Below are 56438 nucleotides of genomic sequence, written 5' to 3'. Positions count from 1 at the left end.
CCAGGGGCGCTGGCTCGCGGCCGCGCTCGCGGTGAGCGGCGCTCTCGTAGGGTCGGCACAGACCGCTCCGGCGGATCAGTCGGCCATCCAACTCCACACCAAGCAGGGTCAGTTCAGGCTCCCAACGTTGCGGCAGGCGAGGGCCTGGAGTGAACTGTCAGACCCGGTCACCAACGTGTTGAGAGCCTGAGGGCTCGCGTGTTCCGCGCGCGACTGAGTGTCCGACGACCCCTCGGGGAGGGGCAAGTGGCCAGGGAACGTGACTTCGGCCCGCATCAGCTGGCTGATTGGCCAGGGTTCGAACCGAAGCAAGTCCGCCGAGCGCAGGCCCGGAGACCTAGGCCGCCTTCCGGGGTGCCGCCTGCCGTGGCCGGGGACGGAGTTCGGGCTGACCGAACAACAGGGCGTAGCCCTCAGGGAGTTGGTCGAGGATCTGGTCCAGCAAGTCCGGCCCGGTCAGCTGGGCAAGGACAGACAGGACCGTCCCGGTGTTCCAGCGGGCGACTGCGGGCGTAGTGCCTGATCGCCGCGCGAGGTCCTTGACGAAGCCCCAGCCGGTCAACTGCTGGGTGCTGGGCACCTGTCCGGTGAATTCCCGTGCCGCCTCCAGCGGCAGGCGGGCGGCCAGCGCGACGCGTTCCTCACCGGTCAGCTGGCGGCCGAGCGCGGCGAGTACCTGGAAGGTGACCTCCTTGGCCCGTTCCTTGGTGGGGTAGGCGCCTTCGTACCGGACTTTCGCGAGCAGGGCGTCGAAGGTCATCGCGACGTCGGGACAGGCGACATCGGTACGGTCCAGGTGGCGCTGGTCGATCATGGCGGGTGGTATGCCTTTCGGGTCGACATGGCGCCCGTCGGCCCCGCCCGCGCCGGGCGTGGCGGGGCGGTGGCTGGCGGGCGGGGGGGCTTGGGACGTCGGGGGTTGTCCGCCGCGGGTCGGCTCAGGCCAGCTGGGGACGGCCGAAGAGCAGGTCGTAGCCGACCGGGAGCTGGAGCAGCAGCCGCTGGGTGAGGTCATCGCCCGCGGATTCGGCCACGACGCTGAGGACCGCGCCGACGTCCCACTTGGCGGTCTCCTCAGTGGCACCCTCGATCCAGGCCGCGGTGGCCCGGACGAACCGTTCGGGATCCAGCGGTTCGGCCGCGGGCAACGGATTGAGCAGGATCAGGGCGAAGGTCTCCGGCAGTCGAGCGGCGAGCTCGGACCGCTCCTCGCCGAATATGTGCGCGCCGAGCAGAGCGAGCACCACTCGGGCGGCGCGTTCGGCCTCCTGCCGGGTGTCGTACTCGCCGCGTTCCCGGACGTGCTCCAGGAACTCTTCCAAACCGATGGCTGCCATGGCCACCCTCTCCTCCAGGGGAGGGAGGCGGGAACGCCGGGGAGGCGCGCCCGCCTGCGCTGTTGCTGCGGACCGCAGCGGGTCAGCCGCTGATCTGCTTGCGGTCGGACGATCCGCCGATGGAGATCTTGCGGGGCTTGGCGCGCTCCGCGATCGGGATGCGTAGGGTCAGCACACCTGCCTCGTAGTCGGCCTCGATGTGCTCGGTGTCAAGGGTGTCGGCGAGCATCAGCTGGCGGGAGAAGACCCCCAGCGGCCGCTCGGACAGCTCCATCTGGACGTCCTTGTCCTTGGCCGTCGGACGTCGCTCGGCCTTGACGGTCAGCATGTTCCGTTCGACGTCGATGTCGATGGCGTCGGTGCTCACTCCGGGGATGTCCAGCGCGATCACATAGACATCGCCTTCCCGGTAGGCGTCCATCGGCATCGTGGACGGCCGCGACCAGGTGCCAGTCGTCCCGAGGAGTTGCTGGGTGAGCCGGTCAAGCTCGCGGAACGGGTCGGTGCGCATCAACATCACGAAACACCTCCAGTGAGTGACGAGCAGTGACTGCTGCCAATGCGCTGCCTCTGTATCCCGTTGTAACATGTCATCGGAACGATGACAAATATCCTGTCGTCCGAGCGACGACGCAGCGAGGAGGATTTACGTGACCTCGGCCGACGAGCAGCCCCGGAACCTGCCCCCGGCGTCCGTCCTCGCCGCGGAGGCGGCTCTGCGCGCCATCGACGACGCCGTCCGTACCGCCCGCACCGACCCGCCCGGCGAGCCCGACGCCACCGACCCGCCCGGCCGCGAGCAGGCGTTGTCCGTACTGCTCCTGCTGCGCGAGGTACGCCACCAGCTCGCCGGGTGGGAGCCGGGACTGATCGAGGCGGCCCGCGCGGCGGGCGCGAGCTGGGCGGATCTGGCCGCGCCACTGGGCGTCGCAAGCCGCCAGGCCGCCGAGCGCCGCTATCTCCGACTCCGCCCCGGAGCTGCCGACAGCACCGGCGAACAGCGCGTGAAGGCCACCCGCGACCGGCGGGCCGCCGACCGCGCGGTCATCGCCTGGGCCCGGGACAACGCCGGTGAACTCCGCCAGCTCGCTGGCCAGATCACCGCCCTGTCCGACCTCCCGGACACCGCCCAGTCGCCCCTGCACCGACTCGCCCACGCCCTCGCCGACAACGACGCCGCCCTACTGCTCGCCCCGCTCAGCGACGCCGAGCCACACCTGCGCGCCAGCCACCCCAAGCTGGCCGCAAGGATCAACCGGCTCACAGACCACACCGACCGGCTGCGACACAACAGCAACAGCGCTCGCCGCACCCAGACTTGATCAAGCGGTGAGCGCCCAGCTCCCCCATCGGCCACGAACCGTCGCATCCACCCCGGCGTGGGTCGCGCAGGCGGCGCGGAACCGGGTCTACTGCGTGAGGCGGCCGAGTCCACTCCACGGCAGACCCCCGGTTCCCAGGTCTCTACAACCTGTAGTAGCTTCGCGATCCAACCTACGGTTCCGTAGGTAACGTATCGCCCCATCAGGAGCCGCCGTGACCACTGCCCCCACTCGTCCCAGCACCGCGCAGGCGTGGAGCGACGTCCAGCTCCTGCACGCCCTCGAAGAGGTCGTGGAGACCGAGCTCAACCGCCACCTGAAAGTCGCCAGGGAATGGATGCCCCACGAGTACGTGCCGTGGAGCGACGGCCGGAACTTCGACGGCGTACTGGGCGGCGAGGCATGGTCGCCGGAGCAGTCCAAGGTGACGGACGTGGGACGCACCGCGCTGGTGGTCAACCTGCTCACCGAGGACAACCTGCCCAGCTACCACCACGAAATCGCCACCCTTTTCGGCCGCGACGGCGCCTGGGGAACCTGGGTGCACCGGTGGACCGCCGAGGAGGGTCGGCACGCGATCGTCATGCGGGACTACCTGTTGACCTCCCGGGCGGTCGATCCGGTCGAGCTCGAACGGTTCCGCATGCAGCACACGTCAACCGGTTTCGAGGCCGACAACAGCCACAGCGTGCTGCACTCGGTCGCGTACGTCGCCTTCCAGGAGCTGGCCACCCGGGTCTCGCACCGCAACACCGGCCGCGAGTCCGGTGACCCGGTGTGTGAGCGGATGCTGGCCCGGATCGCCACCGACGAAAACCTGCACATGGTCTTCTACCGCAACCTGCTGGCGGCGTCGCTGGAACTCGCCCCGGACCAGGCGATGCGGGCCATCGCCGACGTGGTGATCGGATTCCGGATGCCTGGCCACGCGATGCCCGGCTTCGAACGAGCAGCCGCAAGGATCGCCATCGGCGGCATTTACAACCTGCGCATCCACCACGACGACGTATTGCAGCCGGTGCTGCGCCACTTGAAGGTCCTGGAGATCTCCGGACTCGGCGCCGAGGGCCTCAAGGCGCAGGAGGAAATCGGCCTCTACATGGACGGACTGGCAGGCCAGGCGGCGCAGTTCGACGAACGGCGAGCCGCGCTGCTCGCCCGCCGCCGCAAGGACTGACATTCCTTTCTGCGAGGACTGACAGCCCTTTCGGCGGGGTCCGCCAACTAGCCTTTCCACTTGCCTCGTTGGGGGGGTGACATCGCCTTGACGTGCACCGGCACTCCTTCGACCAGGTTCAACGTCGGGCGAGTAGGCGGGCGGCAGCCTCTGCGGAGCCAGTGCCAGGAGCGCTATGTCCGCGAGAGGTCCTTGACGAACACGATCCCATCGCTGTCCGCCAAGTGTGCCGGGTCGAGCGGGGAGTAGCCGAACCAGGGTGACCTCCGGGGCGCGGGCCGCGTGTCGCCGAGGGCGGTGGCCAGCCGCGGGGCGTCGATGACGCAGCGGTCCTCCGGGAGCGCGTACAGGAGCCCTTCGACGGTGTCCGGGGGCGGGGTGTCCACTCCCTGGTGCGGGATCGTGCCGAGGGCAGTGGCCACGAAGGCGTACTCCCGGCCGAGTTGGGCGCTCACCAGCGAACCGGCGCTCCACCACTCCACCGAGCCCTCCCACAGCTGCATCGTGCTCTTCTCCCGCTGGAGGTGGGAGTTGTGGGCGTGGATGAGTGCCGGGCCCCGAGCGGCGACGGCAAGGAGGTTGTGGGCCATCATCACATCCCGCAGTGCGCACAGCCGCGTCATGCGGGCCGGTGAGGTGTCGGCCATCCAGTAGTGGTAGCGCAGCAGGCCGGTCGCGGTGCGGCCGTACAGGCGCGCCCGGTCCCAGGCGTCCGGCGATGTCACCGCGAGCAGGTGCGGCGTCTGCGCGTCGAGCAGCGCCACCAGGTCGTCGGCGAGCAGCCGCAACCTTCCGGCCTCGGCCGACCGTCCCACGGACTGAGCCGGGTCCATCATCGCGGCGGGATTGGTCCACCGGTCGTCGGCGCCGAGCAGGCGGTCGAGCGTTTCCCCGGTGCACGGGAGCAGGTCCGCGTCCACCTGGGCCGCGAGGTAGCCGTGGAGTGCGGTGAGCGCCTGACGGGGGCTCGCGGCGCCGGTGATCTCCAGTGGGCCGTCGAAACCGGCGAAGCGCAGCCGCTCGGACTCGGGCCGACCGTCGTTGTAGGCGCGCATCCAGCGCACGAGCTCGCGATTGGCCGCCAAGGTGCCCCAGCCGTGGCTGAATCCGTGCTCCATGGCCTCGTCGAGAGTGCCCGTGCCCGAGGTGACGTGGTCGTCCACGACCAGGCCCATCATGCAGTCGCTCTCGATCGCGATCGTCCGGTAGCCCTCCTGCTCGACGAGCTGCCGGAAGAGCTCGTTGCGCAGGTCGAGCAAGGTGTCCTCGCAGTGGGTGGGTTCGCCCAGGGCCAGCAGCCGGGGCCGGGTCGGGAGCAGCCTCATGACGGCGGCGGCCTCGACGGCATGGGCGGTGTCCTTGATATCAGTCGCCATGCCTTCAACGGTATCGTTGAACCTTCGGTTGAGACTTTTCCGCGATATCGTCGGTCGCATGGGGCGGAACCTTCAAAGCGGTGGACGGCTCAGGCCGGTTGACCTGGCACGCGGACACGGTCTGTCCACGCAGGCGATCAGGAACTACGAGGAAGCCGGAATCCTTCCGCGCGCCGATCGCACACCCCACGGCTACCGCACCTACACCTCGCTGCACGCGGGGGCCCTGCGCGCGTTCCTTGCCCTGGTGCCCGGCCACGGCCACCAGACGGCGACGTCGATCATGCGGGCCGTGAACGAGGGCGCGGTCGATGAGGCGTTCCGTCTCATCGACGCCAGCCACGCCCAGCTCCTCGACGACCGGCGGACCCTCCAGGCCGTACAGAGCGCCCTGCGCGACCTGGAGCCCAGCACGGCGGGCGACCCCGGTGTGGGGTCCGAGCCAGCCGCGGTGTCCAGGCCCGGCAGCACGTTCATCGGGCCGCTGGCGAACGAACTCGGTATCCGGCCCGCGACGCTGCGCAAATGGGAACGCGCCGGGCTGGTAAGCCCGCGCCGCGACCCACTGACCGGGTACCGCGTCTACGACGAGGCCGCCGTGCGGGACGCCCGGCTGGCCCACCAGCTCAGGCGGGGCGGCTACCTGCTGGAGCAGATCGCCCCGCTGATCGCCCAGGTCCGGGCCGCGGGCGGCTTGGAGCCGCTGGAGGCCGCACTGCGCGACTGGCATGGTCGGCTGTCCGCCCGCGGACGGGCAATGCTGACCGGGGCCGCCGAGTTGGAGGCGTACCTCCGCGAACGCGGTTGAACTCGCGGCTGTTGGCTCAGCAGAGCCAGCACCGCCACAACCGCCCCTTCCAGCCCAGCGGAAGAAGCAACCTGGCGGCCTGCGTGATAGGCCGGACAACCGTTGGCAAACGGGCTCGAACTCATCGAGTTCGCCAGCAGGACGGATGACGGATCCGCACCCGCAGCTTCGTCGGCACCACTGCGAGCTCACGCACCGGCCCCAGACCGAACGTGCTCACGGTGACTGAGCAAGCACCGATCCGGCTAACGCCTAACCGCGCCGCTCCACATTGGCCCTCAGCACCAACCCGCCTTCCACCGTTCGGCGTTGTGAGCGGGCACGCACTCCCTGATGGCCCCACACCCCACCATGCACGGGGCTCGTAGGCTGACGTCGCATGAACGGAGTGACGATGGCTTTGTGAACGCCCAGTTGTGGATGCCCCATGGGGCTTTCGCATCAGGCAGTCCATCAGCTACTCGATGCCTTCCGCCTTTCAAGCCGTGATCCCACTGCTGCACACTCCATGGAGAACCGTGCCCCACAGAACCCTCAGAGGCCTGCGCCGAGCCCTCGGGCTGAGTCTCGCCCTCGCCGCCGCCACACTGATCACCACCGTGGCCCTGCCCTCCGGTCACACCACGTCCGGCAGCAAACCCACTGCCGCGGCAGTCCAACTGACCGCGAAGTCCACGGCAGCCAAGGCACCGCTGCCCATCGGCATCGCCTACGGCGACACCCTGACATGGGACAACCAGCAGCAAATCACCAAGGCACTCAACATCGCCACCACGGTGGGGGCTACCTGGATCCGCGCAGACCTCAGCTGGTACGACATCCAGCCAGACCGGGCAAACTCCTACGACTGGCAACGCTTCGACCACGTCGTCGCCGCCGCACGCGCCCACCACCTGACGGTTCTGCCCGTCATCGCCTACACCCCGCCGTGGGCCAGAACGGCGGGCTGCACCGTACCGACATGCGCCCCCGCCGATCCCACCACGTTCGCCGCCTTCGCGGCAGCAGCCGCGAAGCGGTACGCGCCTCAGGGCATCCACACCTGGGAAGTCTGGAACGAAGAGAACCTCGGCTTCTGGAAGCCAGCCCCAAATCCCTCCGCTTACGCGACCCTGCTGCGCCAGACCAGTGCCGCGCTTCACGCAGCGGACCCCACCGCTCGTGTCGTTCTCGGTGGCCTGGCAGCCACGAACACCGGACCCGGACGCATCTCCCCGACCGACTTCCTGTCAGCTGTCGCGAAGACCGGAGCCCTCCGCGCCGTCAACGCCGTTGGGTATCACCCGTACACCTACCCGTACCTCGCCAGCACGCATAGCGCGTGGGGCACCTCGTGGGAAAAGATCGACCGCAGCCGCGTCAGCCTCCACAGCGTCCTGGTAGGAAACGGCTTCCCCCACCTACCGATCTGGGTGACCGAATTCGGTGCCCCGACCGGCGGACCTGGCACCGCGTCGGACGGCAGCCCCAAAACCATCACCCCATCGACGACACACGTCACCGAAGGCAGGTAGGCGCAGATCGCCGCGGACGGTGTCGCGACAGCAACTGGTGACCCGGACATCGGCGCGTACATCTGGTACTCCGGTGAGGACCTGAAAGACGACCCGAGTTCCAGCGAGAACTACTTCGGCCTGCTGCGCGCCAACGGGACTGCGAAGCCAGCCCTGGCGGCCATGAAGCAAGCCATCGCCCATCTCCACCGCTGACATCCTGACGAGCGGCAACGTATCCACGGCCTCCGTAGCGTGGCCAGCGTCATCGTGACGTCTTGAGGCCCGCAACCCGACCGAGCAGGTGTGAGCTGGAGCACATTAGTGTGGGTCTTCCGATGCGGCCGGAAGAGGCGTACGTTCCGGTTTACCTCGCGACGGCTCCCTTCGGGGAGCCGGCCCGTCAGTCCCGGGATGACGGGCCACGCGGGGGCCAACTTGGCAGTTTCGGATCATCGGCGAACCGGAGGAAGATGCCTGCGGCATGGATGTCGGCCAGGTAGGTGTCGCGCTCTTCTCGTAGCGGGTAGCGACACCGGGCCACCGGACGTCGCAGCGCCAGCTCCGCGGAGCTCTCGCCCCCGCTTCGCGCCCGAGGATCGCACTTTCCTCGCCGCCCTGCCTGCTCCACCACCTGGAACCGCGCGCACCGCGAAGTGAGGGTCTCCCCACCCGTCGCCACAGCCCTCAAGCACCACGACACAAGCACCCCACAGGAAACGGCCTTCGACCTGTGGCCTGGCAAGTCGGGCCGACAGGGTTCGAACCTGCGCGACCACGGCACCCGACCGGAATGCGGCTACCACGGCCCAGCAGCCAGCCCTGATCGTGGGAGGGCACATCCCAACACGAGGGGGGAACATGGCGCGACACCACCGCAAGGGATACCGGCGCAAAGACGGCACCTGGGTCCGCGGCACCAACGTTCGCGGCAGGAACCCGAAGCAGGGCTGCCAGATGTGGATGCTCGGCATGATCGGACTCGCGGCAGCCGTCCGACACACCCGCGCCCGGACAGCCACACGCCGCTAACCCACCACGGCAACCACCCGTAACGCCTCATCGAGATACGCCTGGACCGGCCCACGCACCCCGCCGGTGATCAACCCGGCGAGTCGGCCCCGCCGGTCCAGGCCACCTCCCGCATCACAGCCGACGTATCCGGATGCACGGCCCGCTGCCGGGTAGGCGACCGCCATGCGAATCGTCACCACGAGCGCTGGACCGGCACGAGATCTGGGCGCCGCAATCGGCCCCGCCATCATGGGCGTCGCCATCGTCATCATCCTGACCGCCGCCGTCGTGTACGGATACCGGCTACGCAGCCGCGAGCCCACTCCAACCCGCGATCCCCAACCGCGGCGTGGAGCTTGGCAGACGCCCCAGGAACGCGAGTCAACCGAACCGCCTGACCACAGCAAAGGCGACCCGAAACCCCAAGCCGTCGGCTCCGAGAACGCCAGTTGCGACCCCGAAGCAGTCCCCCAGGACGGCCGCCGCAGAACACCACACCAACTGCGTCACTATCGAGGGCCTCGCACCTAGGCCGAATCCGGTGGGTCTGCACCGACCCGTTGGATGCGCCCTAGCACCGTTCATTTGTCTTCGCGTTCAAGGCGTACTGCGACGATCACCACCTGTCGGCTACGACATCACGCCAACAAAGTCAGTAACGGCCTGTCAACTGCGCTAATCCAGGACTCGTCGATGACGCTCAAACGCGACGTCTTAATACCGCCAGAACCGCAGGGCGTTCCGGTTGAGGATTTAGCCGTGTCCAAGACCGGAACAAGGAGTTCTACGGAGATGACGATGAACGGGGCGACGGCGCTCGACGGCAAGGTGGCGCTGGTGACCGGCGGCAGCCGAGGGATCGGGGCAGCGGTCGCGCTGCGGCTGGCCGAGGACGGCGCAGACGTCGCGCTGACCTACCAGGGCTCGGCCGAGTTGGCCAAGGAGGTGGTCGCCAAGATCACCGCGATGGGGCGCACTGGCTGGGCCGTCCGCGCGGACAGCGCCGACCCGGAAGCGGTGTGCGGTGCGGTGGCGGGGGTCGCCGAACGGTTCGGGCGGCTGGACATCCTGGTGAACAACGCGGGTGTCGGCGCCGTCGGGCCGATCGAGGCGGTGGCACTCGACCAGATCGACCGGGTGCTGGCGGTGAACGTTCGCGCGCCCTACCTCTACGCCCAGGCGGCGGTGCGGCACCTGGCCGAGGGCGGACGGATCGTGAGCATCGGCAGCTGCATCGCCCAGCGCGTGGCCTTCCCCGGAAGCGCGCTCTACGCGACCAGCAAGGCCGCGCTGATCGGCTTCACCAAGGGCATGGCCCGGGAGCTCGGCCCGCGCGGCGTCACCGTCAACCTGGTCCACCCGGGCCCGACCGACACCGACATGAACCCAGGCGACGGCGATTCCGCCGACTTCCAGCGCGGCTTCACCGCGCTCGGCCGCTACGGCACGGCGGCAGAGGTCGCGGACGCCGTCTCGTACCTGGTCGGCGAGAGCGCCCGATACGTCACAGGCGCGGAGCTGGCGGTGGACGGTGGCTTCGCGGTCTGACGCAGGCTAGGCAGATCTTGGTGGTCAGTCCGCCACGGCATCGGCCGAGGGCGTGATGACCCGCTCACGAATGACTGGTCGAGGCCGGTGGCGGTGGCTGTCGAGTCGCACATTCCCCCGGGCACGCACTCCCGGAAGGCGGCGGCACGACGCGACCCTGTCGGCTAGCCACGGCTAGCCAGCGGCGCTTCGCGTGGCGAGGCCGCTCGTCGCCGTCAACGGGGTGGCGATGTCCTCCAGAGACCGGCGTTCGGCGGGCACGGCGAGGAAGGCGGAGACGACACCGGCGGCCGTCATGAGCGCGGCACCGATCTGGAACGCCAGCACGGTGTCGGACGCGACCCCCGTGGTGGTCAACTGGGAGAACAGCAGCGGGCCGGTGATACCGCCAGCGGCGGTGCCGACCGCGTAGAAGAAGGCGATCGCCATGGCCCGGGTCTCCATCGGGAAGATCTCGCTGACGGTCAGGTACGCGCTGCTCGCGCCCGCGGAGGCGAAGAAGAGGACCACGCACCAGCACGCGGTGAGCGTGACCGCGGTCAACGAGCCCCGGCCGAACAGCCAGGCGGTGGCGAACAGCAGCAGTCCGCTGAGCACATACGTCCCGCTGATCATCGGGCGGCGGCCCACGGTGTCGAAGAGGTGGCCGAGCAGCAGCGGCCCGAGGAAGTTGCCGATCGCGATGACCACGAAGTAGTAGCCGGTACTGCCCGATGGGACCCGGTAGAAGGTGGTCAGGATGGCGCCGAAGCCGAAGGTGATGGCGTTGTAGAGGAAGGCTTGGCCGATGAAGAGGGAGAGCCCCAGCACGGCCCGGCGCGGATAGCGGCGGAAGACTGTTCCCGCGATCTTGCCGAACCCGATGCTCTTGCGTTGGTGGATGGTGATCTCGCGGTCCACGGGTTCGAGGTCGTGGCCGACCTGGGCGGCGACCTCGGCCTCGATCGAGGCGACCAGTTCCTCGGCCTCCGCCTTGCGGCCGTGGATGAACAGCCAGCGCGGCGACTCGGGCACGTTGCGCCGGACCAACAGGATGACCAGGCCCAGCACCACTCCGAGGGCGAAGGTCAACCGCCAGCCGAGGTCGGCCGGGAACAGAGCCTTGTTCAGCATGAGGATCGACAGCAGTGAGCCGCCGACCGCCCCGACCCAGAAACTGCCGTTGATGATCAGGTCGACCCGACCGCGGTAGGTCGCCGGGATCAGCTCGTCGATGGCCGAATTGATCGCGGCGTACTCGCCGCCGATGCCGCAGCCGGTCAGGAAGCGGAAGAGGAAGAACCACCAGGCGTGGAAGGAGATTCCGGTCAGCGCGGTGGCCCCGAGGTAGAGCGCGAGAGTGACGAGGAAGAGCCGCTTGCGTCCGTAGCGGTCGGTGAGCCAGCCGAAGAACAGCGCGCCCGCGCAGGCGCCCGCCACATACAGCGCCGCGGCCACACCGGTGACCTGGGCACTGGTGATGGCCAGTCCACTGCCCTTCTCCGACAGCCGGGAGGCGATGTTGCCCACCACCGTCACTTCCAGGCCGTCGAGGATCCACACCGTGCCCAGCCCGACCACGACCATCCAGTGCCACCGCGACCACGGCAGCCGGTCGAGCCGCGCGGGCACGGAGGTGGTGATCGTCGCCGTTCCCTCGGGACGTAGGTGCGCACTCGCCATGACAAGACCTCCATGACGCGCCCCGAGGACCCCACGGCCGGGTGCGCGTGTTATACGCCTTCCCACCGGCGCCGACGACATGCTCCGCCCAGCGGGCGAGGCGTGGCGCGCCATCCACTCGACGTGACGCGTTCTCGGTGGCAAGCCTCGCAGCCACGGCGCCGCCACCGTACCCACGGACTGCCCGCCGGTACGGTGGCGGTGCGGTCGGGTCAGCGTAGCGAGAGGTGCGAGGACAGGGCGCGCAGGAAGTCCGGGGCATCGAAGACCGCGCCCGCGGAGGCGACGCCGGTGGTCCTGGTGCGGCCGGTGAGGATACGGTCGACGGCCTCCACCGCGAGCGGCGCGCTGATGGCGTAGATGTCCTGACCGGCGGCGACCACGCGGCGTTCCGTGTGGCCCGAGCGGACGAGGACATCGACGAGGAAGGTCTGCGCGGAGCGGCCGCGCTCGTCGACGGCGGTCGGTGCCGAGGCGTCAGGAGCGGACAGGTCCGCGGCCGCCTTGGCGGTCATGTAGGTGCGCACCTCCGGAACCGCCAGGTGGCTGGGAACGGTGACGACGTCGGCCATGGTGAACTCTGCGATGACGCTCTGGGGGCCGAGCGGAGGCGGGAAGGTCCACTCCAGGGTCGGCAGAGCTCCGTCGTGGTACTCCAGCCGTCCGCCGGTGTAGCGGACACGGCGGCCACCCCGTCGCTGCCGCGAGACCACGCCCGCGGCGAGGGTTCCCGCAGTGGGGTGCCAGCTGCTCAGGCCGTAGGCGATGTGCGCCTCGTCCGCCGCAGTCCAGTCGCCCATCGCGGTGGTGACCAACAGGTCGCCGAGACCGCCGAAGAAGGCCATCGCCGGGACCACCACGGTGCCTGCGGCGCGGGCGCGCTCCGCGAAGTGCGCGAACGTGTCGAGGTTCGCCTCGATTTCGGCCGCGACGTCGACATACGGGACGCCAGCGCGCAGCGCCGCCTCGACCAGCGGGGCGGCGGTCGTGGCGAAGGGCCCGGCGCAGTTGACCACAGCGGCCGCGCCGTTGAGCGCGCGGTCGAGCGAGGCCGGATCGTCGACCGACGCCTGCCGCGCCTCAAGCCCGGGGTGTGCCTTCGCCAGCGTCAGCAGCTTGTCCTGGTCACGGCCGAGGAGCAGCGGGACGTACCCGCGTTCGCGCAGCTCCGCGACCACGAACCGCCCAGTGTGCCCATAGGCGCCGAACACCGCCACGTTCCGACCCGCTCCCATACCCGCTCCCACGTGCCTGAAGTAATCCACTGCGGAATCCCACTACGTGATCCACTTCGGCAATCCTGTCCTCCTTGGCCCATCGGCGCCCAGTGTCCGGAACGACAAGACCCGTACAGTTACCGACATGAGTTCTGTCCCGCGCTCCGTCGCGATCGCAGCCACCGACGGGATGCTGCACTTCGAACTAGCCCTGGCCTACGAGGTCTTCGGCTCCGCCCCGGCCGCCCTGCCAGGCCCCTGGTACGACGTCAGGGTGTGCGGCACGCACCCCGTCCGGGTCGGCCGGTTCCTGCTGGAGCCGGACTGCGGGCTCGACGGGCTGACGCACGCCGACACCGTGATCGTCCCCGCCTTGGCTGACGTGGAGCAGGACCCGCCAGCCGACCTGGTCGAGGCGGTGCGTGCGGCGCACGAGTCGGGTGCGCGGGTGGTCTCCCTGTGCACCGGCGTGTTCGTGCTGGCCGCCGCCGGGCTGTTGGACGGGCTGAGCGCGACCGCGCACTGGGCCCACGCCGAGGAACTGGCCGCACGCTATCCCCGGGTGAAGGTCGACCCGGACGTGCTCTACGTCGACAACGGCAGCGTGCTCACGTCTGCGGGCAAGGCCGCAGCGATGGACCTGTGCCTGCATCTGGTCCGCCGCGACCACGGCTCGGCGATCGCCAACGTGGTCGCCCGCTACCTGGTCGTGCCGCCCCACCGGGCCGGTGGTCAGGCCCAGTTCGTGACCACGCCGGTGCCCGCCCAGGACGGCCATCCCCTGGCCGAGCTGCTCCCCTGGGTGATGCGGCGGCTGGACCAGCCGCTCACCGTGGAGGATCTCGCCCGCGAGGCGAACATGAGCTCGCGGCACCTGAGCCGCCACTTCCGCTCGGTAACCGGCACCACCCCGCTGCAGTGGCTGCTGACGCAGCGGATCCGCCGCGCGCAGGAACTGCTGGAGACCACGAACGACAGCGTCGAGGCCATCGCCTCGGCCGCGGGCATGGGCACGGCGGCGACACTGCGCCGCCACTTCCACCGCACGATCGGCGTACCGCCGGACACCTACCGCCGCACGTTCCGGGCGTGAGTCCGCGGTGTTCGCCTTCACAGTTCCCGAAGGACTGTCCTTCTGGTCGTCCCGGTACCGGTGAAGGCACGCGCTCACATCACGGACCTGGCCAACGCGCGGACCGTGGCCGTGCCAGAGCGATGGTTTCCGCAGTGATCGTCATGCGGACAGCATGGGTGACACCGAAACTGGCAGCCAGAGCATCTTGTTACCGGTACTGACACAACCAGGCTGCCATGCCCGTCACTTACTCGGCCAGTTCCGGCTCGCTGCGATCAGGCACGGGAACGAGTCGAACAACTTCCAGGCTGTGATCGGAGCCCACTGCGGCGCGCGCCGAGTGCGCCGGGTCCCCTCTGGCCGATGGCGCCCATCCGGCCGCAGTAGTAACGGCGGTCGGGACTGCCTGAGTTGATTGCCGTGCGGTATCGGCGGTCCCCCCCCCCCAGCCATCCCCGAAGCCTGTGAACTGCCGTAGCCAGCCCGCGTGTTAGAGCTGTCACACGATCTTGTGACTCGACACTGGCGGAACGTGGACTGCGTCAAGATTCACGCATCGGCGGACCTACCATGTCGGCATGGCCCTCGACCTCTTCGCAGGTATCCCAGTCACCGACTTCACAAGGGCGCTGGCCTGGTACGAGCGGCTGCTTGGCTCCCCGCCAACGTTCTACCCACACGACACGGAAGCCGTATGGGAACTTGCGGAACATCGGTACGTGTACGTCGTGCGGCGGCCCGAGCGGGCCGGTAACGGCATGCACACCGTCATCATCGACGACCTCGACACCCGCGTCGCCCAGATCGCTGAGCGGGGACTGGAGCCCACGAGACGCGAGACCTATCCAAACGGCGTGCGGAAGATCACGTACCACGATCCGGACGGTAACGAGTTCGGTTTCGGCGGCGTTCCGCTCTGACACCAACTCAGAGTGAGCAGCTGACTGACCCTCCGCCCTCCCCCGCACGCGCTACGGCTCGACGGGCCGTTGCGTTCAACGGATCCGGTGTGATGGTCGCCCCACTCTTGGAGTGAGACGAATGGGGCGTCCGGCACGTACTGCATGGCAAGAGACCGGTGCACCACAGCGCCGGACGCCCAGCGGAGGGTAAGAACATGAACGGCGTCAAGAGCCGCCGCGCCGCCAGCGGCCTGTCGACCACGGTCATCGCGGCCATTGCCACGGCGGTCGGTGTGGTGCTCTCCACCACCTCGGCCTCGGCCGAGCCGAACGACCGCACCACCACCGCCACCACCGCCACGGAATCCCATCGCTCCACCGGTACCTACTACGTGGCCAGTCTCGTCGGCGCCAACGAGGTGCAAAAACCCGGCGGCCCCAAAGTCGGCGACCCGCATGGCCGCGCGCTGGAGTTCCTGCGGATCGAGGGTGACAAAGTGCAGTTCGCCATCAAGTGGTCGGGGATCGGCGCGCCGACCATGGCGCACATCCACGCCGGTGCGCGGGGGGTCAACGGCGAGGTGAAGGTGGCGTTCTTCGAGCAGGCGCTGCCCGGCAGCCTCCACGCGGTCACCGGCTCGGTGACTGTCAAGGACGCCAAGCTGCTCAAGGAGATCAGCGCCAATCCTGGCGACTTCTACGTCAATGTGCACACCGCCCAGTTCCCCGGTGGCGCGGTGCGCGGCCAACTGCACAAGGTGCGCCCCTTCACGTTCGGCAAGGCGCTCACCAGCATCGAGGCGTCGGTCATCAGCGGCCAGCAGATCTACGCCTGCACCAAGCAGCCAGGCGGCGGTTGGGCGTTCACCCAGCACAACGTCGACGCCCGGCTCGGCCACGGCATTTACCACTCGTTCGTCAGGCCGAACGCGGGCCCGCCGCAGTGGGTCGCAGCCGACGGCAGCGCGGTCACCGGCAAGGTGCTCAGCAAGACGGCGAACGGCACGGGCAACGTACCCGAGCTGGACCTGAAGGCGACCCGGGAGGGCAGGGCGCACGGAGTGCTCTCCGGCACGCACGAGGTGCTGCGGCTCAACACCCTTGGCGGAACGGCGCCGACCGGGAGCTGCGCCCCCTACACCCAGCCGAAGACCGCGGTGCCGTACCACGCGGACTACGTCTTCATCAAGGGCTAGCCGTGGGCCGGGGCCCGCGGATGGTCCGCGGGCCCCGGCCTTTGGGCGCCAAGAAGTCCGGCCACGCAGCTGACCACATGCCAGGGATTTCGGTCCGCCGGGGCGCCCCTGTGCGACGCCTCGCTCAGGAGGCGCTCAGCCACGCCGTGGCGTTGCCGGGGAGTTGGCCCGCCTCCACCGGGGCCGAGGAGAGCAGGACCGCTCCCCATTCCGCGGGCAGTGGCAACGGCGCGTCGCCGAAGACGACGACACAGGTGACCTCGCCGCGCCGGAAGGCAAGGACGTCGTCGCGGCCGGGAACGTCCAGCCAGACGAGCGTCTCCGCCTCGCCCGGGAAGGCCGTTCGCCGCAGGCGCAGCGCCGCGCGGTGCAACGACAGCGTTGAGGTGGCGTCTTGGAGTTGCTCGCAGACCGCGTACTTGGCGAACCACTCCGGTTGCGGCAGCCACGGCTGCGCCCGCGTGCCCGGGGGTGAGAATCCGTGGTTCGGTGGCTGCGGTGTCCACGGCAGCGGCACTCGGCAGCCGTCGCGCCCGGGGTCGAGCTGCTCGGAGCGGAACCAGGTGGGGTCCTGGCGGGCGTGGTCGGGCAGGTCGAGTACCTCGGGGAGTCCGAGTTCCTCTCCCTGGTAGAGGAAGGGTGATCCGGGCAGCGCGAGCAGGAGCATGGCCGCGGCTCGCGCGCGCCGTTCGCCCAGCGAGACGTCCACCTGTCCGCGTGGGCGGACCACGGCGACCGTCGGGTCGACGGAGGCGTGGTAGGCCTCGGGGGTCACCATGCCGTAGCGCGTCACGGCGCGGTGGACGTCGTGGTTGGCGAGGGTCCAGGTGATGGTGGCGCCGGTGGATCCGATCTCGGCGAACGCCCGGTCGATGGAGGAGCGGAAGAGTGCCGCGTCCCACGGCTGCATCAGCAGGTCGAAGTAGAAGGCCTGCGGCAGTTCGTCGGGGCGCAGGTAGGCGGCGAGGTCGGTGACGGTCGGGGCCCACACCTCACCGACGAAGGTCAGTTCCCGGTCGGGAGCGTACTCGGTGGCGATGCGCCGCCAGCGCCGGTACACGTCATGGACTTCTGGCTGGTTCCAGGCGTGGGCGTTGAAGTGGTCGCCGTCCCAGTCGGGAAGGTCGGTGTGCTTGTACAGGCCGTGGGCGACGTCGATGCGGAAGCCGTCCACGCCGCGGTCGAACCAGAAGCGCAGCACGTCGTCGAACATCGTGATGACGTCCGGGTGACGCCAGTTGAAGTCGGGTTGGCCGGCGTCGAAGAAGTGCAGGTACCACTGGCCGGGGCTGCCGTCCTGCTCGGTGACTCGGGTCCAGGCCGAACCGCCGAACTGGCCGCGCCAGTTGTTGGGCGGCAGTTCACCGTCGGCGCCGCGGCCGTCGCGGAACAGGAAGCGGTCGCGCTCGGGCGAGCCGGGCCCCGCGGCCAACGCGGCCTGGAACCACGGGTGGGCGCTGGAGCAGTGGTTGGGCACAAGGTCCATGAGCACCTTCAGGCCCCGGGCGTGGGCATCGGAGACGAAGGCGTCGAAGGCCTTCAGGTCGCCGTAGTCCGGTTCGATTCCCGTGTAGTCGGCGACGTCGTAGCCATGGTCCTTCTGCGGTGAGGGGTAGCAGGGGTTGAGCCAGATGCCGTCCACGCCGAGTTCGGTGAGGTAGTCCAGGCGGGAGCGAAGGCCCGCCAGGTCGCCGATGCCGTCGCCGCTCGCGTCCGCGAAGGACCGTAGGTACACCTGGTAGATGACGGCGTCGCGCCACCAAGGCCGAGTCACGTGAGGGGGTTCCTTTCCTGGTTGTGAGGGTGGTGAAAGCAGGCGTCGGTGAGTGCGGAAGTCATCCCTTGACCGCTCCGGCGGTCAGGCCGGAGACCACGGCGCGCCGGAAGACGAGGACGAGGATGGCGACGGGCAGCATGCTGACGATGGCGGCGGCGAAGATGTCGCCGTAGGGGATGGTGAACTGGCCGTTGAAGAGCGCTATGCCGACGGCAATGGTGCGGTAGCGGTCGCTGTTGTTGAGGGTGAGGGCGAGCAGGAACTCGGTCCAGCAGGAGACGAAGGTGAAGATGCCCGCGGTGAACAGTCCCGGTTTCGCCTGCGGCAGGATCACCGAGAACACCGTGCGCAGCGGAGACGCCCCGTCCATCCACGCGACCTCCTCCATCTCCTTGGGGATCGACAGGAAGTAGTTGCGCAGGATCCAGATGGCGAACGGGAGGTTGAACGCGGTGTAGGCAAGGATCAGTCCCTGGTAGCTGTTGAGCCAGCCGATGTCGCGCAACAGCAGGTACAGCGGAGCGGCCACCGCGACGGTGGGGAACAGCGAGATCATCAGCAGGACGACCATGATGTTTGACTTGCCTCGTACCGGCAGCCGCCCCAGGGCGTATCCGGCGAACGTCCCGAGCAGCAGTACCAGCACGGTAGAAACCACCGATACCAGCGCGGAGTTCTCCAAGTAGGTGGCGAAGCCGTAGTGGCTGAAGGCGTCGGAATAGTTGTTCAGCGTCGGCTTGTGCGGCCACAGTGTGGGTGGCACCGCGCCCAGTTCCCGTGGACTCTTCAGGGAACCGGCCACCATCCAGTACAGCGGGGCCGCGGTGAACAGTGCCACCAGCAGGGCCGCGAGATGGGTGCCGGTGAACAGGCGACGCCGACCGCGGGAGCTTCGTGTGCTGGTGGTCATATGCCCACCTCCTCGTTACCGACCTGGGAGCGGAAGACCTTCAGAAACAGCAGGCAGCCGATGAGCACGATGGCCGCGGTGCTGGTGGCGACGGCGGCCCCTGGCCCGAACTTCAGGTCCTGGAACATCGCGCGCCACCCGAGCATGGCGAGCGACTCGGTCGAGTCCCCCGGCCCGCCGCCGGTGAGCACGAACGGCAGGTCGAAGATGCCGAACGCCTGCAGGATGCGGAAGAGCACGGCGATGGCGATGGTGGGCCGCAGCAGCGGCAGCCGGATCCGCCAGAAGATGGTCCAGCCGCCCGCTCCGTCCATCCGCGCCGCTTCGGTCACATCGCCGGGCAGCATGACCAGACCGGCCAGCACGATGATCGCCACGAAGGGGGTGGTCTTCCACACGTCGGCGGCCCCCATGGCGATACCGGCGAGCAGCGGGGTGCCGAGCACGTTGACGCCGTGGCCGAGCAGCGGTTCCACGATGGCGTTGAGCACGCCGTAGACGCCGTTGTAGATGTAGTCCCACAGTTCGCCGGAGATGACGGTGATCATCGACCAGGGCAGCAGGAGCAGCGCCATCATCCAACTGCGCCCCGCGGTCAGCCGCTCCAGGACGAGGGCGACCGCGGTACCGAGGACCACCTCGGCGGCCACGGTGACGACGGTGTAGACAACGGTGAACCCGAGGGCGTGGAACCAGCGGTCCGAGCGCAGCAGCACCGCGTAGTTGTCACCGGTGATGCCGGAGAGCTGGAAACCCCCGCCGAGGACGGTGACGTGACTGACGCTCATCATGACGGAGAAGACGATCGGGAAGATCGTCACGCCGAGGATCACCAGCAGGGCTGGTGACGCGAACAGCCACCCCAGCCGCGCGTACCGGCGGCGCAGCGATGGCCGGGATCGCGGCCGCCCGCCGGACGCGGTCGGGGCCCGGTGCGCCGCGCGGGCGCGCGGTGGCAGCGGTGGTGGTGAGGCTCGGTCGGCGGTCGGGACGCTGTGCGGTACGGGTGTCATGGCAAGCTCCTGCGTGGTCGGCGGCGGTGCGGGGGCGGTGCACGGGCCCGGCAGGCCGGTCGGCGATGGCGGGCCCGTGCGGGATTCGGGCTAGAGCCCGCCGCCCTTGGACAGAGCGCTGTCGATCTGGGAGGCCGCTGCCTTCAGCGCCGCCTGTGGTGACGTCGACCCGGCGAGCGCCGCGTTGATGTTGGTGTAGACGGCCTGACTCACCTGGGGGTAGTTCGGCACCGAGGACGGGCGGGCGACCAGCTGGTTCTTCGCCGCGACCGCAAGCGTCGGGTTGCCTGCCTGCACACTGCGGTCGGAGAGCACGGCGGCGTTGGTGGGGATCATCCCCGCCTTGGTCGCCAGGATGCGCTGAGCCTCGGACCCGGTCATGAACTTGATGAACGCCAGGTCCGCGCCCAGGTGTTTGGTGTGCGGGTTGACGTAGAGGTTCCAGCCGCCGATCGTCGAGTGCCCGGTACCGGGCCGACCGGAGAAGGTGGGCAGGGTGGTCACCCCAACCTTGCCGGAGACCTGCGAGGCCGAGGAGTTGGCGTCGGCGTAGGCGTAGGCCCAGTTCCTCAGGAACGCGACCTGGCCGCTGGTGAACAGCTGCTCCGACTGCGGTTCCTGAAAGGACGTCATTGCCTGTGGGGCGACGCCACCGCTGATCAGGGACCGCATGAACTCCAGTGCGTGCTGCGACTGCGGCGAGTCGATCGCGGCATGCTTCCCGGCGGCGTCCAGCGTGGTGCCGCCCGCGTCGGTCATCATCTCGGTCCAGTCGCAGGTGAGCCCTTCGTAAGAGGAGCCCTGGCCCACGTAGCCGTACTTGACCTGGTGGTCCGCCTGTAGCTGCGCGGCTTCCTTCTGCACCTGTTCCCAGGTGGTCGGCACCGGCAGATGCGCCTTGTCCAGCAGGTCCTTGCGGTAGTACAGGAACGCCTGGTCGTTGAAGAAGGGCGCGGCCAGCACCTTGCCCTGGTAGGTCATGGACTTGACCAGACCGGGTGTGAAGCGGTTCCAGAAGTCGGACGGCAGGTGGTCGCTGAGTGGGACGGCCAGTCCGGCCTGACCGAACTGGGCGGGCCACACCACGTCGCCGTCGTAGACGTCCGGGGTCTCGGCCCCTCCGGAGATCTGGGTGGTCAGGGTGGAGCGGATGGTGTCCGTGTCGGTGGGGGCGTTCACCAGCTTGACGGTGATCTTCGGGTTGGCCTTCTCGAAGGCGGCGACCAGGTCCTTGCGGGCGTCGGTACCGCTCGGCCCGAGCGGGGCGGACATCCAGGTGATCGTTCCGGTCGCCGAGGAGGCGTCCGCCGAGGCCGACTGGCCGCCGGACGAGCACGCCGTAGCGCCCGCCAGCACGAGCAGTCCCGCGGCGGCCGCCGTCAGGGCTCGAGGTCTGCGAAGAGTCAAGGGAAGCCTCCTGGGGTTCGGGGGCCGACGTGCGGCACCGGCGGGGCGCGGGCGGCGTCGGGCGCGGTAGGCGGTGAGGGAGGGGGAGGGATCGTGTCCGTGGACGGGTACCAGTGGCGCTGGATCCGTCCCGGTGCTCGGAAGTTCGGTGGCCTCGGTCGTGTCGGTGACCACGATTGCGGCCCCGACTCATCCGGCTTGGTCGACGGGTGGACGGGCGGAAGTCATGCCGGTGCTCGGGGATCAGCCCAAACCGGCTGAGCTGCTCTGTTGGGGAACGGGGAAGGCGGCCCAAGGCCCAGGTGTTGGCCGAGCAGCGCGTGACAACGCTTGCAACGTAGGTTCGCGTAAACGCCCTGTCAAGACAGTGTGTCCAGCTGATTTACCACCGTTATCACCGAAGGCCCTGCTGGCACCGGTGAAACGGCGCGTCAGACCCTCGGCGGCCCAGGATGACAGCGATGTCACCGCAGGTGCTCGGCCCTGCGCGGACCCCTACCTTGATGCCCGTGGTGCACGCTTCGCCAAATCCCTTGGCGCACAGGCATTCAAGCGCTTGCACGGATCGTGCTAGGTTCCCGCTATGCCCGAAGCCCGACCCCAAGCCACCATGGCGGACGTGGCACGCGTGGCCGGAGTCTCGGTGTCCACGGTCTCGCGGGCCCTGCGTGGCATGGCGTCGGTGTCGCCGGAGGCCCGCCGCCGCGTTGAACATGCCGCCCGCGAGCTGTCGTTCGCCGTCTCCCGCAGCGCGTCGAGTCTGGTGACGGGCAGGACCGGCAGGGTCGCCGTGCTCACGCCGGGGGTCGAGGCGTGGTTCCTCGGTGCCGCGGTGTCCGGCGTCGCCTCGGTGTTGCGGGAGTGCGAGCTGGACCTGCTGGTCTACTGCGTGACGGACATGCGCGAGCGCACCGAGTTCTTCCGGCGCCTGCCCGCCCAGCGCAATGCCGATGCCCTGCTCGTCGTCTCCTTCGCCCTGAAGCGCGAGGAACGCGAGCGCCTCGACGCGTTGGGGATGCCCGTGGTCTACGTCAGCCAGCACGCCCCGGACCGGGCCAGCGTCTACGTGGACGACATCGCGGGCGCCCGAAGCGGCACCCGGCACCTGCTCAACCTCGGGCACCGGCGCATCGCCTTCCTGCAGTCACAGGACGACACCGCCTTCGCCTGGAGCTCACAGGACAGACTGGTGGGTTACCGGCGGGCGTTGGAGGAGGCCGAATCACCCTACGACGAGAGCCTGGTGGTCCGCGGCCGCGGCCGCCGTGGCATCCGCGAGGCCGTCGGCCAGCTGCTGAGCCTGCCGCAACCGCCGACGGCGATCTTCGTCGAGGACGATCAGATGGCCATAGAGACCCTCGCCGTCCTGCGCTCCTGCGGTATTCGCGTGCCTCACCAGATGTCCGTTCTCGGCTTCGACGACCAGGACCTCGCCGAGCCCATGGGCCTGTCGACGATCGCTCAGCCCGCCGAGGAGATCGGTCGAGCGGCGGCACGGCTGGCCCAGGCGATCATCAGCGATCCCGAGTGTGACCCGGCCCGGCACGTGGTGCTCCCCACGCGGCTCATACCGCGGGCCACCACGGCCCCGCCGCCCGAGCGCCGGGCGGATCACCGGCCACCGACGGCTCAGAACCCCTCAGTGGGGTCCGCCGACGCCGCTCCCCACTGAGTCCCGCCGCCCGAGGACACCGCTGCGGCGTCCTGCGGAGGCGCGGCCGTGGTCCCGCGTGGGATGAACCGGGTGGGGATCACCACGTGCCGGGCCGGGTCGCCGCATGGCTCGGCGAGGATGGAGGAGACGAGCCCGGCGGCCTCACGCCCGGTGTCCCACGCCGACTGCGCGATGGTCGACAGGTCCATGGCCTCCGCCAGAGGGTGGTCGTCGAAGCCGAGAACGGACATCCGGCCGGGCACGTCGATCCCGCAGGAACGCAGCACGCCGAGCACCTCGAAGGCCATCTCGTCGGACTCGACAAAGACGGCGGTGGGCAACTGGGGCAGGCTCAGCAACCAGCCGACCGCCCGGCGGACGCCGCCACGGCCGTACTCGGCGTGCACCACGAGGGAGTCGTCCCAGGGCAGCCCGGCTTCCTTCAGTGCGCGCCGGTAGCCGACGAGCCGGTCCTGTGCGCTCCATACGAACGAGTCCTCGACCGCCAGGCGCAGATGGGCGATGTGCCGGTGCCCGAGGTTGATCAGGTGCCGGACGCCCTGGTGGGCGGCTGCCACGTCGTCGACATAGACGCTGGCGCGGCCGGGGGCGTGCTGGCTGGCGAAGACCACCGGCACGCCGAGGTCGTCCAGGCGCTCCCGCTCCTCCTCGGTGAGGATGAACGACGTCACCATCAACGCGTCCGCGTTGCGGCGGGCCGGGAGCCTATCGAAGAACTCCGCGCGTTCCGCCTCGTTGGTGACCACATAGACCAGCAGGTCCAGACCAGCCTCGCTGAGCCCGCTCGCCATGCCGGTCAGGGCGGTACCGAGGAACCAGGGCGCGCGCTCCAGACCGGGCATGAGCACGGCGACGCGACCGGTCTTCCCCGTCACCAGGCTCGACGCGCTACGGGAAAGGGCGAACGACAACTCGCGGGCCGCCCGCTCCACTCGGTCCCTGGCATCGGGGGACACCGTCGGCAAACCCCTCAGCGCCCGCGAGACCGTGGAGACCGAGACCCCAGCCTTGCGCGCCACATCCGCCATCGTGGCCTGGCGCTGTTCTCTCGCCATGGCCAGAACCTAGCACGCCCGGTCACCCGTGCCTGCGGGCGCGAGCCCTGCGGGCGGAACGCGGTTACGCCGCCGCGACACGCGGCATACGGGTTCCTCACCGTTGCCTGCGGGACCACGCCGATGGCCGGGGCGCTCAGTCAAGCCCCTCCACGATCCGCACATCCCGCTCCGCACCGTCGTCCAGCACCGCGATGGCCCGCGGTAGTCCTCACTCTCGTCGGCCGTGACCGCGGCAGCGTAGCTGGGGAACTCCACCAGGACCGTGCGCTCGGGCACCCCCGGCTCGAATACGGTCCCCCTGCCGCCGCGGGTCAGAATCCGGCCGCCAGCCGCCTCCAGCGCGGGCTTCGCCAACTCCCCGTACGCGGCAAGCCTTTCCGGTGCGCGCACCGATCGGTACGTGCCGACCAGATATCCCTTTGCCATGCCGATCGCTCCTGACTTCTTTGTCGGCTCGGGGACTTCCAACCCGAGCCGGATACATACCTTTCGCCGTATCCCGAACGTAGTCAGGCCGTTCACACTTGAGAAATGCCTTGGGGGCTCGGTCGGCGGGCGCCCAGGTGGCCGTTGTCACCTGGGCGCCCGTGTGGTCGTGTGCCTCAGTTCAGCCGTTGGGTCCGGCCGCGGTCGTCTTGATGGTGAAGCCCTCGAGCTTGTTGGCCTTGATGGCGAAGTCGTTGGTGAACGTCGTGCCCAGGTTGATCGAGGAGGTGGCGTTGCCCGCCAGTTCCTCCGTCGCCAGGGCAGTCTTGGGTCCGCTCGCGGGCATGATGCCGTCGGGGAGGAACTGACCCTTGTCCTGGTTCAGCGCGGCGATGTAATCGGCCTTGGTGACCAGGGCGTTGTTCACGAACGACGGCGGCAGTTTGTCGGCGATGTCGGCCGCGGAGTGCGTGTTGATCCAGTGCATGGTGGCCACCAGCGCGTCGACGACCTTCTGCACCGTGTCCTTGTGGGAGTTGACCCAGTCGGTGCGGGCCAGGACGCCAGCCGCAGGCCAGGCCCCGCCCATCGCGGACTGGGCACCCTGGGTGCTGGCCAGGTCGATGGCCGAGTAGCCGATGCCCTTCTTCTCAATCGCGGTGACCGTTGGCTGCGTTGTCATCACGCACGCCGCCTTGCCGTTCTGCAGTGCGGCGACCGCGGTCGAGCCCGCGCCGACGCCGATCCGGGTCAACTGGTCCGGCTTGATCCCCTTGTTGGCGGCCAGGAACTTGGTCAGGGTGTCGGTGCCCGAACCGAGGTCGGTGACGCCGAGGGTCTTGCCGCGGAAGTCCGCCGCCGAGTGGACGCCCGATTTGGTGGCGCACATCTCACGCTCGCCCGGCGCACCGGAGAGCTGGACCACGTCCTCGACCGACTTGCCCTTCGCCTGGAAGTCGATGGTGTGGTTGTACCAGGCGCCTGCCATGTCGACCTGTCCCGAGGCCATCGCGTCCTCGGCGCCGACGCCACCGTCGGTCTCGGTGCTCAACTTCACGTTGACGCCGTACTTCTTGTAGAAGCCCAGGTCCTGCGCCAGTTGGTAGGGCAGGTAGATCTGCTTGTCGATGCCGCCGACCATGAGCGTCACCGTCGGCGTACCGCTGGCGTTGGACGAAGTGCCGGAGCTGCTGGAACACGCGGTGGCCGCGCCAAGGGCGAGGACGGTGACGAGGGACGCGGTGAGGGATCTCTTGAGCATGGCGTGCCAGGCTCCTTTCGGGATTTCTGGGAAACGCAACCCGGGGCAGGGGTGGGGGTGAGGAGAGGGTGAGGAGGGGACAGTGGTGGTCACAGGACGTTGGACTCGGACGGGGCTGGCGGGCGCCAGGCCAGCAGTCGGCGTTCGAGCTTGCCGATCAGCCACTCGGCGCCGAGCACGATGACCGAGATGACGAGCATGGTCGCGAACACGCCGTTGGGGTCGAAGTTGTTCTGTGCGGTCTTGATGACCAGGCCGAGACCGCTCTGCGCGCCGAGCACCTCGCCGACGAGCGCGCCGACGATGGCGAAGCCGAAGGCGGAGTGCAGGCTGGCGATGATCCAGGTGAGGGCGGAGGGCACGATGACGTGACGGATGATCTGCGTCTGCGAGGCGCCGAGCACCTTGGCGTTGGCGAGGATGTTGCGGTCGACCTCCCGCACGCCCTGGAACGCGTTGAAGAAGACGATGAAGAACACCAGCACCGCGGCGAGCAGGATCTTCGGCAGGACACCGATGCCGAAGGCGACGATGAAGATCGAACCGAGGACGATGCGCGGAATCGCGTTCACCATCTTGATGTAGGGACCGAGCACATCGGACAGGAAGCGGCTCTGGCCCAGCGCGACGCCGAAGACGACTCCGGCGAGCGCGCCGACGGCGAAGCCGATGAGCGCCTCCTGGATCGTGGTCCAGATGTTGGAGTAGAAGGACCCGAACTCGGTGCCGTGCTGGAAGAGGTCGACCAGCCGCTTGGCGATGCCGGACGGCTGCCCGAAGAAGAAGGGGTCGACGACTCCCCAGGTGGTGCATGCCTGCCAGCCGCCGATGGCGATGACCGCGAGACCGATGCGGCCCGCCCACACCGACGCGATGCGCCGCCGTGCGGCTCGCTTGGCGGCCGCGGCTGACGCCTGCGCGCTTTCGGGGACCGCGGCGGTGGTGGTGGACGTCATGCTCATGCCGTACCTCCTGCGGTGCGTGCGTAGGCGCGCTCCACTTCTTCGCGCAGCGTGTCCCAGATCTGGTGCTGGAGTTCGGTGAAGCGGGGCTGGAAGCGGATCTCCTGGACCGAACCGCGCGGACGCGGCAGGTCGATGTCGAAGACCGCCTTGACCGAACCGGGGCTGGACGTCATGACGACGACGCGGTCGGCGAGCGCCACGGCCTCGTCGAGGTCGTGGGTGATGAAGATGACCGACGGGCGGATCTGTTCCCACAGGCTCAGCAGTTCGGTCGACATGATCGCCTTGGTCTGCACGTCCAGAGCACCGAAGGGCTCGTCCATGATCAGTATCTTCGGCTCGTTGATCAGCGCGGCGGCCATCGCCACCCGCTTGCGCATACCGCCCGACAACTGGTGGGGGTAGCGGTCCTCGAACCCCGTCAGGCCCACGCGGCGCAGCCAGTCGCGCGCCGACGCGTGGGCCTCCTGCTTGGGGACGCCACGGAAGACCGGGCCCATCAGCACGTTGCCGAGGACGGTCTTCCACGGCAGCAGAGCGTCCGCTTGGAACATGAAGCTGACACCGTCGGTGATGCCGTCGACTTCGCGGCCGCCGACCTTGACCGAGCCCTCGCTCGGCCGGTCGAGCCCGGAGACCATGCTCAGTGTCGTCGACTTGCCGCAGCCGGTCGGGCCCACCACCGCGCAGAACTGGCCCGGCTCAACCGTGAACGTAACGTCACGCAACGCTGTGAACAGCTCACCGCCGGGTGTCAGGAACCGCTTCGTGAGCCCGGAGATCTCGATCCGGGCGTCCTCCCGCTCGGCTCGGTCCGCCCTCCGGCTCGCCGTATGGTTGCTCACAGCAGCCATCACATCTGTCTCCTTTCAGCCCCGGGCACCCATGCGTTTCGCGGGGGTTTCAAGCGGGTGACGAGACCATAGGGCGGGTACGGCGGGCCGACGAGCCTTGCGCGCGTTGCGCGGCTTTCCCGCGTTAAGAAGAGTTCTGCGCATTGTGCTCGCAGCCGAAGGGGGTAGGCAGAACGCTTTCGGCTATGCACAATCGGCGCAATGCCCACTCGCGCGTTGAATCGGCTCGGCGGGTGGCGCGGCCGCAACAGGAAGCTGTATGCCCGCATTCTTGTGTGGCAACTGGCCATCCTCGCTCTGACCAGCGCCATCGGCTTCGTTCTGCTTGCCTTCGCGCAAAGCGCTCAGCTGGACCGGCAGTACGAGAACCAGGCGCTCGCCATCGCCTCGACCACCGCCTCCGACCCGCAGCTGGTGCGGGCCATGGAACTCGGCGGACGCGGCGACGCGGTGCAGCGGATCGCGGAACGGATCAGGGCGGCCTCGGGTGCCCGCTACGTCGTGGTGTTCGACCTGCGCGGAATCCGGCACTCGCACCCCAACCCGGCCCTCATCGGCAAGCGTGACGGGGGTGCGCGACCCGACGGCAGGACGCACGTGGGGATCGACGTGGGGTTCACCGGCCGTTCCGCCAACGGCAAGGCCCCACTGCGCACACCCAGCGGCACACTCCTCGGCGAGGTCTCGGTCGGCATCTCGGAGAAACAGGTCGCCAGACAACTCTGGGGAGAGCTGCCAACCTTTGCCCTTTATGCCGGAATTGCCCTTACGGTGGGTGCCAGCGCCGCGTCCCTGCTCGCCCGTCGGCTCAAGAAGTCGACGTTCGGCCTGGAACTCGACGACATCGCCGGACTGCTGCAGGACCGCGAGGCGATGCTGCATGGCATCCGCGAAGGCGTGGTCGCCTTCGATCCGCTCGGCAGGATCACGGTCGTCAACGCCGAGGCGCGCCAACTGCTCGGGTTGAGCGCCGGGCTGGGGTCGCGGCTGGACGAGACGCTGCCGGACGGACGGCTGCGCCGCGCCCTGGACGGCACCCTCACCGGCAGCGACATAACCGTGGTCACCGACAGCCACTGCCTTGTGCTCAACCGGATGCCGGTGACCCTGCACGGCCGTGAACTCGGCGCTGTGGTCACCGTACGCGACCAAACCGAACTCGTGGGACTGCTACGTGAGTTGGACTCGGTGCGCGGCCTCACCGACGCGCTCCGTGCCCAGCAGCACGAGTTCTCCAACCGCATGCACATCCTCGCCGGTCTGCTGGAGTTGGGCGAGCACGACGCGGCGTTCGAGTTCGCGGTCGGATCGGCCGGGGCGAACCCGTCGCTCGCCGAGTCGGTGCGTGAGCGGATCGGCAATCCGTTGATGGTCGGCCTGGTGATGGCGAAGACCATGGTCGCGGCGGAGCGCGGGGTGCGTCTTGTGCTCAGCCGGGACTCCGAACTGGGCGAGCGGCCACCCCACCTGGACCGGCTGCTGACGATCGTCGGCAATCTGGTGGACAACGCGGTGGATGCGGCGGCCTCCGGCGGCGAGGGACCGCCCGAGGTGCGCCTTTCGATGGCCGAGGACGCCACGCAGGTGACGGTACGGGTGGCGGACAGCGGTCCCGGCGTACCAGCCGTGGTACGGGAGCGGATCTTCGAGGACGGCTGGTCGACCCGTCCCGACCGCGGCACCGCGCGTCGCGGGCTCGGGCTCGCCCTGGTACACCGGCTGGTGCAGCGGCACGGGGGAACGATCGACGTCAGCGAAGGCCCAGGTGCGGTCTTCACCGTCGTCCTGCCGCAGCCCCACGGGACAGGGCCGGACGCCGCCTCCGCCCCGCGGACGCTGCCCGCGGCCGGACTGGCCGAGAAGGGAGCAGACTGGTGATCAAAACCCTCGTCGTGGAGGACGACTTCCGAGTCAGCGGCATCCACGCCGGTTACGTCAGTCGTGTGCCGGGGTTCGAAGTGGTGGGACGGTCGGGGACGGTCGCCGACGCGCTGGCGGCGGTCAATTCGCTGAAACCGGACCTGATGCTGCTCGATGTGTATCTGCCCGACGGCAGCGGACTGGATGTGCTTCGGCGGCTCACCGGCGACTCGGCCGGAACGCGCCCCGACGCGATCATGACGACAGCGGCGCGCGATGTCGCGTCGGTGCGGACGGCGATGCAACTGGGTGCCGTGGGGTATCTCGTCAAGCCCTTCGGACTCGCCGCACTCGCCGAACGGCTCACCTCCTACAGGGAGTTGCGCCACCGGGTGGACGCACTGGACCCGCAGGCGGAGACCGAACAGGCCGAGGTGGACGCGCTGTTCAACGCCGCCCGGCCGAGCGCCCTGCCCGCCGGGTCGGCCCATGGCCACTCGGCACCGACGCTCGCACTGGTACGGGACGTGGTGCGGTCGGCCCAACGGGACCTGTCCGCGGCCGAGGTCGCGGAGGCGACGGGTGTGTCCCGGGCGACCGCCCACCGCTACCTGTCCTACCTCGTACGGGCAGGGCATGCCCGGCTCGAACTGCGGTACGGCGCAACGGGCCGACCGGAGCACCGGTACCGGGCATGGTGAGGAGCCCCCGGAGACCCGGGCGGGTACCGAACGGCCTCACCCTGCCCGCATCCGCAGAGGCTTCCGGCGCATTCGCCCAAGGCCCGGCTGCCCGGCCAGAGCGACGAAACCCACACGACCGGCCGTGGCATGGTGAGTTGGGGCCTGGTAGGCATGGGTCATGCGCTTCGAGAAGGTTCCCATGCCGTCGACCGTTGAGGCCCGGCCGCGTGATGTCCGTGGCTATCCTGTCCCGGCGATCACACCGTGGGAGGGAGACGAGCCCCGGTTCGCCCTCACCGACTACGAACGCAGTGCCGAGTGTGCCCGCGAGCGGCTGTGCTCGGTGTGCGACACGGTGATGCCGCAGGGTCCGGTGTGGCGTGTGGTGGGTGCCAACGAATCCGCCGCGATCGGTGAGGCGTTGGCCGCCGGGCGGCCGTACCGCAATCTCACACCGACCCTGGAGGGCCCGGGACACCGGGCGTGCATGCTGTACGCCTCGATGGTCTGCCCCTACCTGGCCAGGCCGAATGCTCGACGCGGACTGACGGCCGATCAGCCGGATGACATCACCGCGCATGTTGTCCGTGGCGCGGTCCGCGGCGCGACGGGGGCGGTGGTGGGATTCGCGGAGTACGAGTACGCCATCACCAGCAGCCAGGTCCTCTTCCGCTTCCTTGACGTGGTCGAGTTCCTGCCGCACGAGACGTCCGACGCGCACCTGGACGAACTGCGGGCCGAGCTCGCCCGGGCGGCGCGGTGACGCCACCCGCCAGGGGAGCCCGGCCGGTTGCGGCGGACGGGGTCAGCGGCGGTACGCAGGCATGCCGACGGCCGAGGTGACCTTGGTCGGATCTGCGGAGCCATTGGCCGGAACGGTCACCGTGCCGTTGTGGGTCCGCGCGGCGATCGTGGTGCCGTCGGAAGACCAGGCGGGCGTGGTGTAGTCGGTGGTGGCGTGCGGGGTAAGGTCCCTGACGGAGTGGTTGTTGAGGTCCTCCTCGAGGATGTGGTCGTGGCCCGCCACGGATCGCACGAAGACGATCTCCTCCTCGTTGGGCGACAGAGCGGGCTCCCGGCCCTTGGTGACCACACCACCCATCTGACGCAGGTAGTCGTCGCGGATGTAGACATCGCCCGTGTTCACGTTCGCGTAGACAGACGTTCCATGAGAACCAGCCGCGTTGGGCCACACATTGCCAGTCTGCGGCACCGAGCCGCCACCGGGGCCGGGGTAGCCGAAGAGGCTCAGCGCCTTCGGCGTGCCGTGCACGGCGGTGGCTGACACGTACTCCAGGCGGGCCGTGCCCTTGGCGTAGGAGGCGAAGATGAGGTTGTCCTTCGCTGGAATGCCTACCCGGCGGTCGCCCGGGGACACCTGCCAGGTGGGGTGGGACCAGGTCCAACCGCCGGGGTTCTTGGCGACGACGACGCGACCGCTGCCGTCGGGGTTGGCCACGTCCAGGTTGCCCGAGCCGTCGATGAAGGCCGCCTTGGCGCCGTTCGGCGACCAGGCGAGGTCGGTGACCTTCACCCCGAAGTCCACCCAACGGCCGTTGATGAACACCTTCTTCGTGCCGTTGCTGATCGTCAGGGTTCCGTGCGAGCTGCCTTTGGCCGCCGGTGCGGCCGTGGCGGAGCCGGTGGCACCCAGCAGCGCGGTACCGGTGACCGCGGCGGCGAGAGCGATGGCGGCAGCGGTTCTGCGATCGCGTTCTGACATGGTGTATCCCCCCAGGGACATCGAGTCGGTGAAGCCTGATGCCAGAGCCGCGCCGCCGCCTCCCCCGGACCTTGCTGGCCACTCGACCGCTCGCCGCTCTGATCGACGGGGACCAGCCTGGCAGCCCATGATCCAGGAACCGTCCGTACAGCGTCACAGCAACGCAACACGTCCCCCGAGGGCTGGCCCGTCGCGGCGTCCTGGCCCGGCCGGGGGCACCCTGGTGGGCCGCTCGCCGCGTCACCCGCTGTGCGTGCCGGGTCCTCCGGGCCGTGACTGGTGGATGTACTGGTCGGCCCAGGCGCTGATGATGTGGGCGGCTCGCTGCGCCTGTCCTCGTGCGGTCATGAGGTGGTCCGCTCCTTCGAGCGAGACGAAGCTTCGCGGGTGTCGTGCCTCGCGGAAGATCTCCCCGGCGTTGGCGATGTCGACGGTGTCGTCGGTGGGCGAATGCATGACGAGTAGCGGCAGGTGCAACTCGCGTATCCGGTCCTGCAGGCGAGCTTGGTGGACGTCCTCGACGAAGGCCCGCTTGAGGACCAGGGTCCTCCCGCCGACGAACCACTCGTGCGATCCCTCACTGAGAACACGGTCCATGACCGCGTCGTACTGTCTCTCGACGTGGCTGGGGTTGGCAGGCGCCCCGATCGTGGCGACCGCGCGGACGCCGGTTGCCTCGGCCGCTGCGGCGATGGCGGCGGCGCCTCCCCACGAGTGCCCCACCAGCAGGTCTGCCGGGGTCCCCCGCTCTGCCATCAAGGTTGCCGCACGGACGGTGTCCTGGACCTTGACGGTGAACGAACCGTCCCCCCAGTCGCCGTCGGAGTCTCCGATCCCGAGGTTGTCGTAGCGCAGCATCCCGATCCCCTCGCGTGCCAGCTGCTTGCTGATACGCGAGGCGGCCGGCGAGTTCTTGCCGAGCGTGAATCCGTGGACGAAGATCCCCCAGCCCCGGATCTCGCCTTCTGGCAGGTCAATCGATCCGGCCAGTTCGGGGCCGACGACGCTCTTGAATCTCACTTCTTCAGTCATGTTGTGATCGCCTCGGCACGGACGGGTTGTGGGGGCAAGGGCAGGTGGGCGGGGGCGAGACCGGGTGGTGCCACGCCTGCGCGCGCAGTGGAGCACTGAGCGCGGTGCGTGTCGCTGTCGGTGCGTCAGACGCTCGGCCGCTGCGGGGCGGTCGGCTTGGTGGCGAGCAGTGCCGTGATCTCATCGGCCAGGTGCGGCCCGAGCTCGCCCCAGCCGTCCTTATAGCCGTAGACGCCGGCCAGGGTGCGAGCCTCGTAGTCACCGTTCATGATCTCGATGTCGTTGGCGGTGATGAGTGCCGGGTGGGCGACGCCGACGGCCGACGAGACCTTCATCAACTCCCTGCGCAGGGTGCGCAGATAGACGGCGGCCCGGGTTGCCTTCGAGGCCGGGTCCAGGCCACGCGCCAGCCACGGGCTCTGGGTGGCGATGCCGGTGGGGCACTTGTCGGTGTGGCACTTCTGCGACTGGATACAGCCGATGGACAACATCGCCTCACGGGCCACGTTGATCATGTCGGCACCCAGAGCGAAGGCGACCGCGGCGTTCTCTGGCAGGCCGAGCTTGCCGGAGCCGATGAAGGTCAGGTCGTCGGTCAGCCCCAACTCGGCGAAGATTCCGTAGACCCGGGAGAAGCCCATCCGGAACGGCAGCGACACCGAGTCGGCGAAGATCCGCGGCGCCGCCCCGGTGCCGCCCTCGCCGCCATCGATGGTCACGAAGTCGACACCACGGTCACCACGCGCCATCAGCGAGGCCAACTCCTGCCAGAAGCCCATATCTCCGACCGCGCTCTTGACCCCGACGGGCAGACCGGTCTCGGTGGCGAGCAGTTCGACGAAGTCGAGCATCGAGTCAACGTCGCTGAACGCGGTGTGCCGCGAAGGAGAGGCGCAGTCCTTGCCGACCGGGATGCCGCGGATCCCGGCGATCTCCTGGGTCACCTTCGCGCCCGGCAGCATCCCGCCCAGCCCTGGCTTGGCCCCCTGCGAGAGTTTGATCTCTATCGCCTTGACCGGCGCACTGGCGACCACGTCCTTGAGCTTGTCGAGGTTGAAGCTGCCGTCCTCGTTGCGGCACCCGAAGTAGGCCGTGCCGATCTGGAGGACGAGGTCACCGCCGTTGCGGTGGTACGGCGAGAGGCCGCCCTCGCCCGTGTTGTGCATCGTGCCCGCCAGCGCCGCCCCCTTGTTGAGCGCCGTGATGGCCGCGCCGGAGAGCGATCCGAAGCTCATCGCCGAGATGTTCACCACGCTCGCCGGTCGAAACGCCTTGGCGCGCCCGCGCGGCCCGCCCAGCACCTTGGCCGAGGGCAGCGGTGCCTGCGGGTCGTGCGCGTCGGGCAGAGTGCTGGCGAACGTGCGCTGCTTCAGGTAGGCGTGCCCCTGCACGTGCTCGACGTCGACTTCGGTTCCGAACCCGAAGTAGTTGTTCTCCTCCTTCGCCGACGCGTAGATCCAGGTGCGCTGGTCACGACTGAACGGGCGCTCCTCCTCGTTGGACGTCACTATGTACTGCCGCAGCTCCGGCCCGATCGTCTCCAACAGGTACCGGGCGTGCCCGATCACCGGGAAGTTCCGGAGCAGTGCGTGCCTCTTCTGAATGAGGTCGCGGGCAGCCAGAAGCGCTACCGCTGTTGCGGCGGCCGCGCCGATTCTCCGGGCGTGCATGAACGTTCCTCCCCGATGCACGACTCCACCGCCGTGCGGTGAAGGCGTTGTGCCGTGTTGGGCGTTGGGCGGCGGGCACCGCCAAGTTGGCATGAGCGTCCGCCGAAGAATGCGAAACGATATTAGGAGGCCGCACGGACAGGCATGTCGTCAGGGGGCTGGTCCGGGTTCGGCTGCGCACCGGACCGGGGTTCGGCCGCGCACCGGCGGGGAGGCGACCTCTTCGGGGCGCGCGTCGCTATCCGAAGAAGTCCGCGACCTGAACATCCGGCTCGGCACCGGGAATCCGCCGTGGGGCTTCGGCCGCGTGCCTGGCGAACCACGCCGCCTCGGCCACGCCACCAGCACGGCCACCGTCCGCGCCAAAGTCTCTGCCGTCACCCCACCACGCTTCTGGCGTGGCACCGTAACTCAACGCGCGCAAGTGGACGTTCACTCACCGCCGCCGTCCCGGCCGACCTGCTACCGCTCCCGTCGTCAAGCAGTTCATCCTGCGCCTGGTGGCCCGGGAGAGCAGCACCTGGGGCGACCGCCGGACACAACGCGAACTCCCCCGCGTCGGCTACCCGATCGCCCCTCCACGGCATGGGCGATCCCGCACGCCGTCGGCATCGACCCCACCCACAGCGCTCCGGGCCGACCTGCCTCCGACTCCTCACCGCCGAAGCCCACGGATCGCCACCGCCGACTTCCTCCATCTGGACACCATCTCACTCCAGCGCCTGTCCGCCCCGGTCCTCATCGGACGGGCACAAGACGCCTCCACTTCGCTCACAGGGTGCAGCCCAGTCGAGCCCGTCGAAACTCATCGCCGCAGCTCGGGCGACGAATGCCCGCTTGCCGGACATCGCCTGTTGTCATGGTCTTGACGATCCAGTAACAAGGCTGCAAGGTGACAGGGCCCAAGCCTGACAGCACGTAATCGCGGTCCGGACTTTCCCCCCTCCCGGACCCTTTCAAGTGCGCAGAGCCGCAAGAGTGCCCCACCCTCAGGATGGCTGATGGAACGTCAAATAGAACGAAATCCCAAGCCAGTTGACGACCCCCCGGAGCCGGGCAGACGCCGCACCCGGCGGATGGCGGCGGCGCTGACCGCGACCCTCACATTCGCGGTCACGACGCTGACCACCGGGGTGGCCGCCACCGGCGCCCAGGCCGCCACGACTGCCGCCAAATCCCCGTCCGCGACAATGGGCTTCGGCTGCGCACACCCCCTCCAGGCCGGACAGGTCCACTGTTTCGGCGAGATGCGGGCGCACCGCACCTCATCGGGCCGACTGGCACCGCTGACCACCGGCTCCCCCACGTCGGTCGGCTATGTGCCCTCCGACCTGCGTTCCGCCTACCACCTCGGCGGGACCTCGGGCGGCGGTCGCACGGTGGCTATCGTCGATGCCCAGGACGATCCGAACGCGGAGTCCGACCTCGCGGCCTACCGCAAGGCGTACGGCCTGCCAGCGTGCACCACCGCCAACGGCTGCTTCCACAAGGTCAACCAGGACGGCCAGGCCTCGCCGATGCCGACCGCGGACTACGGCTGGGCCGAGGAGATCAGCCTCGACCTGGACATGGTCTCGGCCACCTGCCCCGACTGCCACATCCAGCTCGTCGAGGCCAACTCGCCCACGACGGACGATCTGGGCAAGGCCGAGGACACGGCCGCCGCCACACCCGGCGTCGTCTCGATATCCAACAGCTGGGGCGGCAGCGAGGACAACACGATCCTGGCCGCAGACAGCCACTTCAACCACCCCGGGATCGCCATAACGGCCAGCTCGGGCGACTCCGGCTACGGGGTCCTGTGGCCCGCGTCCTCGCAGTACGTCACGGCCGTCGGGGGTACGTCGCTGAAGCAGGCGTCCAATTCCCGTGGCTGGAGCGAGACTGCGTGGGGCTCCACGACCGGGACCAGCGGTGCGGGCTCCGGCTGCTCGGCGTACGAACCCAAGCCGTCCTGGCAGAAGGACGCCGGTTGTGCCAAGCGCACGGTCGCCGATGTCTCCGCGGTCGCCGACCCGAACACCGGTGTCGCGGTGTACGACACGTACAACAGCTGCGGTACCGGCGCCTTGTGCGACACGCTGCTCTCGCTCGGGATCAACCAGGGCGCGGACGGCTGGCTCCAGGTCGGCGGCACCAGCGCGGCCTCGCCGATCATCGCCAGTGTGTACGCGCTGGCAGGCAACACGGCCGCGGTGAAGTACGGTTCGTACCCGTACGCCCACACCTCGGCGCTGAACGATGTCACCTCGGGCTCCAACGGCGTCTGCGGTGGCAGCTATCTGTGCACGGCGGGCCCCGGCTACGACGGTCCCACCGGGCTCGGCACACCGAACGGCACCGGCGCCTTCTGAGGGCCACCCGGTAGCACGGCCCCCGCCCGGATCACCGGGCGGGGGCCGTGGCATGACCGCTTCCTCAGGCCGGCGGGTACGTCGTCAGGCGCCGGTGACTGGGCGGCGACACGCGGCGTGCCAGTCGCGCGCCTCAACCGTGCTTAGCGGCAAGGAACTTGTGGCATCCCGGTCGTCCTCCAGCGCCACCTCCGCCTGGGTCCGGGTGGGTTGGGGTCGGGCGCGGGGCGGCCACGTTCTAAGGGCACATGTGACACCACGGGCATCGCCGAACTGGAGGCTGCTGCTCACGAGTTGGAGGGTCTCGGCGCGTCCTGGGAATGGCGCGCGTACGGGCGGAACTGCGGGCCCACCGCCGCACCCCTCGGCGCCCACCGGGTCGGCCCAGCTACGGCAACCGGCTGTCACCGCGCGAACAGGAAGTGGCGGCACTCGCCGGCACCGGACTGACCAACCGCGAGATCACGGCCACGCTGCACCTGTCCCCGCGGACTGTGGAGCAGCACGTCGCCCGAGCCAAGTGAAGTACCGCTCTCACGCTGGTCGTGCCCGGAACCGGCCCGCGAAGCCGCCCGGCGGGGCATCGCCCCGTTCGTGTCGGCGTCGACCCTCGTCGCTGGCTGGGCCGAAGTGGATCACTGGTACCCCGCAGCCTGCGCCGCCCGTCACGGCCCCAGCCCCCGCAATGACCGGTGCAAGAGGCCACTTGGCCAGGGAAAACGCAACTTCGACATGGCCCGCAGAGGCAGCTACCTTCATCTGGTCCTCGGTGGTCGCCCACGGTCGCACAGGGGTCCTTCAGGCTGGGCCAGTCGCGACGGGATGAGTCGGTCACGCCCCACGAACCCTCGCCCCCATGCGTAAGCCACCGAACCCGGTCCACGCCAGGCAGCCCCAACCAGAAAGAGACGCATGCCCCATCTTGCTCTGTACACATTCGGCGTCCTGAAGTCACCTCTCGCCGCTCCCGCACCGCTCACGCGCGAGTTCTACGACATCGGTGAGGCCGTCTACCGGCAGATCAGTCAGCACCCCGGGTTCCTCGCGCGTGCTGAAGCGGCAGACGGTGACCGGGGCGCGCTCTTCGAGGCGGACTGGGGTGCATGGGGAGAGTTCGCCGTACCGACCTGGTATGGCAAGGGCCATACGCCGGAAACCACCGCCTTGGCCGCGACCCTCTCACTCTGGACCGACCTGCGCCCCGCCTTCGACGCCGTCTACACCGGTCTGCACCGTGAGGCGCTGAACAGGCGTTACGACTGGTTCGAGAGGACACGACAGCCAAATTACGTGTTCTGGTGGGTCGCCGACGGCGTGATACCCACCTGGCAGGACGGGGTTTCCAGGCTGGAGCACCTCCACGACCATGGCTCCGGGCCGCACGCCTTCCACTTCCACGACTCGTTCGCTCCGGACGGAACTCCGACCACGATCAAAGGCATCGGGCCGAAGAGCGGCCAGATTCGCTGACAAGGAAGCCTGACCGACTGGGTTCGCTGCGGCCTCTACCTCACCGACCCCAGCCTCTGTCCCCGCACCACACACAACGCACTCCACAGTCAACCTGTTTACGGAGCCGACCATTAAGCGCGTCATGACAGGCGTACCGGCGTTAGGTCCATGTTCAGTCCACGCACAGCGCCGAGCGCAGAGTTGTTTCACAGGACGCCACGTCCTCGTGGCGTCAGTGCGCTGGGGAGGAGCACGGATGGAGCGCATTCCCGTCTGCGTTCGCGCGGATGATCCCATCTCGCAGGTCGGTGTGGCCGGGGCGCTCAAGCCCCGGCCGGAGGTGGAGGTTCTGGCTGATGCGGAGTTGGAACAGGCGAAGGTCGCCTTGGTCGTCACCGGTGCGGTGTCCGAAGACAGCCTGCGGGTTCTGCGATCGGTGGCTCAGGCGAGCGCGGCTCGGCTGGTGCTCGTCACCGCGCAGATCGACGAGTCCGACCTGGTGTCGGTGGCGGAGGCCGGGGTGGTCGGGGTGGTTCGGCGCGGGGAAGCCACCCCCGAACGGCTGGTCAGCGTGGTCAAATCGGCCGCGGCTGGAGAAGGGGCGGTACCGCCGGATCTGCTGGGACGGCTGCTCGGCCAGGTCGGCCGTGTGCAGCGGCAGGTGCTGGGGCCGCGCGGGCTGAACTTCAACAACCTCACGGACCGGGAGGTCGAGGTGCTGCGGCTGGTCGCCGAAGGGTTCGACACCGCCGAGATCGCGGCCAAGGTCGCCTACTCACCGCGTACCGTCAAGCAGGTGCTGCACGACATCCAGAACCGCTACCAACTCCGCAACCGCTGCCATGCCGTTGCCTACGCCATGCGTCATGGACTCATCTGACGGAGCGTACGGCAATCGTTGTGGGCACGATTCTGCGAACCGGCGAACGTCGATGCGCGAGGCGGCTAGTGTTCCTTCCCTCGGATGCCACCGAGGTCGTTGAGACCCGTGCGTCCACCAGCCAGAGTCTATGGCGGGGGTTGGAGGAGTAGGGGCGATGGCAGGCAGGCCGAGGCCCGAGGGGCTTGGGAGCCAGCAGGACGGCGCACCAGCGGAACCACCCGATGAGGAACTCATAAGACGGGCCAGGAAGGGGGACGACGCCGCCTTCGGTCTTCTCTACCAGCGGCACTTCGGGCCAGCCTGTTGTCTGGCCCGGCTCTACGCGCCCAGTCCGGCGGACGCGGAGGACATGGCCTCCGAGGGGTTCACCCAGGTGCTCGGCGCGATCCGTGCCGGTGGCGGACCCAAACAGGCGTTTCGCCCCTATCTGTTGACGGTTGTACGACGGATCGCCACCAACGCGGCGGTGCGCGGAAAGCGGTCCACGCCGACGCCGGAAGTGGAGGACTACGCCTGCGCGGTCCCCTTCGAGGACCCGGTGCTGGCCGATCTGGAAGCGTCAATGGTCGGGCGGGCCTTCGCCGCGCTGCCCGAACGCTGGCAGACCGTGTTATGGCACACCGAGGTGGAAGAGGAGAGCCCGGCCGAGGTCGCGCCACGGCTGGGACTGTCCGCCAACGCCGTTGCCGCACTTGCCTGTCGTGCTCGCGAAGGGTTACGCAAGGAGTACCTCCAAGCGCATCTGCCCGAGCTGGACATGGATCACGAGTGCCGCAAGTGCGCCTCGAAACTCGCCGCCTACCTGCGTGGGTCCCTGGCGGAACGACATCGCCGCCGAGTCGAGGAGCACCTCGCCCGGTGCGAGCGGTGTACCGGACTGCTGGTGGAACTTCGAGAGGTCTCCGACGGCCTGCGCGGCATACTGGCTCCGCTGCTCCTGGGACCGGCGTTCGCCGGCTACTTCGCCTCGCTGGTCGGCACCGGACCGGCACATGGATCGCCGGGCCGGACGGGGCGAACTTCCCAGTCGCACAACCGGAGATGGGCCTGGCGGAGGCTGGCGGGCGGCAAGGGGGCCAGGGTGGCCGCCAGTGCCATGGGCGTCTCGATGGCATCCGGCCTGTTCCTCGTCGCCGTGGCCGCCTCCGTGCTACCGCCGGAGGGATCCGCCGCGCGCCCGCACGCCGAAGGCCGTGTGCCCGTGTCTCCGTCCGTACCCCCGTCACCCTCACCGTCGCCGTCGCCGGTTTCGCCCGGCACGACGCCGTCTGAGCCCCTGGGGCCCCAGCCGGGCGGCAGTCCGGGGCGGCCTCACGCGAACCCGTCGCCGGTCGCCTCGGCGCGGAGCGCCAAGCCGTCGCAGTCCGGCGTGAGCCCCTCGGCGCCCGTGTCCAAACCTCCCAACCCCACTTCAGTGGTGTTCGACGGTGACTTCGAGACTCCGGTGGTCAACGCCCCCGTGGTCCTCTACCGGGCGGGACAGTTCATCGGGCCGTGGCAGGTCGCCCAGGGCTCGGTGAACATCACACGGTCGGACGCCTTCCAGGCCGCCGATGGCAAGCAGTCGATCGACCTGAACGGCGACCCTCCCGCTCCCATCAACGGGGCGCTCGCCCAGACCTTCAACACCACCGCCGGTCAGCACTACATCGTCAGCTTCTTCTTCGCAGGCAACTTCACCTGCGCGCCAGCGATCAAGACCATGACGCTCCAAGCCGCCCAGACCACAAGCAACTTCACCTTCGACACCACGGGGCACTCCGCGAACAACATGGGCTGGCGGCCGGAGACCGTACGGTTCACCGCGACGGGTGCGCGGAGCACAGTGCGCTTCATCAGCACCACCGACCCGAACAGCAGATGCGGGCCGACCATCGACGGCGTGAAGGTCGTACCGGCGTAACGCACCGCCGTGCCGCCTCTTCCCCTGAAAGGGGCGGGGCGGCGGTGTCCGTGGACACCGCCGGATTCCTCGGATCACCGGCTAGCGGGCGACCCGGCCCACGTGCCGCCGTCCCTCCCCAACTCGCCGTCCGGTGACGGGATATGGGGCGTTCAGCGACGTGACGACTGGCCGGTCGGTGCTGATGCCGAGTGAGGCGAGCATGGCGGTGTAGCGGCGCCGAGCCCGCTCGGCCGCGGCGGGTGCGCCGATGCGCTGGTAGGCGTTGATCAGCAGATGCCAACCCTGGTCCCGGCAAGGATCGATGGCCAGGCAATTCTCCGCCGCGGTCACCGCCTCCTGCGGGTTGCCGACCTCGAGTTCCAGAGCCGCGAGGTCAGCCGCGGCGTTGGCCGCCTGGTACCGGTACATCTCCCGGTCCTGTTGCAGCCATTCGGCGGGGCCGTCCTCGGGCAGCAGCTCACCGCGGTAGACGGCGAGCGCGTCGCGCAGGCCTTGCCGGGTCATCGCGGTGTTCCCGGCAGCTCTCGCTCGTCGCCCGTAGGCCAGTGCGGCCTGGAACGCGAGGGTGTCGAGGTGGGCGCCGGCCGGGAGGTTGAGCAGGTACGCGTCGCCGTCGCGGATCACCAGTCGGGGCTTGCGCCGCTCCCGGTCCGGCTCCAGCAGGTTGCGCAGACTGGAGATGGCCACCTGGAGGTTGGCCGTGGCCGAATCGGCGGGCGCGTCGGGCCACAGTGCCTCGATCAGGGTCTCCCGGTGCACCGGCTGCCCTGCGCGCACGGCGAGCAGTCGCATGGCGGCGCGAGCACGCGGGCGCACCTTCGTCCAGTCGATCAACCGCTCGCCGACGGCCATCCGGAACCCGCCGAAACACCAGATCGACACTTTGGGTTCCTGCTGGGACGGGTGCCGCCAACCGGTGGGGCCGAACGCCGCGGTGTGCGCGGGAGCCGCTGGGAGGAGCTGACGTTCCTGGTCGGCATGGAGCAGCGTGAGGAACTCGCGTGCCCAGGCGCGGAGGACTTCCACGTGGGGCGTGTCCACCCCCTGTGCCGCGATGGCCCAAGCGGTACGTAGCGCCTGACTCAACGAGTCCGTGGTGACTGCATGCGGCCCGGTACCACGGTGGTCCCTTCCGTCACCTGCGTAGTCGTCCCTGGGTACGGTCGCGTCGGACCCTTGCGCATCGACAACCGTCTTCGCTCGTCGTGGTGCTTCACCGTTCGTGTCCACGTCTACACAGTGGGATCCGGTGCCGGACTATGACGTGAGAAAACCAAGAATTTTCTGACGCACATTCAGGTCTGGTCGCACCTGCGGTGTTTCGCCGCCGAATGCGCCGCGTCGTCGCAGAACCGCTGCCGCGGAGGGCTGCCGACGAAGGCGCTGAAGCACAACGCGGCGGCAGTGGCGGCGACCACCCCGGGCACCATCGCGTACACACCGGTCCGCAGCGGGCCGAGGAGCGGATCGATCCGGTCCCACAGGAGCACGGTGAGCGCGCCCGTCACGATGCCCGCTGTCGCCCCGGCCTTCGTCATCCCGGGCCAGTACAGCGACAGCAGGAGCACCGGCCCGAAGGCGGCGCCGAAGCCCGCCCAGGCATAGGAGACGATGCCCAGCACGTCGCCGCCGCTCAGCGCGATCAGATAAGCGACCCCCGCAACCCCGACCACGGCCGCGCGGGCCGTCCACAACAACGCCGCGTCCGAGGCGCGGCGGTGGACGTAGGCGTGGAAGAAGTCCTCGGTGACCGATGTCGCCGTGACCAGCAACTGGCTGTCCGCGGTGGACTTGATCGCGGCGAGCACGGCCACCAGCAGGACACCCGCGAGCCACGGATTGGCCAGCTGCGTGGCCAGCGCGATGAACACCGTCTCGGGATCGGTGAGCGGCCGCTGGATCAAAACGGTGCCCAGGAGTCCCGCGAAGCTGGCGCCGACCAGCGCGAGAACCACCCAACCGGCGCTGATGCGCCGGGCTTTGGGAATGTCTCCAGGATTCTGGATGGCCATGAATCGGGCCAGGATGTGCGGTTGTCCGAAGTAGCCGAGGCCCCAGGCGAACATGGAGATCACGGCGGTGGCGCCCAGGGGTCTGCCTGCGCTCCATTGGCCGTTGGCAAAGCTGGCCTGCGACCCCATGTCGAGCAGTGCCGCAGACCCGTGGGCCAGCGCACGGTGCAGCGCGCCCAGGCCCCCGAACCGCCAGACGCCGATCGCGGGAGCGGCGAGCGCCCCGACAAGCATCAACGTGCCCTGCAGCAGATGGGACGCGCTCACGGCGCGGAAGCCGCCCAGCACGGAATAGGTGACCATCACGACGGCGAAGACGGTGACCCCGAATTCGAATCCCACGCCGAATATCTGGTTGAACAGCAGGCCGCCGGCGACGAAGCCGCTCGCCACGTAGACGGTGAAGAACACGACGGTGACCGTTGCCGAGATGGTGCGCAGCGTCCTTCCTCGGTCCTCGAAGCGTTCTTCCAAGTACGCGGGGAGGGTCACCGCGTTGTTCGCCCGTTCCGTGTAGGTGCGCAGCCGGGGGGCGACCAGCCGCCAGTTCAGGTACGTTCCCATGGCGAGGCCGACCGCGATCCAGGTGGCGCTGATCCCCCCGGCGTAGACGGCTCCGGGCAGGCCCACGAACAGCCAGCCGGACATGTCACTTGCCTCCGCGGACAGGGCCGCCACCAGTGGATTGAGCCGACGGCCGCCCAGCACGAATTCGACGAACGTCTCGGTGCCCTGATGGACACCGATCCCGATCATCACGAACATGAACAGCCCGAAGGTGATCATTATCGGTGCGGTCTGTAGTTCCATCCGTTTCTCCGTTGACGGTGGAGCTGGGCGAGCCCGCCGACCGCGTTGACAGTGGCCCGCGCTCGGGGCGGGGGCCACTGTCAACGTCGACAGCCTGAGCAAGGGGTCGTGTCAGGCAGCGGTCGCGTCGGCCGTCGTCAGACGCAGCAGCAGCACGAGGGCTTGCAGCGGTGGACCGTGACATCGTCGAGGACCGGTCCGCTCGGGGTGTGCGCGGTGGTGCTGGCAAACGTCAGGGTCGTGGAATCTCCGGTGGCCACGAAGGTCATCTGCCGCTTCACCCAGCCCATGTTCGTGGCGGACTTCCCGGTGGTGTCGAAGGAGAAGTCCTGGAAGTCCTGCCCGTCGACGAGGACCTTGCCCGTCTTCACGGCCGGGCCTCGTTCGTAGTTTCCGGCGAGCGCGTACGTCACCGTGTACGTGGCTCCCGGGGTGGTGGCGAAGGTCTGCGACACGGCCCCCGGGCGGGTGCTGGGGAGGTCCTTCTCGGTGCCGTTGAGGTCCACGGACTGCTGGCCGTCGGCTGCCTGCCAGTGCCCGTCCAACAGGTCGACCGTCGCCTGGGTGACTTTCCATGGGCCTATGGACCGCCCAGTGGTGAAGGTCCGCAGCGTGTTCGGCGCCACCCTGGGGTTCTCGAAGCTGCCGTCGCTGAAGCCCGGGGCAGCACTGGGTGCGGCGGCCAGGTGGCTCACCCGGCGAGCGCCGTGCGCCGGGGCGGCCAGCGCCGTGCCGGTGGTACCGGCGAGCAGGACGGCCGCGGTGACGGCGGTGAAATAGGTGCGTGAGGCCAACATGGGATCCTTTCAGAGGTGTGCTGTGGCCTGCCTGGTGCTCGCGGCCGCCCGGTACGTGGGCAGCTCGCTCCACCACAGGGTCCGCGCGCCGGACGGCGTTGCGAACGGCCATCGGCGCGGCGCCAGGTGCGGCTCGGCGCGCACCATCGGGTGACCGACTCCGTGCCACCCACGTGACGGGGGTAGCCGACGGCCCGGGAACCCCTTCGGGCGGGCCGACTGCCCGCAGTGCCACCCTCGTTGAGGCTGTGCGGGATGCCGTCAGCAATCAAGCTGTGACAAGACGCCTGCTCGACGTGGTCGAACGAGTCCACCGAGGACAACGACGAGGAGTCCGAGTCACATGCACTGTCGCAGATCCAGATCGTTGACCCTGCCGACCGTGGCCGACTGCCGGTTGATGGCCGCCGGAGTCGACTGGGACGCCGTCCGCGTGCCGCGCACCATCGGCATGGTCGTGCTGACCATCCTCGGGACACGCAGCGGCGCCGTGATCGAGGACCCGTGCGGCTCCGCCCTCTACTGGTTCATAAGCAAGGGCGCGGCCACCGCGTGGGATGTCCCCGGGACCCGCCCCCTCGGTGTGACACACCACCTGGTCGTGCCGTCGGCGCACCGGGTCAGAAAGCCGGGACCGCACTGGGTGATCCGCCCCACTGACGGCCAACTCACCACCGATGTGCGGGACTTGCGGAGCGCGGTCGAGGACGCCAGCACGTTGCGTCGCACTCCCTGACTCGACCCGACCATCGCCGCACAGCTCCGTCTCTCTCCCCCCGGAGAGGCGGTAAGGGTCTGCCCGGATGGGGCGGGCAGACCGGCTCAGGCCGCCCCGTCCCTCGTCGATCCCGCTGCGGGAACGCTGGGTCGGGGCGGTCTGTCCAAGGTGCCCCTGCCAGGGGGCACCACCCTGGATTCTCGGAGGTCTGCACGGTGATAGGGCGTGACCACATCGCTCTGGCCATCGGTACCGGCACTGCCCCGGCGGAGACGGACTGGCTGAGTTCGGGCGAGGTTGCCGGAGTGCGGCATCCGCGCCCGCGCCTCGGGTGCCTTGCGCTGATGCTTGACCAGTTCGCCAACGTGCTGTTGGTCAGACCCGTCAGCGCCAGCGACGGCGAGTGGTGCCTGCCCGAACACACCGCGCGTGCCGTGGAGGAGCCACGCGGCGCGTTGAAGCGTGCCGTCCACGCCGATCTGGGGCTCACCGTACCGATCGGCCGAACGCTCCTTATGGACTACGTGCCTGCGAACCCACACGGATACGGGCCCTAGGGTGCGTTTCAGAAGTGGATCTCGATGGGTGAAGATCCACTTCATGGGGAGGCATGACTTGACGAATGCGCAGTGGGCGAAGCTTGAGCCGCTGCTGCCAGCGGGGAAGAAGCCTGGACGGCCACCGGTGCGCACCAAGCGGCAAGCTCGCCGTCCGCTACGAGGCGACCGTGCTGGTCGCAGCCATCAACGAGTGGCTGTAACCAGCACTTCCGAAACGCACCCTCGTGCCCCACAGGGTTCCCGTGCGGCTGGCCTGGGTTCCTGCCCGGCGCGCCATGTTCGGGAGCAGCCGTCACCGCGCAAGGCGCACACAATCCGTTGGTCGGTCGAGGTCAACCCGCGTGCTGCGTCGTCGCCTTACCAAGAGATCAGGACTGCCAGAGCTGCGTGATGCGGATGATCAGGCCTGCCGAGTTGTAGTCGACGTGGTAGTAGTTCGGGCCGCAACTGAAGGGCGGGGCCACCGGGTAGTGCTGCTTGCACTTGTCCAGCACCACGCGCAGTTCGTCGACGGTTGCGGGGACCATCCGAGATCGACTGGCGTCTGTGGAGTCGATCAGGGCCACAGCGGCCTGCGGGGAGACGTAATACGGCCCGATCGGCCACTTCGTGTTGTCGAAATACGGCTCGTCGCCGTCCGGGTTATGGCAGACCAGGTCGTTCTGGGCTGCGCCGAGGTGGTCGTCGGTGGGCTCGATGCCCGCGATGGTCAGGACGTCTCGCGGTTGATACCGGAGCGGGACCGCAGAGCAGAAGTCCAGCGGTGTGCGCACCTTGGTGTCGGCCACCGCCGATGCCGACGACGACGGCGAGTAGGAGGATGATGGCGATGCAGACGTCGATGTCGAGGGAGATGCCGTTGCGCTCCGGGTGGCTGACGCGGACGCGGTTCGCGCTGGGCTGCTAGCGCTCGCCTTCGGCGCGGCGTGATCCGGACCACACCCCACGAGACCTACGGCAAGCACAGCGACCGCGGCCGCCAGCCCGTTCCTGTTCCAACCCCGCATGACTCCCCCGGCTGTTCAAGTTATCCCGACACGTTAGCAGCGTGCCAGGATGACGAACCGTCAAATTCGGACCCGGCTCAGCGGGCCTGCGGCCTCCACCCCTCGACCGCTGCCCTGCCGGGTCGGGCACCTGGTGCCACCTGGTCGGCCACGAGTACCTGGGCGAGACGGACCGGACCGAGCGGCCCACCTATGCCCTCCGGCTCACCGCCAGCGCCCGGGACACCAGGTCCGACGCGCCGTGGCACCCTGCCGACCGACCGCTTCCGTCTCGCTTCTGCCGTCTGGCGGAAGACGGCTACGGCCCCGCGGCTGGCCGATCGGACGGCTGGCGGTCGAGCTCGGCCGCCCAGCGGTCGGACCAGCGCACCAGTCCCCGGAGCTCGTGATAGGCATCGCGGCCCAACGCGGTCAGCCGGTACGCACCGGCCGGATCGCGTTCGACGAGCAAGGTCTCCTGCAACTCGGTGAGGCGCTGCTGCAGCACGCTGGACGACATGCCGTCGCACCGCTGCTGCAAGGGCCGGAAACCGAGCGGGCCGTCGCGCAGTTCCCACACGATGCGCAGGATCCACCGTCGGCCGAACAGGTCGAGCGCGGCCATGACCGGACGCCCGGTGGCGGAACCACGAACTGGGCGTCTAGGGCGGGGCGTTGGCGTCACCAGGATGCCGTCCTTCTCTGCGCGCCAGGGGTGGTGCTTCGGAATCAGAAACACTACTCTTCCTGACGGTGCTTCGAAATTCGAAGCACCGTCCAGGGGGAGGAGCCCAACGCCATGGCCACCCGGATCCCACCACTGTCAGCCCCGTATCCCGGCGAGACCGCCGCGATACTGCGGCGCATGATGCCCGACGGGGAGGAGCCGATTGCCCTCTTCCGCACCTTCGCCCACAACCTCCCCCTCGCCGAGGCGCTGCACGGCTGGGGCTCCTACCAGCTCAGCCGACGGCTCAGCCTCGGCCTGCGGGACCGGGAGATCCTCATCGACCGCACCTGCGCCCGGTGCGGCTGCGAGTACGAATGGGGCGTCCACATCGCCCACTTCGCCGACCGCGCCGCACTGACCGCAGATCAGATCACCTCCCTGACCCACGGAACCAGCGCCGACCCGTGCTGGACCGGCGAGCGCGACCGCCTGCTCATCGACACCGCCGACGCCCTGCACGACAGCCACGACATCAACGACACGCTGTGGGCCGGGATCAGCACCCATTTCGGAACAGAACAGATCCTCGACCTGCTGATGCTGTGCGGCTGGTACCACGCCGTCAGCTTCACCGCCCGGGCCACCAGACTCCAACCCGAGCCGGGGGCACCCCTGTTCGCTGACTTCCGCCCGTCCAGCACACGGGGTGGCCGACGATGAGCGGACGCGGGCTGCCCGTCGCCATCGTCCACGCCTGCCTGCGCGACGGCAGCGGCGGCAGCCCCACCGCGGTGCTGGACGAGGCGCCGTTGAGTGACCCCGAGCGCCGTCGCGTGCCCGTCCTGCTGGGAACATCGCACGCTGTCTTCGTCTCGGTGAACGACGACCAACCCAGCGGCCCCTCGGTTTCCCTGCGCTTCTTCACCTCCAAGGGAGAACTGCCCGCGTGCGGTCACGGGACGATCGCCGCTCTGGCCTTCCTGGCCGACCGCTCCAGGGGCCGGGAGTACCGGGCCACCCTCCATACGCCGGAGCGTGTGTTCCCCGGCTCGGCCGTACGGGAGAAGACGCACGTCACAGCCGCCTTCGACACCGGCGCCGTCGAACTGCGCGACCCCACTGGGGCCGAGTGCGACCTCATCCTGCCCGCACTCGGCGTGGCCTCGAACACGATCGCTCCGGGTACCCGCGTCGCCTCCGCGGGGCGACCAAGGCTGCTGGTTCCCCTCACTTCCCGGTCCGCTCTCACCGCCCTCGTCCCCGACCTCGAACGGCTCCGCGCCGCCTGCGACCGCCTCGGCATCCTGGGCTGCTACGTCTACTCCGCACCGACCTCCACCGGCCGCGTCGCAGCCCGTATGTTCGCCCCCTCGATCGGCGTCGCGGAAGACATCGCCAATGCCAACAGCACCGCCTGCCTGGCCGCACACCTGGCCAGGCGGGGCATCACCAGCATCGCCGTCGACATGGGCGACTCCCTCGGCAACCCCGCCACGATCACCGCCAGCGCACAGCCCAGCCCGTCCGGCACCACGGTCCATCTGGGCGGCGCTGCCAGGATCGCGCATGCCGTCCACCTAGAAGAGTGAGCGCCGGGACCGACTCGGCGGAACCCTCCACGAGTACCGACATACAGTCAGCCACCGTGGATGTGCCTTCCGGCACCCACAAGCTCAGACGACGCTCAATCCGCCGTCCACCACCAGGCTCTGCCCAGTGATGTAGGAGGCGTGGTCGGAGAGCAGGAAGGTGACGGCCTCAGCCACTTCCCATGCGGTCCCCTGGCGGCCGAGGGGTATCCGGGTGAACGAGGCGGTTCGCGAGGCCCGCCCGGCGGAGGCTTCGCGGCCCATGGGCGTGTCGATCAGGCCGGGGACGACGAGGTTGGCGCGGATTCCGCGCGGCGCGCCCTCCTTGGCGACATGGCGCACCAGTCCGAACAGGCCCGCTTTGGAGCTGTCGTAGGCGGGCGAGTTGGTGGCCGCGCGCAGCCCGGCCACCGAGCCGACGAAGACGATGGCGCCCCCGTCGGCGAGTGCCGGCAGGCCGTACTTGGCCGCGAGGAAGGGCGCACGCAGGTTCACTGCCATCACCTGTTCCCACTCCTGCGCGGATGTGTCGGCCAGGCCCGTGCCCAGGCCGATGCCGACGTTGACCACGATGGCGTCCAGTGCGCCGAGTCCGCACCGCGCCTCGGCGATCATGGCCGAGGACTGGTCGGGGTCCGTGGCGTCACCGGAGACGGTGACGGCTCGGCCGCCCTCCTCGCCGACCAGGGCGGCGGTGGCCGCCGCGGCAGGCGAGGAGATGTCGGCGCAGGCCACGGCCGCTCCCTCGCGTGCGGCCAGGACGGCCACCGCCCGACCGTTGCCCACTGGGGCCGCCGAATCCTCGCTGGGGCGGGTGCCAGCGCCGATGACCAGCACGTTCCTCCCCGCCAGACGGCCGACGGAGGGGGGCGCGGGGTGCTGAGCCGCAGGCGCCGCCGGGTGCTCCCTGCCTACGGTGGCGGGCAGGGTGTGCAACTCGTAGCCGGGATCGAGCCGGGTGCCTGCGGAGTTCAGGAAGAACGCCACCATGTGGTACTGGCCGACGAGCATGGTGATCTCGATCAGCTGCGCCTCGTCGTGGTCGGCGGCGAGTGCGGACCAGGTGGCCGTGGACAGGCTTGCGCCGCGGTGCAGTTCGTCCGCGGCGCGCAGCAGCCAGGCGTCGGCAGGCGCCCAGCCCGCGGCGTCCGGGCCTGCGGCGACGCGCCGGATCTCCTCGTCGGTGACCGCGGCGGCCCGGGCCAGCGGCACATGGCGCCCCCACTCGTACCCCGCCCCGGTGTTGTACGCGGTGCGCAGGATCAGCAGTTCCCGGGTGCGGGCCGGGAGTCTGCCGTCGCGCAGCAGATAACCACCGAACGGCAGAAAACGCCGGAACAGCTCCGGGTGCCGTACCAGGGTGGTGAAGACGTTGGCGACCCGGCCATCGCGGTCCCGGGCGATGGGGGTGAGCAGCTCGCGAGTGGACGGGGCCCATCCGTCCTCGGGCAGTGGGGTCAGGCGTGGCGTGGTGTCCACGGCGGCGCCGCGTGGTCGGTTGTGCCCGTCAGGCATGGCGGTCTCCGCAAGTTTGGTCGTGAAGGTCGGTTGCACGGCAGCTGGGACGGGTCGACCGGCGCGCGACGGTTGCCGTACGAAACGTCGCGGGCGGCCATCCCGCCGGATGCCACTGTGCGTTCGCGGTGGTGCGAATGTCGACGGCCCCCTGGCCAACGCACGAGGGCGGGCTATTGTGCACTTCTACAACGGTGGTGCGCGCCGCACAGTGCGGAGGGGAGGCCCGATGCCCGCACGGCCGAACGCTGTGGCCCTCGAACAGGTCATCGCGGCGATGGCCGCCCGGCAGGAGGAACTGGGCGGACGGCTCCACGCCGAACTGACCGACCGCGTACCCTCCTACCGCGCCGTCCCGCGCGAACTCCTCGACCAGATATGGCACCGGCACTTCCAACGGGCACTCGAGGTACTGCGGGAGGGCAGGGTGCCTGCGCGGGAGGAGCTCGACGAGGCCGATGTGGCCCGCGACCGGGCCTCCCGAGGTGTGCCACTGGATGACGGGCTGCGCGCCTTCCGCCACGCGCTGAGCGCGATACGCGACCTCTTCATCGCCGAGGCGACCAGCCAGGGGCTGGATCCCGGGCTCATTGTGGAGTGCACCAAGAACCTGTGGGAACTGGCCGATATCGAGAGCCTGCAGATCGCGACCGTCCACCGGCAGACGGAGGTCGCCGCCGCCTTGTTCGACGCCCGCCGCCGTGCCGACTTCCTGCGCGGACTGCTCTACGGGACGTTGAGCACGGCGCAGGTACACAGCGGCGCGGCGATCTACGGACTGGACCCGTCGCTGCCCTACCGGGCTCTTAGAGCCGTACCGAGCGCGGACTGCACTGTGGACCGGCTGGAGCGGACGCTGGACGCGCAGTGCCGGGCACACGGCTGCGGCGCACTGCTCGCCGTACTGGACGAGGGGGTCGCCGGGGTCGTCAAGGCCAGGCCGCAGATCGGCGACCTGGAGGCGGCGGCGGGACTCGGCCCGCCGATGGAACTGGGTGCGGTGCACCGCTCGTTCCGTGCCGCCGGCCGACTGCTGGACGCCGCCCGCGCCTACGGCCTGCGCGGTGTGTACGACCTGGGCGATCTGTCCTGGCGGGTGGCGGTCGTCGCCGAACCGGAACTCGCCGAACTGCTACTCGACCGCTATCTCAGCCCGCTCGAAGCGGAAGGGGAGTTCGGCCTGCTCATCGAGGAGTCGGTGCGGCGGTACTTCGAGGCAGGACGGCGCATCGCTGAAGCGGCCCGAACCTCCCACGTCCACGTCAACACCATCCGCTACCGGCTGCGCCGTTTCGAGGAGCTGACCGGCACCTGCCTGGACGCACCGGACACCGCGGTAGAGCTCAGCTGGGCCCTGGCCGCACGAACACTACGGCCAGCCGTGCGCTTCGCCGACCGCGGGCTCAACAGTGAGCACTGAGGCGTGGGATGGCCCCTCTGCCCACGGTGGAGAGGCCAGGTCCATCGGGCCGCACCGAGGTGGGATCAGCCGGACGCCCAAGCAGTCGGACGCGTTCCCGACGCCAGGCCACGTCCAAGCGGCCATTCGACCCGCCATGGAACGGCAGCCGACCACCGTGTCGCCCGTCCTGCCACGGTGCTGTCGATTGTTCACGGTGGTCGGGCCCGCCCGCCGTTTTGCCCTTCGTTGTCCCAGCCGTCGGGAAGCACCGGTGGGCCGCCAGGTTGCGACGCGTTCCTCGCCGCCATCTCGGCGAGCCGCCTGCAGGCTTGCTCGATCTCCTCATGGGTCTGGTTTCGCTCGGTGACGGCCGCGGCGAGCAACAGCGCGGTCAGTGCGGCAGCGCCGTTGAACGCCTGCAGAGCGATCATGTCGGTGAGCAGGCTGTGCCCGGCGAACGGCCCCGATCTGCGGGTGGCGGCGATGATCGCGAAGGTGGACACGACCAGCGCGCAGGGTGCGGCACCGGCGCGCTGGAAGCGGAAGGCCGCCCAGGTCAGCAAGGGGAAGGCAAGGAAGGTCAGCGGTACCGGAGCGGTCTCCAGGAAACCGACGCCGATGGTGGCCGCCACAAGCAGCGATCCCTCCTCCCATCGAGATGGTGGTGTGTCCTTCGGCCAGCGCGCCGCGTGGAGGACGAACAGCACCGGCGCGACCACCAGGACGCCCATCGCGTCGCCGGTCCACCAGACCCACCACGCGGTCCAGTACCCACCTGCGGGCAGCACACCGGCGAGGTGCAGGGTGCTGCTGCCCACCGTCGCGCTGATGAGCATGCCGGTGAACGCACCGAGGAAGACCAGTGCGAGTGCGTCTCGCAGGCGGTTCATCTCGGTGCGGAACCCCGAACGGCGAAGGAGCGCGTAGGAGCACAGGGGCGCGAGTGTGTTGCCCGCCGTGATCGCGAGCACGGCGGGCAGGGACGGGCCGAGTGGGATGTTGATCAGCAGCGCACCGAGTGCGATCCCGGGCCAGACCCGCAGACCGACGAGGAGCAGGCTGGCCAGGGCGATGCCGGTCGGTGGCCACAGCGGTGTGATTTGGCCGCGCACGACCTGCTGGAGCAGGCCCAGCCTGCCCGAGGCGTAGTACAGCGCGGCGACGGCGCATATCCACACCACCGTCATGCCACAGCGTGAGAGCCTGTCACGGCCAGTGACAGCCATTGTGAGGTCTTTCCCTCGGCTTCACCTCGTAGTCCATGCTCCGCCGCCCGCGCCGGATCCACCACGCCACCGCTCATCTGGATGAGCTCGTGCCACGTCGTGTTCCGGATCCGGCAGGTGAGCGTTGCGGTTGTGGTTGTGGCTGCTGTCGCGCATTGAGGTTGCGCGCCAGCCGCACCGCGGTGGCTGCCCGCGGGATCAGCGCGGCGGGCTGCGTAGGGCGAGGATGGCCATGTCGTCGTGGCCGTCGCTGGGGTGGTGGTCGGCCAGTGCCTGCACGAAGTCCTGCAGGGGCAGGGCCGCGTGCCTGGTGGCGAGTTCGGCCAGTTCGTCCAGGCTCTCGTCGATGGGGTGGTCGGGGTGTTCGATGAGGCCGTCGGTGAAGAAGACCACGGTGGCGTCCAGGGGCAGCGGGTGGGTGTGGTCGGGCCGGTGCTGCCCGCTGATGACGTTCAGCGGTGGTCCCGGCTCGGCGAAGAGGTATTTCGCCCGGCGGCCGGGGGTGATCAGCAGAGGTGGGACGTGGCCGGCGGTGCTCCAGTGCAGCCTCCAGGCAGGCCCGTCGGGTTCGATGCGTGCCAGGCTGGTCGTGGTGACGGGGGTGTCGGTGATGGTCTGCAGGGTGCGGTCCAGCCGGGCGAGGCAAGCGCTGGGCGGAGTGCACTGGTCGAACAGCAAGGCGCGCAGCATGTTGCGGGTGGAGGCCATGGCGGCTGCGGCATTGAGGTCATGACCGACCACGTCGCCGATGACGACCGCTACCGCGCCGTCGGGCAGTGGGACGGCGTCGTACCAGTCCCCGCCGAGTCGGTTGGGCTCGGCGGCGGGCCGGTAGATGGCGGCGGCGTCAAAGGGCGGCATGTCGGGCAGCGTCGGCAGCAAGAGCCGCTGGAACTGCTCGGATCCAGCACGAACCTGTTCGAAGAGGCGGACGTTTTCGATCGCGATGCCAGCGGCGCTGGCGAGGGCAACGACGATGTTCTCGTCGTCGGCGTCAAAGGGCTGTCCGTCACGTCGCTCGGAGAGATAGAGGTCGCCGTAGATCTCGCCGCGGACGCTGATGGCCACGCCGAGCAGGGTGCGCAGATGTGGGTGGCCGGTCGGGAACCCGACCGAGGTCGGATGGGAGGAGATGTCGCCGGTCCTCAGGGGTTCGGGGTGGCGGATCAAGTGTCCGAGCACCCCCATGCCTCGGGGGAAGTCCACGTCGGCCAGAGCCGCGCGTTCCCCATCGGACAGGCCGACGGCGACAAACTGCGCGAGGCACTCGCCGGAGCGGTCGAGTACGCCCAGTGCCCCGTAGCGGGCGCCGACCAGGTCCATGGCCGTGGTCACGACACGGTGCAGCACCGCGGGCAACTCCAGTTCCCGGGTGATCGCCACCACCGCGTCCAACAGACCCTGAATCCGGTCCTTGGCGTCGGCCAGGGCGCGTAGCTGCTCGTCGATCCGGCCCAACTCGGCGTCCAGGCGCAGTAGCAGGTCAGGGTGGCGCGACTGCTTCGAGTGCTCACCCTTCCCGCCGCGCGCCATCACGATCGCCCGGTGCCCCGGTACCCGTTCCCGGTGGTCCTCAGCCTGGAGGAGCCGATGCCGCTCTGAGTCCCCTCGAAGGTGAGCCGGTCGGCGACCGCCGCGCGGACACGGGAGTCCACCAGCTCCACGACGCCCTTGGCCAGCGATGACTTCCCACGCGACAGCGGCACCGGGTGCGCCCACGCCCTGGCCGCCGTTGTCCGGCTGACGCTGCGCTTCCGAGCCGACGCCGGTGCCAACGCCGTGGGGTCCAGCCGACGGTCCCGCCAGAGCTGCCCAAGAAGCCGCTCGCGTGATCGGCACACCCCACGGATTCCTGACACGACCATGATCACCGGCTCCCAGGCCCGATGCTCCTACCACCCACACCAGACATTACGCCCAAAGTGGCGTGCTATATACGGGCAGGCAGCTGCTGCTGGACACCCCCACGAGCGAGCGCTGCGCGCACCCGCAGCACGCCATCGGCCTTCAGCCAGCGGCGGCGCTACTCCTCGGCTCCCTCGTCATTCATCAGGGCAGCAGCGTGGTCGGGTACGTACCTCTGCCGACCACGTGGTGGCCGCTGATAGCCGGTCGCCGGTGGTCGGGCTGGCAGGCGCAGTGGCTCCGGCTCGACTTCCCGGTAGGGCACCGACGCCAGCAGATGGGCGATCATGTTGATCCGGGCGCTGCGTTTGTCGTCGCTTTCCACGACGTACCAGGGCGCCTCGGGGGTGTCGGTGTGCGCGAACATCTCGTCCTTGGCGCGGGAATACGCTTCCCAGTGCGTGATGGATTCCAGGTCCACCGCGGAGAGCTTCCAGCGGCGGACCGGATCCTCAAGCCTGTTGCGCAACCGCTGCTCCTGTACGGCGTCGCTGACGGAGAACCAGTACTTGCGCAGCAGGATGCCGTCCTGCACCAGCATCCGCTCGAAGACTGGGCACTGGCACAGGAAGCGCTCGTACTCCTCGGCGGTGCAGAACCCCATCACGCGCTCGACACCGGCGCGGTTGTACCAGCTGCGGTCGAACAGCACGATCTCCCCCGCCGTCGGGAGCTCTCGGACGTAGCGCTGGAAGTACCACTGTCCGCGTTCGCGCTCCGTCGGTGCGGGCAGCGCCACGATGCGGGTGACGCGCGGGTTCAGCCGCTCGGTGACCCGCTTGATCACACCCCCCTTTCCGGCCGCGTCACGCCCTTCGAAGACAACGACGAGCCGAACGCCGTTGACCCGTACCCACTCCTGCAACTTGACGAGCTCCGTCTGAAGGCGGAACAGCTCCCGCTGGTACACCGGCCGGGGCAGCCGCCCTTCCATCCGGCCGTGCGGCGTCCCGTTCCCTGTCGGGTGCTCCTTGTCAGGCACAGACGCGCCTCCTCAACGCTTGTCTCGCGTATCGGTTGCTCCTCGCGGCGCCACCGCGACACCGGTTCCGCACGGCGCCGCTGCCGGTGCCGTCAGCGCACCTGGATCAGACGACCCGTGATGTGTTCCGGTTCGATGCGGATCCACAGCTCGCGATCGCCGCCCGCCCAGGGCTTGCTACGCGCCTCGGCGACCAGTCGCTCGATGGTGTCGGGGTCGGTGACCTGCTG

General features: G+C 69.2%; 51 protein-coding genes and 1 pseudogene. 23 read left to right on the top strand and 29 right to left on the bottom strand.

From position 1 onward, the window contains the following. Nucleotides 1-337: 337 nt before the first annotated feature. From NON19_RS25755 to NON19_RS25745, 3 genes are all read right to left on the bottom strand, one after another. Nucleotides 338-814, bottom strand: coding sequence for a DUF2267 domain-containing protein (locus tag NON19_RS25755; RefSeq protein ID WP_255931460.1), 477 nt, complete (start codon nucleotides 812-814; stop codon nucleotides 338-340). A 124-nt stretch (nucleotides 815-938) separates the two neighbouring features. Continuing rightward, nucleotides 939-1337: a DUF2267 domain-containing protein gene (locus NON19_RS25750; protein ID WP_255931459.1), complete on the bottom strand. Its 399-nt coding sequence runs from the start codon at nucleotides 1335-1337 to the stop codon at nucleotides 939-941. Between the two features lie 82 nt (nucleotides 1338-1419). Continuing rightward, nucleotides 1420-1854, bottom strand: coding sequence for an Hsp20/alpha crystallin family protein (locus NON19_RS25745; RefSeq protein ID WP_255931458.1), 435 nt, complete (start codon nucleotides 1852-1854; stop codon nucleotides 1420-1422). Nucleotides 1855-1987: 133 nt separating this feature from the next. Between NON19_RS25745 and NON19_RS25740 the strand changes: the two genes are divergently transcribed. Both NON19_RS25740 and NON19_RS25735 read left to right on the top strand, forming a co-directional pair. Beyond that, the gene (locus tag NON19_RS25740; RefSeq protein WP_255931457.1) at nucleotides 1988-2659 is read left to right on the top strand and encodes a type III effector protein; all 672 of its coding nucleotides are present in this window, start codon (nucleotides 1988-1990) and stop codon (nucleotides 2657-2659) included. Between the two features lie 214 nt (nucleotides 2660-2873). Then, complete coding sequence (locus tag NON19_RS25735) at nucleotides 2874-3836, top strand: acyl-ACP desaturase (protein WP_255931456.1); 963 nt, start codon at nucleotides 2874-2876, stop codon at nucleotides 3834-3836. Between the two features lie 173 nt (nucleotides 3837-4009). On the opposite strand, the gene NON19_RS25730 is transcribed toward NON19_RS25735, so the two are convergent. Continuing rightward, entirely contained in the window at nucleotides 4010-5212 is a 1203-nt protein-coding gene (locus NON19_RS25730; protein ID WP_255931455.1) for an erythromycin esterase family protein, read from the bottom strand. Nucleotides 5213-5270: 58 nt separating this feature from the next. On the opposite strand from NON19_RS25730, the gene NON19_RS25725 reads away from it, so the two are divergent. After that, nucleotides 5271-6020: a TioE family transcriptional regulator gene (locus NON19_RS25725; RefSeq protein WP_255931454.1), complete on the top strand. Its 750-nt coding sequence runs from the start codon at nucleotides 5271-5273 to the stop codon at nucleotides 6018-6020. A 518-nt stretch (nucleotides 6021-6538) separates the two neighbouring features. Next, nucleotides 6539-7534 carry a cellulase family glycosylhydrolase gene (locus NON19_RS25720; RefSeq protein ID WP_255931453.1) on the top strand — a complete coding sequence of 332 codons (996 nt, stop codon included), beginning with the start codon at nucleotides 6539-6541 and terminating at the stop codon, nucleotides 7532-7534. 1007 nt (nucleotides 7535-8541) lie between these two features. Here NON19_RS25720 and NON19_RS25715 read toward each other — a convergent pair. Continuing rightward, nucleotides 8542-8724 (bottom strand): hypothetical protein, encoded by a 183-nt coding sequence (locus NON19_RS25715; RefSeq protein ID WP_255931452.1) that lies wholly within the window; start codon nucleotides 8722-8724, stop codon nucleotides 8542-8544. On the opposite strand from NON19_RS25715, the gene NON19_RS33815 reads away from it, so the two are divergent. Continuing rightward, on the top strand, nucleotides 8711-9058 hold the full coding sequence (locus NON19_RS33815) for a DUF6479 family protein (protein WP_372514286.1): 348 nt from the start codon (nucleotides 8711-8713) through the stop codon (nucleotides 9056-9058). The two genes, NON19_RS25715 and NON19_RS33815, sit on opposite strands and share 14 nt — an antisense overlap. Before the next feature lie 261 nt (nucleotides 9059-9319). Next, complete coding sequence (locus tag NON19_RS25710) at nucleotides 9320-10075, top strand: SDR family NAD(P)-dependent oxidoreductase (RefSeq protein ID WP_255931451.1); 756 nt, start codon at nucleotides 9320-9322, stop codon at nucleotides 10073-10075. Between the two features lie 174 nt (nucleotides 10076-10249). Here the strand turns inward: NON19_RS25710 and NON19_RS25705 are convergent, their stop codons facing one another. After that, on the bottom strand, nucleotides 10250-11737 hold the full coding sequence (locus tag NON19_RS25705; RefSeq protein WP_255931450.1) for an MFS transporter: 1488 nt from the start codon (nucleotides 11735-11737) through the stop codon (nucleotides 10250-10252). A gap of 212 nt (nucleotides 11738-11949) precedes the next feature. Beyond that, nucleotides 11950-12972 carry a saccharopine dehydrogenase family protein gene (locus NON19_RS25700; RefSeq protein WP_255931449.1) on the bottom strand — a complete coding sequence of 341 codons (1023 nt, stop codon included), beginning with the start codon at nucleotides 12970-12972 and terminating at the stop codon, nucleotides 11950-11952. Nucleotides 12973-13099: 127 nt separating this feature from the next. Here NON19_RS25700 and NON19_RS25695 point away from each other — a divergent pair, with 127 nt between their 5' ends. From NON19_RS25695 to NON19_RS25685, 3 genes are all read left to right on the top strand, one after another. Then, a complete protein-coding gene (locus tag NON19_RS25695) occupies nucleotides 13100-14047 on the top strand; it encodes a helix-turn-helix domain-containing protein (protein WP_255931448.1) in 948 nt (315 codons plus the stop codon). A gap of 560 nt (nucleotides 14048-14607) precedes the next feature. Continuing rightward, nucleotides 14608-14949 (top strand): VOC family protein, encoded by a 342-nt coding sequence (locus tag NON19_RS25690; protein ID WP_255931447.1) that lies wholly within the window; start codon nucleotides 14608-14610, stop codon nucleotides 14947-14949. 197 nt (nucleotides 14950-15146) lie between these two features. Then, nucleotides 15147-16127 (top strand): CHRD domain-containing protein, encoded by a 981-nt coding sequence (locus NON19_RS25685; RefSeq protein ID WP_255931446.1) that lies wholly within the window; start codon nucleotides 15147-15149, stop codon nucleotides 16125-16127. Between the two features lie 124 nt (nucleotides 16128-16251). On the opposite strand, the gene NON19_RS25680 is transcribed toward NON19_RS25685, so the two are convergent. The 4 genes from NON19_RS25680 to NON19_RS25665 all read right to left on the bottom strand — a co-directional run bounded on the left by NON19_RS25680 (nucleotide 16252) and on the right by NON19_RS25665 (nucleotide 21234). Beyond that, entirely contained in the window at nucleotides 16252-17901 is a 1650-nt protein-coding gene (locus tag NON19_RS25680) for a glycoside hydrolase family 13 protein (protein ID WP_255931445.1), read from the bottom strand. Between the two features lie 61 nt (nucleotides 17902-17962). Continuing rightward, nucleotides 17963-18814, bottom strand: a complete 852-nt coding sequence (locus NON19_RS25675) for a carbohydrate ABC transporter permease (protein ID WP_255931444.1) — start codon at nucleotides 18812-18814, stop codon at nucleotides 17963-17965. Next, nucleotides 18811-19827, bottom strand: coding sequence for a carbohydrate ABC transporter permease (locus NON19_RS25670; RefSeq protein ID WP_255931443.1), 1017 nt, complete (start codon nucleotides 19825-19827; stop codon nucleotides 18811-18813). Before NON19_RS25670 ends, NON19_RS25675 begins: the two co-directional genes overlap by 4 nt. 90 nt (nucleotides 19828-19917) lie before the next feature. Beyond that, nucleotides 19918-21234 carry an ABC transporter substrate-binding protein gene (locus NON19_RS25665; protein WP_255931442.1) on the bottom strand — a complete coding sequence of 439 codons (1317 nt, stop codon included), beginning with the start codon at nucleotides 21232-21234 and terminating at the stop codon, nucleotides 19918-19920. A 583-nt stretch (nucleotides 21235-21817) separates the two neighbouring features. Between NON19_RS25665 and NON19_RS25660 the strand changes: the two genes are divergently transcribed. Next, nucleotides 21818-22906: a LacI family DNA-binding transcriptional regulator gene (locus NON19_RS25660; protein WP_255931441.1), complete on the top strand. Its 1089-nt coding sequence runs from the start codon at nucleotides 21818-21820 to the stop codon at nucleotides 22904-22906. On the opposite strand, the gene NON19_RS25655 is transcribed toward NON19_RS25660, so the two are convergent. The 5 genes and pseudogenes from NON19_RS25655 to NON19_RS25635 form a co-directional block, all read right to left on the bottom strand. Further along, nucleotides 22864-23964, bottom strand: a complete 1101-nt coding sequence (locus NON19_RS25655; protein WP_255931440.1) for a LacI family DNA-binding transcriptional regulator — start codon at nucleotides 23962-23964, stop codon at nucleotides 22864-22866. The genes NON19_RS25660 and NON19_RS25655 overlap by 43 nt on opposite strands. Before the next feature lie 136 nt (nucleotides 23965-24100). Beyond that, nucleotides 24101-24393: pseudogene (locus NON19_RS25650) on the bottom strand (DUF1330 domain-containing protein). Nucleotides 24394-24574: 181 nt separating this feature from the next. After that, nucleotides 24575-25654, bottom strand: a complete 1080-nt coding sequence (locus NON19_RS25645; protein ID WP_255931439.1) for an ABC transporter substrate-binding protein — start codon at nucleotides 25652-25654, stop codon at nucleotides 24575-24577. Between the two features lie 89 nt (nucleotides 25655-25743). Further along, entirely contained in the window at nucleotides 25744-26616 is an 873-nt protein-coding gene (locus tag NON19_RS25640) for an ABC transporter permease (protein ID WP_255931438.1), read from the bottom strand. Then, on the bottom strand, nucleotides 26613-27473 hold the full coding sequence (locus NON19_RS25635) for an ABC transporter ATP-binding protein (protein ID WP_255931437.1): 861 nt from the start codon (nucleotides 27471-27473) through the stop codon (nucleotides 26613-26615). Before NON19_RS25635 ends, NON19_RS25640 begins: the two co-directional genes overlap by 4 nt. Nucleotides 27474-27674: 201 nt before the next feature. Here NON19_RS25635 and NON19_RS25630 point away from each other — a divergent pair, with 201 nt between their 5' ends. The 3 genes from NON19_RS25630 to NON19_RS25620 all read left to right on the top strand — a co-directional run bounded on the left by NON19_RS25630 (nucleotide 27675) and on the right by NON19_RS25620 (nucleotide 30779). After that, nucleotides 27675-29351, top strand: a complete 1677-nt coding sequence (locus NON19_RS25630; protein WP_255931436.1) for an ATP-binding protein — start codon at nucleotides 27675-27677, stop codon at nucleotides 29349-29351. Further along, nucleotides 29348-30034 (top strand): response regulator transcription factor, encoded by a 687-nt coding sequence (locus NON19_RS25625; RefSeq protein ID WP_255931435.1) that lies wholly within the window; start codon nucleotides 29348-29350, stop codon nucleotides 30032-30034. The genes NON19_RS25630 and NON19_RS25625 overlap by 4 nt, the downstream gene beginning before the upstream one ends. Nucleotides 30035-30215: 181 nt before the next feature. Beyond that, nucleotides 30216-30779 (top strand): hypothetical protein, encoded by a 564-nt coding sequence (locus NON19_RS25620; RefSeq protein ID WP_255931434.1) that lies wholly within the window; start codon nucleotides 30216-30218, stop codon nucleotides 30777-30779. A gap of 42 nt (nucleotides 30780-30821) precedes the next feature. Here the strand turns inward: NON19_RS25620 and NON19_RS25615 are convergent, their stop codons facing one another. The 3 genes from NON19_RS25615 to NON19_RS25605 all read right to left on the bottom strand — a co-directional run bounded on the left by NON19_RS25615 (nucleotide 30822) and on the right by NON19_RS25605 (nucleotide 34441). Further along, nucleotides 30822-31739, bottom strand: a complete 918-nt coding sequence (locus NON19_RS25615; RefSeq protein WP_255931433.1) for a TolB-like translocation protein — start codon at nucleotides 31737-31739, stop codon at nucleotides 30822-30824. A 240-nt stretch (nucleotides 31740-31979) separates the two neighbouring features. Then, a complete protein-coding gene (locus NON19_RS25610; RefSeq protein ID WP_255931432.1) occupies nucleotides 31980-32771 on the bottom strand; it encodes an alpha/beta hydrolase family protein in 792 nt (263 codons plus the stop codon). 125 nt (nucleotides 32772-32896) lie between these two features. Next, the gene (locus NON19_RS25605) at nucleotides 32897-34441 is read right to left on the bottom strand and encodes an FMN-binding glutamate synthase family protein (RefSeq protein ID WP_255931431.1); all 1545 of its coding nucleotides are present in this window, start codon (nucleotides 34439-34441) and stop codon (nucleotides 32897-32899) included. Between the two features lie 1076 nt (nucleotides 34442-35517). Between NON19_RS25605 and NON19_RS25600 the strand changes: the two genes are divergently transcribed. From NON19_RS25600 to NON19_RS25580, 5 genes are all read left to right on the top strand, one after another. Continuing rightward, nucleotides 35518-36795 carry a S53 family peptidase gene (locus tag NON19_RS25600; protein ID WP_372514288.1) on the top strand — a complete coding sequence of 426 codons (1278 nt, stop codon included), beginning with the start codon at nucleotides 35518-35520 and terminating at the stop codon, nucleotides 36793-36795. A 320-nt stretch (nucleotides 36796-37115) separates the two neighbouring features. Then, nucleotides 37116-37319 carry a response regulator transcription factor gene (locus NON19_RS25595; protein ID WP_372514285.1) on the top strand — a complete coding sequence of 68 codons (204 nt, stop codon included), beginning with the start codon at nucleotides 37116-37118 and terminating at the stop codon, nucleotides 37317-37319. A 388-nt stretch (nucleotides 37320-37707) separates the two neighbouring features. Then, nucleotides 37708-38265 (top strand): DUF3291 domain-containing protein, encoded by a 558-nt coding sequence (locus NON19_RS25590; RefSeq protein WP_255931429.1) that lies wholly within the window; start codon nucleotides 37708-37710, stop codon nucleotides 38263-38265. Between the two features lie 238 nt (nucleotides 38266-38503). Next, entirely contained in the window at nucleotides 38504-39127 is a 624-nt protein-coding gene (locus tag NON19_RS25585) for a helix-turn-helix transcriptional regulator (RefSeq protein ID WP_255931428.1), read from the top strand. A gap of 157 nt (nucleotides 39128-39284) precedes the next feature. Then, nucleotides 39285-41033, top strand: coding sequence for a choice-of-anchor C family protein (locus NON19_RS25580; RefSeq protein WP_255931427.1), 1749 nt, complete (start codon nucleotides 39285-39287; stop codon nucleotides 41031-41033). Nucleotides 41034-41114: 81 nt separating this feature from the next. Here the strand turns inward: NON19_RS25580 and NON19_RS25575 are convergent, their stop codons facing one another. From NON19_RS25575 to NON19_RS25565, 3 genes are all read right to left on the bottom strand, one after another. After that, nucleotides 41115-42062, bottom strand: a complete 948-nt coding sequence (locus NON19_RS25575; RefSeq protein WP_255931426.1) for an AfsR/SARP family transcriptional regulator — start codon at nucleotides 42060-42062, stop codon at nucleotides 41115-41117. A gap of 269 nt (nucleotides 42063-42331) precedes the next feature. Continuing rightward, nucleotides 42332-43858: a sodium/proline symporter PutP gene (putP, locus tag NON19_RS25570; protein ID WP_255931425.1), complete on the bottom strand. Its 1527-nt coding sequence runs from the start codon at nucleotides 43856-43858 to the stop codon at nucleotides 42332-42334. A 137-nt stretch (nucleotides 43859-43995) separates the two neighbouring features. Continuing rightward, nucleotides 43996-44655 (bottom strand): choice-of-anchor C family protein, encoded by a 660-nt coding sequence (locus NON19_RS25565; protein ID WP_255931424.1) that lies wholly within the window; start codon nucleotides 44653-44655, stop codon nucleotides 43996-43998. A gap of 343 nt (nucleotides 44656-44998) precedes the next feature. Between NON19_RS25565 and NON19_RS25560 the strand changes: the two genes are divergently transcribed. Both NON19_RS25560 and NON19_RS25555 read left to right on the top strand, forming a co-directional pair. Further along, on the top strand, nucleotides 44999-45391 hold the full coding sequence (locus NON19_RS25560; RefSeq protein WP_255931423.1) for a hypothetical protein: 393 nt from the start codon (nucleotides 44999-45001) through the stop codon (nucleotides 45389-45391). 326 nt (nucleotides 45392-45717) lie between these two features. Next, complete coding sequence (locus tag NON19_RS25555; RefSeq protein ID WP_255931422.1) at nucleotides 45718-45930, top strand: NUDIX hydrolase; 213 nt, start codon at nucleotides 45718-45720, stop codon at nucleotides 45928-45930. Between the two features lie 371 nt (nucleotides 45931-46301). Here the strand turns inward: NON19_RS25555 and NON19_RS25550 are convergent, their stop codons facing one another. Both NON19_RS25550 and NON19_RS25545 read right to left on the bottom strand, forming a co-directional pair. Further along, a complete protein-coding gene (locus tag NON19_RS25550; RefSeq protein WP_255931421.1) occupies nucleotides 46302-46721 on the bottom strand; it encodes a hypothetical protein in 420 nt (139 codons plus the stop codon). A gap of 517 nt (nucleotides 46722-47238) precedes the next feature. After that, nucleotides 47239-47544: a winged helix-turn-helix transcriptional regulator gene (locus tag NON19_RS25545; protein WP_255931420.1), complete on the bottom strand. Its 306-nt coding sequence runs from the start codon at nucleotides 47542-47544 to the stop codon at nucleotides 47239-47241. 174 nt (nucleotides 47545-47718) lie between these two features. Between NON19_RS25545 and NON19_RS25540 the strand changes: the two genes are divergently transcribed. Next, nucleotides 47719-48309: a carboxymuconolactone decarboxylase family protein gene (locus tag NON19_RS25540; RefSeq protein ID WP_255931419.1), complete on the top strand. Its 591-nt coding sequence runs from the start codon at nucleotides 47719-47721 to the stop codon at nucleotides 48307-48309. Continuing rightward, nucleotides 48306-49178: a PhzF family phenazine biosynthesis protein gene (locus NON19_RS25535; protein ID WP_255931418.1), complete on the top strand. Its 873-nt coding sequence runs from the start codon at nucleotides 48306-48308 to the stop codon at nucleotides 49176-49178. Before NON19_RS25540 ends, NON19_RS25535 begins: the two co-directional genes overlap by 4 nt. An 84-nt stretch (nucleotides 49179-49262) precedes the next feature. On the opposite strand, the gene NON19_RS25530 is transcribed toward NON19_RS25535, so the two are convergent. After that, nucleotides 49263-50693, bottom strand: coding sequence for an SDR family oxidoreductase (locus tag NON19_RS25530; RefSeq protein WP_255931417.1), 1431 nt, complete (start codon nucleotides 50691-50693; stop codon nucleotides 49263-49265). 229 nt (nucleotides 50694-50922) lie between these two features. Between NON19_RS25530 and NON19_RS25525 the strand changes: the two genes are divergently transcribed. Beyond that, entirely contained in the window at nucleotides 50923-52113 is a 1191-nt protein-coding gene (locus NON19_RS25525; protein ID WP_255931416.1) for a PucR family transcriptional regulator, read from the top strand. A gap of 191 nt (nucleotides 52114-52304) precedes the next feature. On the opposite strand, the gene NON19_RS25520 is transcribed toward NON19_RS25525, so the two are convergent. From NON19_RS25520 to ppk2, 4 genes are all read right to left on the bottom strand, one after another. Further along, the gene (locus tag NON19_RS25520; RefSeq protein WP_255931415.1) at nucleotides 52305-53282 is read right to left on the bottom strand and encodes an MASE1 domain-containing protein; all 978 of its coding nucleotides are present in this window, start codon (nucleotides 53280-53282) and stop codon (nucleotides 52305-52307) included. Between the two features lie 237 nt (nucleotides 53283-53519). Further along, nucleotides 53520-54854 carry a PP2C family protein-serine/threonine phosphatase gene (locus NON19_RS25515; RefSeq protein WP_255931414.1) on the bottom strand — a complete coding sequence of 445 codons (1335 nt, stop codon included), beginning with the start codon at nucleotides 54852-54854 and terminating at the stop codon, nucleotides 53520-53522. After that, the gene (locus NON19_RS25510) at nucleotides 54854-55186 is read right to left on the bottom strand and encodes a hypothetical protein (protein ID WP_255931413.1); all 333 of its coding nucleotides are present in this window, start codon (nucleotides 55184-55186) and stop codon (nucleotides 54854-54856) included. Before NON19_RS25510 ends, NON19_RS25515 begins: the two co-directional genes overlap by 1 nt. Before the next feature lie 158 nt (nucleotides 55187-55344). Further along, entirely contained in the window at nucleotides 55345-56160 is an 816-nt protein-coding gene (gene ppk2 / locus NON19_RS25505) for a polyphosphate kinase 2 (RefSeq protein WP_255931474.1), read from the bottom strand. Nucleotides 56161-56438: the final 278 nt, after the last annotated feature.

The organism is Streptantibioticus rubrisoli (genome assembly GCF_024436055.1).
In the GTDB taxonomy this organism is placed as follows: Bacteria; Actinomycetota; Actinomycetes; order Streptomycetales; family Streptomycetaceae; genus Streptantibioticus_A; species Streptantibioticus_A rubrisoli.
This window is presented reverse-complemented; position numbering and strand designations above follow the sequence as displayed.

What these genes read in the sequence shown, in the direction of transcription:
- NON19_RS25660 (WP_255931441.1), top strand. Translation starts at nt 21,818, where the DNA reads ATGCCCGAAGCCCGACCCCAAGCCACCATGGCGGACGTGGCACGCGTG.
- NON19_RS25560 (WP_255931423.1), top strand. Translation starts at nt 44,999, where the DNA reads ATGCACTGTCGCAGATCCAGATCGTTGACCCTGCCGACCGTGGCCGAC.
- NON19_RS25675 (WP_255931444.1), bottom strand. Translation starts at nt 18,814, where the DNA reads ATGACCACCAGCACACGAAGCTCCCGCGGTCGGCGTCGCCTGTTCACC.
- NON19_RS25705 (WP_255931450.1), bottom strand. Translation starts at nt 11,737, where the DNA reads ATGGCGAGTGCGCACCTACGTCCCGAGGGAACGGCGACGATCACCACC.
- NON19_RS25730 (WP_255931455.1), bottom strand. Translation starts at nt 5,212, where the DNA reads ATGGCGACTGATATCAAGGACACCGCCCATGCCGTCGAGGCCGCCGCC.
- NON19_RS25595 (WP_372514285.1), top strand. Translation starts at nt 37,116, where the DNA reads ATGGCGCGCGTACGGGCGGAACTGCGGGCCCACCGCCGCACCCCTCGG.
- NON19_RS25755 (WP_255931460.1), bottom strand. Translation starts at nt 814, where the DNA reads ATGATCGACCAGCGCCACCTGGACCGTACCGATGTCGCCTGTCCCGAC.
- NON19_RS25530 (WP_255931417.1), bottom strand. Translation starts at nt 50,693, where the DNA reads ATGCCTGACGGGCACAACCGACCACGCGGCGCCGCCGTGGACACCACG.
- NON19_RS25655 (WP_255931440.1), bottom strand. Translation starts at nt 23,964, where the DNA reads ATGGCGAGAGAACAGCGCCAGGCCACGATGGCGGATGTGGCGCGCAAG.
- NON19_RS25585 (WP_255931428.1), top strand. Translation starts at nt 38,504, where the DNA reads ATGGAGCGCATTCCCGTCTGCGTTCGCGCGGATGATCCCATCTCGCAG.
- NON19_RS25670 (WP_255931443.1), bottom strand. Translation starts at nt 19,827, where the DNA reads ATGACACCCGTACCGCACAGCGTCCCGACCGCCGACCGAGCCTCACCA.
- NON19_RS25555 (WP_255931422.1), top strand. Translation starts at nt 45,718, where the DNA reads ATGCTTGACCAGTTCGCCAACGTGCTGTTGGTCAGACCCGTCAGCGCC.
- NON19_RS25750 (WP_255931459.1), bottom strand. Translation starts at nt 1,337, where the DNA reads ATGGCAGCCATCGGTTTGGAAGAGTTCCTGGAGCACGTCCGGGAACGC.
- ppk2 (WP_255931474.1), bottom strand. Translation starts at nt 56,160, where the DNA reads ATGGAAGGGCGGCTGCCCCGGCCGGTGTACCAGCGGGAGCTGTTCCGC.
- NON19_RS25690 (WP_255931447.1), top strand. Translation starts at nt 14,608, where the DNA reads ATGGCCCTCGACCTCTTCGCAGGTATCCCAGTCACCGACTTCACAAGG.
- NON19_RS25635 (WP_255931437.1), bottom strand. Translation starts at nt 27,473, where the DNA reads ATGGCTGCTGTGAGCAACCATACGGCGAGCCGGAGGGCGGACCGAGCC.
- NON19_RS25535 (WP_255931418.1), top strand. Translation starts at nt 48,306, where the DNA reads ATGAGCGGACGCGGGCTGCCCGTCGCCATCGTCCACGCCTGCCTGCGC.
- NON19_RS25525 (WP_255931416.1), top strand. Translation starts at nt 50,923, where the DNA reads ATGCCCGCACGGCCGAACGCTGTGGCCCTCGAACAGGTCATCGCGGCG.
- NON19_RS25515 (WP_255931414.1), bottom strand. Translation starts at nt 54,854, where the DNA reads ATGGCGCGCGGCGGGAAGGGTGAGCACTCGAAGCAGTCGCGCCACCCT.
- NON19_RS25710 (WP_255931451.1), top strand. Translation starts at nt 9,320, where the DNA reads ATGACGATGAACGGGGCGACGGCGCTCGACGGCAAGGTGGCGCTGGTG.
- NON19_RS25630 (WP_255931436.1), top strand. Translation starts at nt 27,675, where the DNA reads ATGCCCACTCGCGCGTTGAATCGGCTCGGCGGGTGGCGCGGCCGCAAC.
- NON19_RS25520 (WP_255931415.1), bottom strand. Translation starts at nt 53,282, where the DNA reads ATGACGGTGGTGTGGATATGCGCCGTCGCCGCGCTGTACTACGCCTCG.
- NON19_RS25510 (WP_255931413.1), bottom strand. Translation starts at nt 55,186, where the DNA reads ATGGTCGTGTCAGGAATCCGTGGGGTGTGCCGATCACGCGAGCGGCTT.
- NON19_RS25540 (WP_255931419.1), top strand. Translation starts at nt 47,719, where the DNA reads ATGGCCACCCGGATCCCACCACTGTCAGCCCCGTATCCCGGCGAGACC.
- NON19_RS25590 (WP_255931429.1), top strand. Translation starts at nt 37,708, where the DNA reads ATGCCCCATCTTGCTCTGTACACATTCGGCGTCCTGAAGTCACCTCTC.
- NON19_RS25610 (WP_255931432.1), bottom strand. Translation starts at nt 32,771, where the DNA reads ATGACTGAAGAAGTGAGATTCAAGAGCGTCGTCGGCCCCGAACTGGCC.
- NON19_RS25695 (WP_255931448.1), top strand. Translation starts at nt 13,100, where the DNA reads ATGAGTTCTGTCCCGCGCTCCGTCGCGATCGCAGCCACCGACGGGATG.
- putP (WP_255931425.1), bottom strand. Translation starts at nt 43,858, where the DNA reads ATGGAACTACAGACCGCACCGATAATGATCACCTTCGGGCTGTTCATG.
- NON19_RS25600 (WP_372514288.1), top strand. Translation starts at nt 35,518, where the DNA reads ATGGCGGCGGCGCTGACCGCGACCCTCACATTCGCGGTCACGACGCTG.
- NON19_RS25545 (WP_255931420.1), bottom strand. Translation starts at nt 47,544, where the DNA reads ATGGCCGCGCTCGACCTGTTCGGCCGACGGTGGATCCTGCGCATCGTG.
- NON19_RS25645 (WP_255931439.1), bottom strand. Translation starts at nt 25,654, where the DNA reads ATGCTCAAGAGATCCCTCACCGCGTCCCTCGTCACCGTCCTCGCCCTT.
- NON19_RS25620 (WP_255931434.1), top strand. Translation starts at nt 30,216, where the DNA reads ATGCCGTCGACCGTTGAGGCCCGGCCGCGTGATGTCCGTGGCTATCCT.
- NON19_RS25745 (WP_255931458.1), bottom strand. Translation starts at nt 1,854, where the DNA reads ATGTTGATGCGCACCGACCCGTTCCGCGAGCTTGACCGGCTCACCCAG.
- NON19_RS25725 (WP_255931454.1), top strand. Translation starts at nt 5,271, where the DNA reads ATGGGGCGGAACCTTCAAAGCGGTGGACGGCTCAGGCCGGTTGACCTG.
- NON19_RS25640 (WP_255931438.1), bottom strand. Translation starts at nt 26,616, where the DNA reads ATGAGCATGACGTCCACCACCACCGCCGCGGTCCCCGAAAGCGCGCAG.
- NON19_RS25615 (WP_255931433.1), bottom strand. Translation starts at nt 31,739, where the DNA reads ATGTCAGAACGCGATCGCAGAACCGCTGCCGCCATCGCTCTCGCCGCC.
- NON19_RS25580 (WP_255931427.1), top strand. Translation starts at nt 39,285, where the DNA reads ATGGCAGGCAGGCCGAGGCCCGAGGGGCTTGGGAGCCAGCAGGACGGC.
- NON19_RS33815 (WP_372514286.1), top strand. Translation starts at nt 8,711, where the DNA reads ATGCGAATCGTCACCACGAGCGCTGGACCGGCACGAGATCTGGGCGCC.
- NON19_RS25605 (WP_255931431.1), bottom strand. Translation starts at nt 34,441, where the DNA reads ATGCACGCCCGGAGAATCGGCGCGGCCGCCGCAACAGCGGTAGCGCTT.
- NON19_RS25685 (WP_255931446.1), top strand. Translation starts at nt 15,147, where the DNA reads ATGAACGGCGTCAAGAGCCGCCGCGCCGCCAGCGGCCTGTCGACCACG.
- NON19_RS25565 (WP_255931424.1), bottom strand. Translation starts at nt 44,655, where the DNA reads ATGTTGGCCTCACGCACCTATTTCACCGCCGTCACCGCGGCCGTCCTG.
- NON19_RS25700 (WP_255931449.1), bottom strand. Translation starts at nt 12,972, where the DNA reads ATGGGAGCGGGTCGGAACGTGGCGGTGTTCGGCGCCTATGGGCACACT.